The sequence below is a fragment of the Weissella bombi genome, assembly GCF_900094835.1.
Taxonomy (GTDB): domain Bacteria; phylum Bacillota; class Bacilli; order Lactobacillales; family Lactobacillaceae; genus Weissella; species Weissella bombi.
Genome location: NZ_FMAO01000001.1, coordinates 272,345 through 330,015, shown reverse-complemented (window position 1 = coordinate 330,015; position 57,671 = coordinate 272,345). Strand labels below are relative to the sequence as shown.

Annotated in this window: 55 protein-coding genes and 1 riboswitch (1 of these 56 cut by a window edge); of the genes, 52 read left to right on the top strand and 3 right to left on the bottom strand. The window is 37.5% G+C overall.

The genetic code is table 11. The features are described from left to right. The 19 genes from GA0061074_RS01570 to GA0061074_RS01480 all read left to right on the top strand — a co-directional run. A protein-coding gene (locus GA0061074_RS01570; protein WP_092461350.1) for a tRNA1(Val) (adenine(37)-N6)-methyltransferase crosses the window boundary here: on the top strand, positions 1-54 show its final stretch. It extends 711 nt beyond the left edge of the window; the window shows 54 of its 765 coding nt (coding positions 712-765); the start codon falls outside the window, past its left edge; its stop codon occupies positions 52-54. Continuing rightward, the gene (locus tag GA0061074_RS01565; RefSeq protein WP_092461349.1) at positions 47-325 is read left to right on the top strand and encodes a GIY-YIG nuclease family protein; all 279 of its coding nucleotides are present in this window, start codon (positions 47-49) and stop codon (positions 323-325) included. Before GA0061074_RS01570 ends, GA0061074_RS01565 begins: the two co-directional genes overlap by 8 nt. A gap of 154 nt (positions 326-479) precedes the next feature. After that, the gene (rpsB, locus tag GA0061074_RS01560) at positions 480-1,256 is read left to right on the top strand and encodes a 30S ribosomal protein S2 (RefSeq protein ID WP_092461348.1); all 777 of its coding nucleotides are present in this window, start codon (positions 480-482) and stop codon (positions 1,254-1,256) included. A gap of 176 nt (positions 1,257-1,432) precedes the next feature. Further along, positions 1,433-2,314, top strand: coding sequence for a translation elongation factor Ts (gene tsf / locus GA0061074_RS01555; protein ID WP_092461347.1), 882 nt, complete (start codon positions 1,433-1,435; stop codon positions 2,312-2,314). Positions 2,315-2,335: 21 nt separating this feature from the next. After that, positions 2,336-3,058 (top strand): UMP kinase, encoded by a 723-nt coding sequence (pyrH, locus tag GA0061074_RS01550; protein ID WP_092461346.1) that lies wholly within the window; start codon positions 2,336-2,338, stop codon positions 3,056-3,058. Between the two features lie 4 nt (positions 3,059-3,062). Continuing rightward, positions 3,063-3,620, top strand: a complete 558-nt coding sequence (frr, locus tag GA0061074_RS01545) for a ribosome recycling factor (protein WP_092461345.1) — start codon at positions 3,063-3,065, stop codon at positions 3,618-3,620. Between the two features lie 195 nt (positions 3,621-3,815). After that, positions 3,816-4,928 (top strand): LCP family protein, encoded by a 1,113-nt coding sequence (locus tag GA0061074_RS01540; protein ID WP_092461344.1) that lies wholly within the window; start codon positions 3,816-3,818, stop codon positions 4,926-4,928. Between the two features lie 191 nt (positions 4,929-5,119). Then, positions 5,120-6,304, top strand: a complete 1,185-nt coding sequence (locus tag GA0061074_RS01535) for an ammonium transporter (RefSeq protein ID WP_092461469.1) — start codon at positions 5,120-5,122, stop codon at positions 6,302-6,304. Positions 6,305-6,829: 525 nt separating this feature from the next. Further along, the gene (gene glmS, locus GA0061074_RS01530) at positions 6,830-8,650 is read left to right on the top strand and encodes a glutamine--fructose-6-phosphate transaminase (isomerizing) (protein ID WP_092461343.1); all 1,821 of its coding nucleotides are present in this window, start codon (positions 6,830-6,832) and stop codon (positions 8,648-8,650) included. A gap of 108 nt (positions 8,651-8,758) precedes the next feature. Next, on the top strand, positions 8,759-9,589 hold the full coding sequence (locus GA0061074_RS01525; protein WP_092461342.1) for an MYG1 family protein: 831 nt from the start codon (positions 8,759-8,761) through the stop codon (positions 9,587-9,589). A gap of 87 nt (positions 9,590-9,676) precedes the next feature. After that, positions 9,677-10,894 (top strand): CCA tRNA nucleotidyltransferase, encoded by a 1,218-nt coding sequence (locus tag GA0061074_RS01520; protein ID WP_092461341.1) that lies wholly within the window; start codon positions 9,677-9,679, stop codon positions 10,892-10,894. A gap of 6 nt (positions 10,895-10,900) precedes the next feature. After that, the gene (locus GA0061074_RS01515; protein WP_092461340.1) at positions 10,901-12,802 is read left to right on the top strand and encodes an ABC-F family ATP-binding cassette domain-containing protein; all 1,902 of its coding nucleotides are present in this window, start codon (positions 10,901-10,903) and stop codon (positions 12,800-12,802) included. Between the two features lie 3 nt (positions 12,803-12,805). After that, positions 12,806-13,303, top strand: a complete 498-nt coding sequence (locus tag GA0061074_RS01510) for a dihydrofolate reductase (RefSeq protein ID WP_092461339.1) — start codon at positions 12,806-12,808, stop codon at positions 13,301-13,303. Between the two features lie 89 nt (positions 13,304-13,392). After that, the gene (locus GA0061074_RS01505; protein ID WP_092461338.1) at positions 13,393-13,581 is read left to right on the top strand and encodes a YjzD family protein; all 189 of its coding nucleotides are present in this window, start codon (positions 13,393-13,395) and stop codon (positions 13,579-13,581) included. A 117-nt stretch (positions 13,582-13,698) separates the two neighbouring features. Next, a complete protein-coding gene (locus tag GA0061074_RS01500) occupies positions 13,699-17,070 on the top strand; it encodes a DNA polymerase III subunit alpha (RefSeq protein ID WP_092461337.1) in 3,372 nt (1,123 codons plus the stop codon). A gap of 147 nt (positions 17,071-17,217) precedes the next feature. After that, positions 17,218-19,449, top strand: coding sequence for a RelA/SpoT family protein (locus GA0061074_RS01495; RefSeq protein WP_092461336.1), 2,232 nt, complete (start codon positions 17,218-17,220; stop codon positions 19,447-19,449). Further along, entirely contained in the window at positions 19,449-19,895 is a 447-nt protein-coding gene (gene dtd / locus GA0061074_RS01490; protein WP_092461335.1) for a D-aminoacyl-tRNA deacylase, read from the top strand. The genes GA0061074_RS01495 and dtd overlap by 1 nt, the downstream gene beginning before the upstream one ends. A 143-nt stretch (positions 19,896-20,038) precedes the next feature. Continuing rightward, positions 20,039-20,215: a type II toxin-antitoxin system RelB/DinJ family antitoxin gene (locus tag GA0061074_RS01485; RefSeq protein ID WP_002827374.1), complete on the top strand. Its 177-nt coding sequence runs from the start codon at positions 20,039-20,041 to the stop codon at positions 20,213-20,215. 91 nt (positions 20,216-20,306) lie between these two features. Then, complete coding sequence (locus GA0061074_RS01480) at positions 20,307-21,278, top strand: cation:proton antiporter (RefSeq protein WP_092461334.1); 972 nt, start codon at positions 20,307-20,309, stop codon at positions 21,276-21,278. Positions 21,279-21,341: 63 nt separating this feature from the next. Here the strand turns inward: GA0061074_RS01480 and GA0061074_RS01475 are convergent, their stop codons facing one another. Further along, complete coding sequence (locus GA0061074_RS01475) at positions 21,342-21,893, bottom strand: hypothetical protein (RefSeq protein ID WP_092461333.1); 552 nt, start codon at positions 21,891-21,893, stop codon at positions 21,342-21,344. 243 nt (positions 21,894-22,136) lie between these two features. On the opposite strand from GA0061074_RS01475, the gene GA0061074_RS01470 reads away from it, so the two are divergent. The 20 genes from GA0061074_RS01470 (at position 22,137) to GA0061074_RS01375 (ending at position 42,304) form a co-directional block, all read left to right on the top strand. Next, positions 22,137-23,009, top strand: coding sequence for a CvfB family protein (locus tag GA0061074_RS01470; RefSeq protein ID WP_092461332.1), 873 nt, complete (start codon positions 22,137-22,139; stop codon positions 23,007-23,009). Position 23,010: 1 nt separating this feature from the next. Further along, positions 23,011-23,919, top strand: coding sequence for a site-specific tyrosine recombinase XerD (gene xerD / locus GA0061074_RS01465; protein ID WP_092461331.1), 909 nt, complete (start codon positions 23,011-23,013; stop codon positions 23,917-23,919). A gap of 24 nt (positions 23,920-23,943) precedes the next feature. Further along, positions 23,944-24,309 (top strand): reductase, encoded by a 366-nt coding sequence (locus GA0061074_RS01460; protein ID WP_092461330.1) that lies wholly within the window; start codon positions 23,944-23,946, stop codon positions 24,307-24,309. Beyond that, positions 24,306-25,100 carry a segregation and condensation protein A gene (locus GA0061074_RS01455; RefSeq protein WP_092461329.1) on the top strand — a complete coding sequence of 265 codons (795 nt, stop codon included), beginning with the start codon at positions 24,306-24,308 and terminating at the stop codon, positions 25,098-25,100. Before GA0061074_RS01460 ends, GA0061074_RS01455 begins: the two co-directional genes overlap by 4 nt. Beyond that, positions 25,090-25,731 (top strand): SMC-Scp complex subunit ScpB, encoded by a 642-nt coding sequence (scpB, locus tag GA0061074_RS01450; RefSeq protein ID WP_092461328.1) that lies wholly within the window; start codon positions 25,090-25,092, stop codon positions 25,729-25,731. Before GA0061074_RS01455 ends, scpB begins: the two co-directional genes overlap by 11 nt. Then, positions 25,731-26,498 (top strand): pseudouridine synthase, encoded by a 768-nt coding sequence (locus GA0061074_RS01445; protein WP_092461327.1) that lies wholly within the window; start codon positions 25,731-25,733, stop codon positions 26,496-26,498. The genes scpB and GA0061074_RS01445 overlap by 1 nt, the downstream gene beginning before the upstream one ends. Positions 26,499-26,559: 61 nt before the next feature. Then, a riboswitch (FMN riboswitch) is annotated at positions 26,560-26,696 on the top strand. Between the two features lie 91 nt (positions 26,697-26,787). Continuing rightward, entirely contained in the window at positions 26,788-27,366 is a 579-nt protein-coding gene (locus GA0061074_RS01440; RefSeq protein ID WP_092461326.1) for an ECF transporter S component, read from the top strand. Between the two features lie 139 nt (positions 27,367-27,505). After that, on the top strand, positions 27,506-27,694 hold the full coding sequence (locus GA0061074_RS01435) for a hypothetical protein (RefSeq protein WP_092461325.1): 189 nt from the start codon (positions 27,506-27,508) through the stop codon (positions 27,692-27,694). 87 nt (positions 27,695-27,781) lie between these two features. Beyond that, on the top strand, positions 27,782-28,858 hold the full coding sequence (locus GA0061074_RS01430) for a helix-turn-helix domain-containing protein (protein ID WP_240005837.1): 1,077 nt from the start codon (positions 27,782-27,784) through the stop codon (positions 28,856-28,858). Continuing rightward, positions 28,845-30,287 (top strand): RecQ family ATP-dependent DNA helicase, encoded by a 1,443-nt coding sequence (locus tag GA0061074_RS01425; protein WP_092461323.1) that lies wholly within the window; start codon positions 28,845-28,847, stop codon positions 30,285-30,287. Before GA0061074_RS01430 ends, GA0061074_RS01425 begins: the two co-directional genes overlap by 14 nt. A 90-nt stretch (positions 30,288-30,377) precedes the next feature. Beyond that, positions 30,378-31,013 carry a peptidoglycan-binding protein gene (locus tag GA0061074_RS01420; RefSeq protein WP_092461322.1) on the top strand — a complete coding sequence of 212 codons (636 nt, stop codon included), beginning with the start codon at positions 30,378-30,380 and terminating at the stop codon, positions 31,011-31,013. Positions 31,014-31,122: 109 nt separating this feature from the next. Further along, complete coding sequence (gene cmk, locus GA0061074_RS01415) at positions 31,123-31,788, top strand: (d)CMP kinase (protein ID WP_092461321.1); 666 nt, start codon at positions 31,123-31,125, stop codon at positions 31,786-31,788. 105 nt (positions 31,789-31,893) lie between these two features. After that, the gene (gene rpsA / locus GA0061074_RS01410) at positions 31,894-33,111 is read left to right on the top strand and encodes a 30S ribosomal protein S1 (protein WP_092461320.1); all 1,218 of its coding nucleotides are present in this window, start codon (positions 31,894-31,896) and stop codon (positions 33,109-33,111) included. Between the two features lie 247 nt (positions 33,112-33,358). After that, on the top strand, positions 33,359-34,669 hold the full coding sequence (gene der, locus GA0061074_RS01405) for a ribosome biogenesis GTPase Der (protein WP_092461319.1): 1,311 nt from the start codon (positions 33,359-33,361) through the stop codon (positions 34,667-34,669). 205 nt (positions 34,670-34,874) lie between these two features. Next, positions 34,875-35,150 carry an HU family DNA-binding protein gene (locus tag GA0061074_RS01400; RefSeq protein ID WP_042493879.1) on the top strand — a complete coding sequence of 92 codons (276 nt, stop codon included), beginning with the start codon at positions 34,875-34,877 and terminating at the stop codon, positions 35,148-35,150. 153 nt (positions 35,151-35,303) lie between these two features. Next, positions 35,304-36,119: a bifunctional hydroxymethylpyrimidine kinase/phosphomethylpyrimidine kinase gene (locus tag GA0061074_RS01395; RefSeq protein ID WP_092461318.1), complete on the top strand. Its 816-nt coding sequence runs from the start codon at positions 35,304-35,306 to the stop codon at positions 36,117-36,119. Then, positions 36,116-36,622 (top strand): ECF transporter S component, encoded by a 507-nt coding sequence (locus GA0061074_RS01390; RefSeq protein ID WP_092461317.1) that lies wholly within the window; start codon positions 36,116-36,118, stop codon positions 36,620-36,622. Before GA0061074_RS01395 ends, GA0061074_RS01390 begins: the two co-directional genes overlap by 4 nt. A 63-nt stretch (positions 36,623-36,685) precedes the next feature. Beyond that, a complete protein-coding gene (locus GA0061074_RS01385) occupies positions 36,686-37,900 on the top strand; it encodes an MFS transporter (RefSeq protein WP_092461316.1) in 1,215 nt (404 codons plus the stop codon). 23 nt (positions 37,901-37,923) lie between these two features. Continuing rightward, positions 37,924-39,096 (top strand): metallophosphoesterase family protein, encoded by a 1,173-nt coding sequence (locus GA0061074_RS01380; RefSeq protein ID WP_092461315.1) that lies wholly within the window; start codon positions 37,924-37,926, stop codon positions 39,094-39,096. 1 nt (position 39,097) lies between these two features. Further along, positions 39,098-42,304, top strand: coding sequence for an AAA family ATPase (locus tag GA0061074_RS01375; protein ID WP_092461314.1), 3,207 nt, complete (start codon positions 39,098-39,100; stop codon positions 42,302-42,304). A gap of 69 nt (positions 42,305-42,373) precedes the next feature. On the opposite strand, the gene GA0061074_RS01370 is transcribed toward GA0061074_RS01375, so the two are convergent. Then, positions 42,374-42,850, bottom strand: a complete 477-nt coding sequence (locus tag GA0061074_RS01370; RefSeq protein WP_092461313.1) for an NUDIX domain-containing protein — start codon at positions 42,848-42,850, stop codon at positions 42,374-42,376. Positions 42,851-42,971: 121 nt separating this feature from the next. Here GA0061074_RS01370 and GA0061074_RS01365 point away from each other — a divergent pair, with 121 nt between their 5' ends. The 12 genes from GA0061074_RS01365 (at position 42,972) to GA0061074_RS01320 (ending at position 55,564) form a co-directional block, all read left to right on the top strand. Continuing rightward, a complete protein-coding gene (locus GA0061074_RS01365; protein WP_167550155.1) occupies positions 42,972-44,675 on the top strand; it encodes a hypothetical protein in 1,704 nt (567 codons plus the stop codon). A gap of 21 nt (positions 44,676-44,696) precedes the next feature. Beyond that, the gene (locus tag GA0061074_RS09175; protein WP_167494795.1) at positions 44,697-44,837 is read left to right on the top strand and encodes a hypothetical protein; all 141 of its coding nucleotides are present in this window, start codon (positions 44,697-44,699) and stop codon (positions 44,835-44,837) included. Between the two features lie 25 nt (positions 44,838-44,862). Next, positions 44,863-46,143, top strand: coding sequence for a tetratricopeptide repeat protein (locus GA0061074_RS01360; protein WP_092461311.1), 1,281 nt, complete (start codon positions 44,863-44,865; stop codon positions 46,141-46,143). A 147-nt stretch (positions 46,144-46,290) separates the two neighbouring features. Next, positions 46,291-46,992 carry a tRNA (adenine(22)-N(1))-methyltransferase gene (locus GA0061074_RS01355; protein ID WP_092461310.1) on the top strand — a complete coding sequence of 234 codons (702 nt, stop codon included), beginning with the start codon at positions 46,291-46,293 and terminating at the stop codon, positions 46,990-46,992. Continuing rightward, positions 46,979-47,776: a Nif3-like dinuclear metal center hexameric protein gene (locus tag GA0061074_RS01350; protein WP_092461309.1), complete on the top strand. Its 798-nt coding sequence runs from the start codon at positions 46,979-46,981 to the stop codon at positions 47,774-47,776. Before GA0061074_RS01355 ends, GA0061074_RS01350 begins: the two co-directional genes overlap by 14 nt. Before the next feature lie 15 nt (positions 47,777-47,791). Then, on the top strand, positions 47,792-49,024 hold the full coding sequence (gene pepT, locus GA0061074_RS01345; protein ID WP_092461308.1) for a peptidase T: 1,233 nt from the start codon (positions 47,792-47,794) through the stop codon (positions 49,022-49,024). A 63-nt stretch (positions 49,025-49,087) separates the two neighbouring features. Continuing rightward, positions 49,088-49,261: a hypothetical protein gene (locus GA0061074_RS09085; RefSeq protein WP_159426633.1), complete on the top strand. Its 174-nt coding sequence runs from the start codon at positions 49,088-49,090 to the stop codon at positions 49,259-49,261. A 159-nt stretch (positions 49,262-49,420) separates the two neighbouring features. Next, a complete protein-coding gene (locus GA0061074_RS01340; protein ID WP_092461307.1) occupies positions 49,421-52,858 on the top strand; it encodes a pyruvate carboxylase in 3,438 nt (1,145 codons plus the stop codon). A gap of 135 nt (positions 52,859-52,993) precedes the next feature. Beyond that, entirely contained in the window at positions 52,994-53,626 is a 633-nt protein-coding gene (locus GA0061074_RS01335) for a hypothetical protein (protein WP_240005838.1), read from the top strand. Between the two features lie 185 nt (positions 53,627-53,811). Beyond that, on the top strand, positions 53,812-53,961 hold the full coding sequence (gene rpmG / locus GA0061074_RS01330) for a 50S ribosomal protein L33 (protein WP_002827335.1): 150 nt from the start codon (positions 53,812-53,814) through the stop codon (positions 53,959-53,961). Between the two features lie 2 nt (positions 53,962-53,963). Next, on the top strand, positions 53,964-54,233 hold the full coding sequence (gene rpsN, locus GA0061074_RS01325) for a 30S ribosomal protein S14 (RefSeq protein WP_092461306.1): 270 nt from the start codon (positions 53,964-53,966) through the stop codon (positions 54,231-54,233). A 131-nt stretch (positions 54,234-54,364) separates the two neighbouring features. After that, positions 54,365-55,564, top strand: coding sequence for an SAM-dependent methyltransferase (locus tag GA0061074_RS01320; RefSeq protein ID WP_092461305.1), 1,200 nt, complete (start codon positions 54,365-54,367; stop codon positions 55,562-55,564). A gap of 97 nt (positions 55,565-55,661) precedes the next feature. Here the strand turns inward: GA0061074_RS01320 and GA0061074_RS01315 are convergent, their stop codons facing one another. Next, positions 55,662-57,113 carry an HhH-GDP family DNA glycosylase gene (locus GA0061074_RS01315; protein WP_092461304.1) on the bottom strand — a complete coding sequence of 484 codons (1,452 nt, stop codon included), beginning with the start codon at positions 57,111-57,113 and terminating at the stop codon, positions 55,662-55,664. A gap of 277 nt (positions 57,114-57,390) precedes the next feature. Here GA0061074_RS01315 and GA0061074_RS01310 point away from each other — a divergent pair. Continuing rightward, positions 57,391-57,671: KxYKxGKxW signal peptide domain-containing protein (locus GA0061074_RS01310; RefSeq protein ID WP_167550154.1), on the top strand; the 281-nt coding region annotated here is incomplete at its 3' end.

Here is a 57,671-nt window from a genome sequence, read left to right as displayed (position 1 = left end):
ACTTATACTGATGAAGTATGGTCCATTTATGAGGGGCGTCAGCAACATGAGTAAACCTTATTATATGTATGTACTGTTAACGGCTGATAACATGTTGTACTGTGGTTTTACTGATGACGTTGGTCGTCGCTTAGCAACACATGAGGCAGGAAAGGGCGCTAAATTTACGCGTCCTGCTAAGCGGCATCCCTTGCAATTAGTTTATGCTGAAGCTTTTACAACAAAACATGATGCATTGCATGCTGAGGCAATGTTTAAACAATTAACGAGACCACAGAAAGAAAAGTTTTTACGAGAACATCAAGTTGCTGAGTTTATGGATTAATTCATTGACATTTGTCACAATAATGCGTATAGTTAGTAATTGGTTTTATACCAAAAATACTCACTAGTCCTCAATAGTTTGACGGGTGCCCCTTTTACGGGTCGCCAGGCTACATGCGAGGCTAGGTGGAAAAAACATTTGGAGGCAGATACTCATGTCAGTAATCTCAATGAAGCAATTACTTGAAGCTGGTGTACACTTCGGACACCAAACTCGTCGTTGGAACCCAAAGATGTCAGATTACATCTTTACGGAACGTAACGGCATTTACATTATCGATTTGCAAAAAACAGTTAAGTTGGTTGATCAAGCATACAACTATGTTCGTGATGCAGCTGCTGATGGTGCAACGGTATTGTTCGTTGGTACTAAGAAGCAAGCACAAGATTCAATTGCTGAAGAAGCAACTCGTGCAAACATGTTCTACGTTAACCACCGTTGGTTAGGTGGAACTTTGACTAACTGGAAGACTATCCAAGCACGTATTGCTCGTCTAAAGGAATTGCGCGCAATGGAAGAAGACGGTACTTTTGACCGTTTGCCAAAGAAGGAAGTTTCATTGTTAATCAAGCAACGTGAAAAGTTGGACAAGTTCTTGGGTGGTATCGCAGATATGCCTAAGATCCCTGATTTGATGTTCATCGTTGATCCTCACAAGGAACAATTGGCTGTGCAAGAAGCACACAAGTTGAACATTCCTATCGTGGCTATGGTTGACACTAATGCTGACCCTGATCAAATTGACGTTAAGATTCCATCAAACGATGATGCAATCCGTGCCGTACGTTTGATTACTTCAAAGATGGCTGATGCTATTATTGAAGGTAACCAAGGTGAAGATTCTGTTGAAGAAGCTGATTTTGCTGCCGAAGGTGACAAGCCAGCTTCAATCGAAGAATTGACTGATCTTGTTGAAGGTAAGAAGAACTAATTCTACTTTGCAAGATATAAAAAAGCTTATGCCTAATTGGGCGTAAGCTTTTTTTGCGCTATGAGCAAAACTCATGTAAAATGGTATTAGATATCTAGCTAAGTATATAGAAAAACAGTTTATTTTCGTGTATACTGGGTTAGATAAGATTTAGCATATACAAGGAGACCATAAAAATGGCTATTACTGCTTCACAAGTTAAAGAGTTACGTGAGAAGACCGGTGTTGGTATGATGGATGCCAAGAAGGCATTGGTTCAAACTGAAGGTGATATGGACAAGGCAATTGATGCTTTGCGTGAAAAGGGAATGGCAAAAGCCGCTAAGAAGGCTGATGCTGTTGCCGCTGAAGGAATGACTTACGTTGCTTCAAAGGATAACAAAGCTGCTATCATCGAATTGAATTCACAAACTGATTTCGTTGCTGGTAACGCAGAATTTAACGAATTGCTACATGCTGTTGCTAATGCAATTATTGAATTTGCACCAGCTAACGTTGAAGAAGCTTTGGCATTGAAAGTATCTGAAGATGAAACTTTGAACGATATGATTGTTCACACAACACAAATTACTGGTGAGAAGATTACACTACGTCGTTTTGCAGTTGTTGAAAAGGCAGAAGGACAAGTATTTGGAACTTACTCACACATGGGTGGTCGTATTTCATCACTTGTTTTGTTGGACGGTTCTGATGAAACTGTTGCAAAGGATGTTGCAATGCACGTTGCAGCTATTGCACCTAAGTATGTTTCTGCTGAAGAAGTACCAGCTGAAGTGTTGGATCACGAAAAGGAAGTTCAATTGAAGTCAGAAGACTTAGCAGGTAAGCCTGACAACATCAAGGAAAAGATGGTTGAAGGACGTTTGCACAAGTTCTTGGCTGAAATTGCATTGGTTGACCAACCATTCGTTAAGGGTGATGGTAAGGAAACTGTTGCAAAGTATGTTGAAAGCAATGACAGCAAGGTTGTTTCATTCGTTCGTTACGAAGTGGGTGAAGGAATCGAAAAGGCTGAAAACGATTTCGCTGCTGAAGTTGCAGCACAAATGGGCGAATAAGAAGGCCGAGGCGATTAAAGAATGGCAGATGTAAAGTACAAACGAGTATTGTTAAAGTTATCAGGTGAAGCATTATCTGGTGAACGTGGTTATGGGATTGACCCAGAAACAGTTAACAATATCGCAGCGGAAATCAAGGAAGTTTATGAACTAGGTGTTGAAATTGCAATCGTTGTTGGCGGTGGTAATTTATGGCGTGGTGAAGCTGGTGCGAAGTTAGGTATGGAACGTGCACAAGCTGATTATGTTGGTATGTTAGGTACCACCATGAATGCATTAGCATTGCAAGATGCACTTGAATCACACGATGTTCCAACACGCGTACAAACTGCTATTGAAATGCGTCAAGTTGCTGAGCCATATGTTCGTCGTAAGGCAGTACGTCACTTGGAAAAGGGACGCGTTGTAATTTTTGGTGCTGGTACAGGTTCACCATATTTCTCAACTGATACCACTGCTGCTTTGCGTGCAGCTGAGATTAATGCTGAGGCTATTCTAATGGCTAAAAATGGTGTTGATGGTGTTTACAGCGATGATCCTCGTAAGAATCCAAATGCAACAATGTTTGAAAAGTTAACACATAAAGACATTATTGATAAAGGTTTGAAGGTTATGGATTCAACCGCTTCAACACTATCTATGGATAATGATATCAATTTAGTAATTTTTAATATGAACACAGCAGGTAACATTAAGCGTGTTGCCTTGGGTGAAAATATTGGAACAACCGTGGAGGTAAATTAGTATTATGGCCAATGCAATTGTTGAATCAGCAAAAACGCGTATGAGTAAAGCAGGTGATGCTTTAAAGCGTGAATTGGGAAATATTCGTGCGGGTGTTGCAAACCCATCAATTTTGCGTAATATTACTGCAGAATACTATGGTGCACAAACACCTTTGAATCAATTGGCATCAGTCACTGTGCCAGAAGCACGTGTGCTATTGATTACACCTTTTGATAAGTCAGCACTTAAAGGTATTGAACAGGCTATTTTTGCATCTGATTTAGGCTTAACACCAGCTAATGATGGCTCAGTTATTCGTTTGGTTATTCCAGCATTAACAGAAGAGACACGTAAAGATTTGGCTAAAGAAGTTAAGGGTGAATTAGAAAACGCTAAAGTTGCTGTTCGTAACGTTCGTCGTGATGCGATGGACGAAGCTAAAAAGGCTTTAAAGAACAGTGACTTGTCTGAAGATGAAGCGCACGATGTTGAAGATGATATTCAAAAAGCAACGGATGCTGCAATTAAGAATATTGATGCAATCGGTGCTGAAAAAGAAAAAGAATTATTAACCATTTAATTTGGTTAAATATTTTCAAAAAGAATTGCGAACGTTTAAAGTTCGCAATTCTTTTTTTATTTTCACAAGTTTAGCAATTATTTATGAACTTATTTGTGTATAATGTTCTATAGGTATTAATTATCGTGCGTTTTATTACGTTTATTTTTAATGGCATAAAAAGGTATGGTAATCATTATATAGGAGGAAAAGCTCATGAATGACGAGCAACAAGTATCACGTAGTAACCGTGGTGATAAGCATAAGGGTCCTAAAAAATCACATAAGGTACGTAATACTATTTTAAGTTTATTGTTGGTAATAATTTTGGTTGTTGCTGGTTTGTTTGGATATGCTTACATGCAAACTAAGGGAGCAATTGATAAGTCATACGTAGAACCTACGATGAAGAAGGCGCGTGACGTTTCAAGTGTTATTAAATCTGGTCGACCAGTCTCAATTTTGTTATTGGGAACTGATACTGGTGAATTAAATCGTCACTATAAGGGACGTACTGATTCAATCATGTTAGTAACAATTAATCCTAAAAAGGATAAGACGACGATCATGTCAATTCCTCGTGACACATTAGTTTCGATTGTTGGGCATGAAGATACATTCCCACAAAAAATTAACGCTGCCTACTCATATGGATCAGCTGAATCAACTATTAAAACAGTCCAAAAGTGGTTAAACGTGCCAATTGATTATTATGCGTTGGTTAACATGGGTGGTATGGAAAAGGTTGTTGATAAGGTTGGTGGTATTAAGGTAAATTCACCACTAACATTTGATTTCAACCCTGATACGGCGCATGCAACTGGTGGTAACTTATATAGCTTTACTAAGGGTTCAAGTACTTACTCACATAACGGTAAAACTTATACAAGTATGACTGGTGAGGCTGCCTTAGCATTTTCACGTATGCGTTATGATGATCCAAAGGGTGACTATGGTCGTCAGAATCGTCAACGTCTAGTGTTGCAAGGAATTATTAAGGCCGCTGAAAATAACCCAACGAAATTATTGGATTCAGGATTCTTAAATTCAATTTCTTCTTCAACACAAACAGATTTGACATATGGTGATATGATTACGCTTGCTCGTAAGTATGCCGGAGCAGCTGGTAGTGTTAAAAATGATCACATTCAAGGTGATGGTTACAGTTTGTCTTCAGGATCAACTGAGGTTGTTTCAAGTGATGAGCAACAACGTGCTACTAATGTTTTGCGTAAGTCATTGGGACTAAAGCCAGCTCAAGCAGGACCATTGTATGGTGGTGATGTATCTACCGCAACAATGAACTCAATTGGTGTTCCTACAAATTAATTTAAAATATTTATGATTTTACCGAAGGTATCTATTGTGGATACCTTCGGTTTTTTGTAGTAATTAAGGTTAAATCAATGATTAGTCTATACCACTACATGTCACTATTGCTGACATATTTTGTTACGTTTTTAATGCATGTGCTTATACTGGTGTTAAGTTATTTGAGGAAGAAAGCGTAGGTGTGAATGATGAGTGGAGCAGATATAGCGTGGATATTGATTAGTGCAGGGCTGGTTTGGTTGATGGTCCCAGGATTGGCATTGTTTTATGGTGGATTGTCACAGACCAAAACGACTGTTAACACATTGGCAATGGTTATGATTGCAGTGGCAGTTGGTGGCGTTGTATGGTTTACAGTTGGGTATTCGTTGACATTTAGTGGTTCAGGACCAGTTATTGGTAATTTAGATGCTGCTTTTTTGCATAACGTTTCAATGACCAAGAGTACAAGAGGATTGAGTATCCCGGATGGCTTGTTTGCCTTATTCCAAGGTATGTTTCCTATGATTACAATGTCTATTATTGCTGGATCAGTAGTCGGTCGTATGAATTTTAAAGCTTTTATTTTGTTCTTATTTGCTTGGATGCTGTTGGTATACATTCCACTTGCTCATATGGTTTGGGGGGATGGTATTATAGCTGCACACGGTGCACTAGACTTTGCTGGTGGTGATGTGGTTCATATTTCTTCAGGTGTTTCAGGATTGGTATTAGCATTATTAATTGGTAAAAGACGTAAGGTACAATTTCTAAATGAAACAAATCTAATTGCAACTGTTGTGGGTGGTGGCTTATTATGGTTCGGTTGGTTTGGTTTTAATGCCGGGTCTGCACTTGCTGCAGATGGTATCGCTATAGTTGCCTTTACAAACACAAGTATTGCTGCTGCTTTTGCAATGTTGACGTGGGTAATCATGGATATGGTTATTTTCAAACGTGTACGTGTTTCAGGAGCAATGTCAGGTGGAGTTGCTGGTTTAGTCGCAATCACGCCTGGTGCAGGATTTGTACAGCCTGCTGGTGCGATGGGAACAGGTATTATCGTTGCAATTGGTGCTTACTTTGCAACAAATGTTCTAAAGAATCGCTTGGGTTACGATGATACGCTTGATGCATTTGGACTACACGGTGTTGGTGGTGTTATGGGTGGTATCTTAACTGGTTTATTTGCATCAAAAGCATTAGCCGGTCAATCAGTAAGTTGGCAATTAATGGGGACACAGGTCGGTGCAATTGTTGTAACCATTGTGTTAGCTGCAGTAATGACAATTATTATTACAAAAGTTATTGCGTTGATAACACCATTGCGTGTTGATGAAGCTGTTGAAGAAAAAGGCCTAGATTATGACCTGCACGGTGAAATTAATATATAATTTATTGACATTTTAAGGTAAGTGCGTTAGTATGAATCAACGGTTAAATATTACAGGAATGTAAAGCAATTCTTTACATTCTGAATAAATTTATAAAAGGGGGCAATCTTATGTTTGGAATGAATATGTTGAACAAGAAAGTTGATCGCGCTGTTCGTGCATATAAAAGCATGGATGTTAAGCGCCGCCACAACGATTGTAAGCATTCAAATGCTCGCAGTTAAGCGATGATTAGATAAAGGTTTGATCACTTTTGGTCACCGAAAGTTAATATTTCTGGAGTTAGTTCTATTAGGGCTAACTCTTTTTTATTTGAATAAAAGTGCCTTTAGTGCTAGGTGGGTTATGCAGCTAATAAACTATACCAATTTATACCAAAATGATTATTTAGTTCGAAAAAATTATTGACCATTAAACATTGGCGCGTGATAATAGTCTTTGTGATATAAAAATAAAAATTAACAGTCTATAAAAGACTATACCATTTGATGAATCAATTGGATTTAAGTTGCTAAGGAGAAAATTATGTTTTGTGGAATCGTTGGATTTACTGGTAGTAATAATTATCAATCAGCACCTGTTTTGTTAAAGGGGCTACAAAAATTAGAGTATCGTGGCTATGATTCTGCTGGATTATATGTTGCTGATGAAGCAGACGGAACTGATCAATTGGTTAAAGAAAACGGTCGTGTGTCAGAATTGGCGAAATTGGTGGCATCAAAGGACGTTAAAGGAACTGCAGGTATTGCACATACGCGTTGGGCAACACATGGTGTGCCTTCCGTTGCAAATGCTCATCCACATATGTCAAGTGATGGTCGCTTTTACTTAGTTCACAATGGTGTGATTGAGAACTATGCAGAGTTAAAGCAAACCTACTTAACAGACGTACATTTTGAATCAGATACTGATACTGAAGTGGCTGTTCAAATGATTGATAAGTTTGTTAAGGAAGGGTCTACTACGGTGGACGCACTTAAGAAGCTAATTTCATTGATGGATGCTAATTCAGCCTATGGTTTCTTGTTGATGGATCGTGAAGAACCAGAGCGTATGTATGTGGCTAAGCAAAAGTCACCATTGCTAATTGGCGTTGGTAAGGACTTTAACGTGGTGACATCTGATGCTGTTGCTATGTTAGACCAGACACATGACTTTATTGAGTTACATGATGGTGAAATTGCAATTGTTGACCCGGATGAGGTGCAATTGTTTGATGAAAATGGCGCAGCCATTACACGTGATGCATTCCACTTAGATATTGATGCAACAGAAACTGATAAGGGTACGTACCCATTTTATATGTTAAAAGAGATTGATGAGCAACCGATTGTTTTGCGTAATTTAATTACACGTTATTTACCACAAAATAAAGAGCCACAAATTGGTGAAGGTATTATTAAGGATATTAAAGCCGCTGATCGTTTGTACATCGTAGCTGCGGGTACATCATATAATGCTGGTTTAGTCGGTGCACGGATGTTTGAACGTTGGGCAGGTATTCCAACCGAAGTTCACGTATCATCAGAATTTGCACATGATCAACCATTGTTATCAGAAAAGCCATTCTTTATTTTCCTATCACAATCAGGTGAGACGGCTGATTCACGCGAAGTGTTACAAAACATTAATGAACTAGGTTACAAATCATTAACCCTAACTAATGTTGAGAAATCAACTTTGTGGCGCGAAGCAACCTATGCATTACCATTGATTGCTGGTCCTGAAATCGCGGTAGCTTCAACAAAAGCTTATATCGCACAGATTACGTTGCAAGCTATTTTGGCATATGCTTTAGCTGATCGTGAACAATTGGATCTTGATTTGGAACAAGAACTTTCAAAAATTGCCATTGCAATCCAAGGTATTATTGATAATAAGGATGCGTTGCAAAAGGTTGCTAATGACATGCTAGTGCCATCACCAAATGCTTTCTATATCGGCCGTGGTGTAGATTCAGCCGTTGTTCTAGAAGATGCTTTGAAGCTAAAAGAAGTTTCATATGTCCAAACAGAAGGATTTGCTGCAGGTGAATTGAAGCACGGAACTTTAGCTTTAATTGAAAAGGATACGCCAGTGATTGCCATTATGACGCAACCAAGTTTGGCTGGTTTGGTACGTGGTAATTTGGCTGAGACTGAAGCTCGTGGTTCAAAGACGTTTACGATTGTAACAAAGTCAATTGCTAAACCTGAAGATGATCTCATCTTACCTGATATTAATGAATTATTGACACCATTGGTAAGTGTTGTACCAGCGCAATTGTTGGCTTACTACACATCACTTGGTCGTGGCTTGGATGTTGATCATCCTCGTAACTTGGCAAAGTCAGTTACAGTACAATAAGTCACATATTAACGTTGATTTGTTTTGAACAAATCAACGTTTTTTTTATTAAGCAATCACGTGTAAAATAGAATGTAAAGATTACAGATAATTTGGAGGCCAAATAAAATGTACCAACAGTTAGTTACACATAATGGTAAGTTTCATGCAGATGATGTTTTTGCTAGTGTCGTTTTGACACGTTTATTTCCAGAATTGCCACTTGTGCGTACGCGTGAAGAACAGGTAACAACCGATGAACATAATTTTGTCTATGACGTGGGTGGTGGAGAGTTTGATCATCATGGCATTGATGACCAAAGAAAACATGAAAATGGCGTGCCCATGGCAGCCTTTGGTTTGATTTGGCAATCATTTGCTGAACAATATTTAGAGAAGATTGTTCCGGATATGGGTTCTGACATGATTGCTAATACTAAAAAGCATGTTGAGAAGAGTTTCATTATTGGTGTTGATGCATTGGATAATGGTGTTTCAGAGTATCAAAGTCCATCATTTACAATTTCAGATGCAATTAATGATTTTTATGACGAAGATAACGAAATGGTAAGCTTTAAAAAAGCAGTTGCTTTTGCAAAGGGAATTCTAGAAAACCGGGTGCAAAAAACAGTTGCCAAGTTAATTGCCGAAAAGGAAGTTATTGAAAATGCAACATTTATAACTGATGAATTATTGTTGTTACCTGTATCTGGACCATGGAAAGATTATGCAGAACAATTTGATAATTTACGTTTTGTTGTCATGCCCAGAAAAGATGGTAATTGGATGATTCAGGGAGTTCCTGTGAGTCATGGTAGCTTTGAGGTAAAGCAACCTATTCCACAGATTGAGAAACCATGGATTACATTTATACATCGTACTGGATTTATGGGAGTTGTGGATACTAAAGAGCATGCATTAGAGTTAGCAATGATGCTAATTGACGGCAATTGTAATTAAAAGAATATTCATTAATTTAAAGTCAATAACTTTTTAGACCACTTTGTCTGTTATACTAACTATAGTAAAAAATCGAGGAGGCTAAATATGAAAATTAGTACAATGCCAACAGAGTTTAGGGATGCGTTACCAATTTTGGAAACAATCGAAGCTGCTGGGTATGAAGCATATTTTGTCGGTGGATCGGTAAGAGATACATTATTAAATAAGCCAATTCATGATGTTGATATTGCAACTTCGGCCTATCCTGAAGAAATTAAAAAAATTTTTAAACGAACTGTTGATACTGGAATTGAACACGGTACAGTGATGATTTTAGACCATGGTACCGGGTATGAAACGACAACGTTTAGAACAGAATCAACGTACACGGATTTTCGACGCCCAGATGAGGTAACTTTTGTACGCTCGTTATCTGAAGATTTGAAGCGACGTGATTTTACAGTTAATGTGTTAGCTCTAACTAAATCGGGTGAAATCATTGATTTATTTGGTGGTGTTGATGATCTGAATAATAAAGTATTACGGGCGGTTGGTAAGGCAGAGGAACGCTTCCATGAAGATGCGCTACGGATGATGCGTGCTGTTCGTTTTGCGGCACAATTAGATTTTAAGATTGATGAAGATACACGGGCTGCGATATCTGATAATGCACCCTTATTAGCTAATATTGCCGTTGAACGTATTAATGTTGAGTTTACGAAGTTAATGCAAGGTAGTGCGGCAAGTTATGGTATGGTTGAACTTATTAAAAGTGGTTTGAATAATTACATGCCAATGTTAGTTAACGGTGAACGCGATTTGGCTGCGTTGGCACTATTATTGCAAGTGGCTCAACCCAAAACTGACAATGAAGCTTGGACGCTGTTAGCTTTTGAATTAGGATTCAATCCAAAAGCAGCAGGTGATTTTTTGAAAGCTTGGAAGCAACCTAATGATATGGTACAGGTTGCTAAAGCAGCTGTAACATTAATGAATAAACTAAGAGCTAGTGATGTCGATGATTGGGAGTTGTACCAAACTAAAAAAGCAATTACAACCACGCTGGCAGTGATTGAACTTAGTGAGTTGCACGCTGACGTTGATAAATTGTCTGCACGTTATCAGGCGCTACCGATTAAAGATAAAAAAGAATTAGCAATTAATGGTGGTGAATTAGTCAAAGAATTACATTTGGCTCCAGGACCTCTATTTGGTAAAATTCTGTCTCATTTAGAGTATCAAGTTGTAATGGGTCAAGTACCTAATGAAAAAGAGATGCTATTAAAGGCAGCTATTGAATATGCACAGAAAGAGAAGAATTAAGTTACAATGAAGCAATTACGGGCAGTAGACCTGCATAGTGTTTATGGTGAAAAAACGTTACTTGATAAAGTGTCATTTTTAATTGAGACGGGTGATCGTGTTGGAATTGTTGGGGTTAATGGTACCGGTAAAACGACGTTGCTTAATGCTGTTTCACAAATTGTTCCAGCCGATGGTGGAACAATTGAGACACCTAATGATTACACGATTGGATACCTACAACAAGATCCCGATTTAGATGAAGATAAAAAAGTATTGGATGCTATTTTTAGTGGTGCCCAACCAGTTTTTCAATTAATCCGGGACTATCAAGCCGCTTTGGCAGCTTATTCTGAAAATCCAACTGATGATAAATTATTGTCACGTTATACAAAACTAGAACAACAGATGACACAACAAGATGCATGGTTGGCCGAATCTGAAGTGAAAAATATCTTGTCACAACTACATTTGCCTAATTTAGACTTGCCAATTGCTGCATTATCTGGTGGTCAGCGCAAGCGTGTTGGTTTGGCACAAGTGTTGATCCAAGCACCAGATTTATTGTTGTTAGATGAGCCAACTAATCATTTAGATTTTGATTCAATCGCCTGGTTAGAGAAATATCTTGCCAGTTATAAGGGTGCTGTTATGACGGTAACTCATGATCGTTATTTCTTAGATAGTGTTACAAATCGTATTTTTGAATTATCATTTGGTAAATTATATGAATACCATGGTAATTATGAAAAATATGTTACTGCTAAGGCAGAACGTGTTGCATCTGAAGCCGTTGCAGAACACAAGTCAGCTCAGTTGTATAAAAAAGAATTAGCGTGGATGCATGCTGGTGCTAAAGCTCGCTCAACAAAACAAAAGGCTCGCGAAAATGCGTTTGCTGATTTGGAAGCAAAACAAGGGACGCGCCAGGTTGAGGGTGAAGTTGCTGTTAATTTGGGACAGACACGTTTGGGTAAAAAAGTTATCAATATTCAAAATGCTAGTTTGGCCTTTGATAAGCTGACTATTTTAGATGATTTCAGTGAATTAGTTCAAGGAAATGAACGAATTGGGATTACTGGACCAAATGGTTCTGGTAAGTCAACTTTGTTAAATGTAATTGCTGGTCAACAACCATTAGATAGTGGTGTTGTTGAGATTGGTGAAACCGTTAAAATGGCTTATTATACGCAAATTACAGAACCGATTCCGGAAGATAAACGAGTTATTGCATACTTGAGTGATGTGGCCGAAGAAGTGGTTGATCGCGATGGTAATCGTGTCTCAGCTGCTGAATTGTTGGAACAGTTTTTATTCCCACCATTTATGCATGGTACATTAATTCGACAATTATCAGGTGGTGAAAAGCGCCGGTTGTACTTATTAAAATTATTGATTCAGCAACCAAATGTTTTGCTATTGGATGAGCCAACTAATGATTTAGATATTGGTACGCTAACGGTCTTAGAGGATTATTTACAGTCATTTGCTGGGACGGTTATTACAGTTTCTCACGATCGTTATTTCTTGGATAAAGTGGCTGATAAACTTTGGATATTTAAGGGTGAAGGGGCTGTTACTAGTTACAATGGTCGTTTCAGTGATTACTTAGATGAATATGGTGCGCCAACACTCAATAAAAAAGAAGCAAAGGCTATTGATTCTCCACAAACAACGACGACTATATCGCCTGCACCAAAGAAGAAAAAGCTAACTTGGTCAGAGCAAAAAGAATGGGAAACCATTGAAGACGATATGGCAGCGTTGGAAACCAAAATTAGTGAAATTGAAACCGACATGACAACTCAGGGGGATGATTTTACGAAATTAGGCGATCTACAAAAAGAACTTGATAGTACAAATGAAGCATTAGAAGCTAAGATGTTACGTTGGGAAGAATTATCTGAACGTGTAGAAGGTGGTGCATAGTATATGGCTGAAAAAAATTTAATTTGGGCACAAACACTTGATGGTACGATTGCACTGAATGGACAAGTACCATGGCACCAAAAGGCTGATTTACATTTCTTTAAACAAGAAACGATTAATGAATTAGCGTTGATGGGACGTAATACGATGAAAAGTATGCATGGTCGACCATTGCCTGATCGATTAAATGTTGTTTTAACGCATGATGAGACGCTAACAGTCCCAGAGGGCTTTCAAAAAGTCTACTCAGTAGCAGAGGCAGAGAAGCTTGCAGATGAAAATGGACTAAAATTACAGGTTATCGGTGGAAAAGCGATTTATGACAGCTTTTTGGATATTGCTGATGCTTTATATGTGACCTATTTGCAAACTGATTTTACTGGGGATGTCAAAATGGCACCAGTTGACCAAACTGTCTGGCAAGCTGAAACCCTTGATAAGGGACCTGCAGATGATAGTAATGACTATGCTTGGCAACTGGTAAAGTACACACGTCTTTAAATGTGTTAAATTAATCTGTGACAAATTTAACTAATGGGCGTAAAATAGCCCTTGTAAAACATTTTGGCGATACGCTAAGGGGTGTTGAAATGAAGTATATTGTAGCGTTTTTTTGGACCTTTGTTTTAGGTGAGATTATTGGTTACATTGGTAGTGCTCTAGAAAGCACGACTTATAATGCAACGGCAACTTCTTTGTTTGCAGTTGTTATTGGAATGATTGGGACAATCGCTTATGTAGCGATTTCTAAGTCAGCTGCACCACATGCAGATAAATAAATTCATCTAACATTTTAATGTCAGGAGATCACTGTCGTCAGTGGTCTTTTTTATTTGTAATCGCTATAATTAAAATAAGTTAAAATAGATAAATCAATTGATAAAAAGGAGGCTATTATGGTACCACTACAAACCATGACGGCATTTAGTTTGTTGCGGAGCCCAATGACCCCTCAACAGTTGATAAAGACGGCACAAGAAAAAGGTTATCATGCTGTAGCGATGACTGATCAAAATGTTCTTTATGGTATGTATGATTTTTATCAAGCTGCCAAAAAGGCAAATATTAAACCAATTTTGGGATTAACGATTAATATAGTTGGTTTACAAAATTCACAAGAATATCCATTGGTTTTGATCGTTGCTAATCAAACGGGTTATCATAATCTTTTGGAAATTAGTAGTATGATTAACACCCAACAAGAAAAAATAACACTGGCTGATTTGCAAGATAAATTGACGGGATTGTATGTTATTTTACCAAGTGTTGGAGAACTTTCGGTTGTACTAGGTACTGAACCTGATCGTGCAATAACATTAGTTGAGCAGTTAACGAATGTCATTAATAAAGACAATGTATTTTTAGGCGTTTCAACGACAATGAGCCACGCAATGCAGCAAGCTATTAAAGAGATTGCGACGCAAACTGAGACACGAATTGTCGCTAATGATAGTGTGAATTACGCTAATGCATCTGATCAATTTGCAGCACAGGTTATGCAAAAATTAGGGCAGGGTGAAATTATTTCAAATATTAGCTTAGCGCAAAAACAACCAGCAACAGCTTATCTAAGGGATGAAGCTGATTGGATTTATGCGTATGAAAATGCTGACTTAGAACAAGCTATTGCAAATACAGACTGGATTGCAGAACATAGTGAATTTGAGTTAGAGCAATCGGCAGTGACAGTACCTAGCTTTGAAACACCACAACAGCAATCGTCTGCTGATTATTTAGCAACGCTAGCAAAAGACGGACTTAAAAATCGTTTGCATGACTTGGATATAGACCCAGCGCCGTATGAAGAGCGTCTAGATGAAGAGTTACAAATTATTAATGAACTTGGTTTTGCAGATTATTTTTTGATTGTTTGGGATGTTTTAAATTATGCACATAAGCATGCGATTCGTACGGGCCCAGGACGTGGTTCTGCTGCTGGTTCTTTGGTTGCATATGCATTATGGATTACAGATGTTGACCCAATTGCTTATGATTTATTGTTTGAGCGTTTTTTGAATCCTGAACGTCATCAAATGCCCGATATTGATATCGATATTCCAGATAATCGACGTGAAGAAATTTTGAGTTATTTACATGAACGTTATGGTCATGAACGGGTTGCACAAATTATAACGTTTTCAACAATGGCACAGCGTGCGGTTGTTCGTGATGTAGCACGTGTTTTTGGTTTAAATCCAAGTCAAATTGATAATTTAGCTAAGACATTGCCACGTGATACGGCTAATTTGAAAGCGTCTTATGATGCATCATTACCATTTCGCAATGCATTGATGGATCTGCCTGTAGATGGTGATTTATTGTATCAAACGGCTTTAAAACTTGAAGGATTACCTCGTAATGCATCGTTACATGCTGCGGGGGTCGTGTTATCTGCAGAACCATTGGTTAAACATATGCCTGTGCAATTAGGTGAAGATGGCCGGCTAGTGACACAGTTGCCTAAAGGCCCTGTGGAAGCTTTAGGTCTATTGAAGATGGATTTCCTAGCACTTTCAAATTTAAACATTTTAGATATTGCGATTCGAGAAATTCAAAAGACACCAGAAAATGCTAATTTTAAGATTTCGGCTGTGCCATTAGATGATGAAAAAACGTTAAAAATTTTCCAAAACGGCTTGACAAATGGTGTTTTCCAATTTGAATCAGGTGGTATGAAAAATATCTTACGACAAATGCGTCCGGATAGCTTTGAAGATATTGTTGCGGCTAATGCGCTGTTTAGACCAGGTCCAATGCAAAATATTTCTCATTTCGTAGCACGTAAGCATCATGAAGAGGCACAAGATGTCCCTGATCAAAGTATGGCGGATATTTTGGCACCAACATATGGCATTATTGTTTACCAAGAACAAGTGATGCGTGTTGCTGAAAAATTTGCAGGTTTTTCACTTGGCGAAGCTGATTTGTTACGTCGTGCGATGTCAAAAAAAGATCATGAAAAGATTGCTGCAATGAAATCAAAGTTTATTTCTGGTGCGGTTGCCTTAAAACATGATGAAAAAGTGGCGCAACAAGTGTTTAGTTATATCGAAACATTTGCTGAGTATGGATTTAACCGTTCTCATGCGGTGGCATATTCCAAACTTGCTTTTAAATTAGCATATATCAAAGCACATTTCCCGGCAGCGTTTTATAAAGCTGTTTTAAATGATGCGATTGCTGATCGTAAAAAAATCGGACGTTATATTTCAGAGGCGAAATTAAGGCAAGTGGTTATTTTACGACCAAACATAAATGATTCGTGGCAAGGTTATAGCACGAATAAACAAGGTGAATTACAAATGGGCCTAGCTTCGATTAGTGGGTTACGTCGTGATTTTCGTGAGGCGTTGCTACAAGAGCGCCAGGAAAATGGTCGCTTTAAAGACTTAGCAAATTTGATTGGTCGCTTACCAAGCAAATATAGGAACGTCACCCATTTAGAACCTTTGGTTTATGCAGGGGCATTAGATGATTTTGGTGTTAATCGGAAAACAATATTGGGGTCACTACAAGGATATATTGATGCTATCGGATTAGCAGGAGAGTCAATGTCGTTGTTTGAAACGTTAACGCCTAAAATGCGTGAAGTTGAAGAATTTCCATTAACAGAAAAGTTAGCCTATGAACATGATGTACTGGGGGTATATCTCAGTGGGCATCCGATTGAACCTTATTTAGCTGCAGTAGCACCACAGCAACGAACGGATATTGCTAATTTAACGGTGGGTATGAATAATGTAACAACCGTTATTTATATTCAAAATGTTAAAAAAATACGGACTAAAAAAGGTGATCCAATGGCGTTTGTGGACGGCATTGATTTGACTGGTAATTTGTCAATTACGATTTTCCCTGTACTATTTAAAAGAATTAGTAACTTATTAGTTAATGAAAAAGTATTAGTTGTAACTGGTAAAATTGAGCAACAGCGAGGTCGTGATGCGTTACAAATGATTGCGAACCAAATTGTTGACGGGGATGATTTACTCAAAACGAATGCGCAATTACAAACACAAAAACCTGTGGCGACTGGTCAATGGTACTTACGAATTATGACCGCAGCAGAAGATGCCGGTGCACTTCAAACCTTAGCCAATGTTTTTCAACAGCATCCAGGCGTTAACCCAGTATTGCTAGTTTTTGAGCGAGATAATCGTAAAATTGCTTTAAATGAGCGTAACTGGTTAGCTGATGACCAAAATACGGTGCAAGCAATTCAACGTGTTTTAGGTGAGAATAATGTGATTTTCAAACGTAATTCTTAAGAAATTATGAAAGAAATGAACAAAATACAATACAAACACCAATTAAATGGGTTAGAATAGATTAACTATTCTAATTGGTATATCAAGATACAATGCTGCGGGCACTCAATCCCAATCGGCGTGAATCTAAAAATAGAGGATGATTTTATGGCAGAAGCAAAACAGTTGACGGCACAAGAAGTGCACGATTTAGTGGCAAACTATATGAATGATGAGCATGTCAAAAAGGTTGATAAAGCTTATCAATTTGCTGCACACTTACACCAAGAACAGCGGCGCAAATCTGGTGAACCTTATATTGTTCACCCAGTTCAAGTAGCGGGTATTCTAGCAGAATTGCGCATGGATCCAGATACTGTCGTGGCTGGTTATTTGCATGATGTAGTAGAAGATACAACCGCAACATTGCAAGATGTTGAAGCGGCATTTGGTCACGATGTGGCTGTGATTGTTGATGGTGTTTCAAAATTATCAAAAATTAAATACAAATCATCGCGTGAACAATTAGCTGAAAATCACCGTAAATTATTGTTGGCGATGTCACATGATATTCGTGTGATTATTGTTAAGTTGGCTGACCGTTTGCACAATATGCGGACACTTTCTGCGTTACGTGAGGAGAAACAAAAGCGTATTGCTTCTGAAACACTAGAAATTTATGCACCATTGGCTGATCGTCTTGGAATTATGACGATTAAATGGGAATTAGAAGATATGTCGCTACGCTATCTGAACTTTGAAGCATATCATGACATTGCAAAGTCGATGAACTTACGACGACAGGAACGTTTAGAAATTGTTGACCAGGCCGTTGATGAGATTCAACACGCCATCACCGACTTGAATTTAAAGCATACTGAGGTTTATGGTCGTCCAAAGCACATTTATTCAATTTATCGTAAGATGGTGGATAAGAATAAGCGTTTCGAAGAAATTTACGATTTGTTGGCGATTCGAGTGTTAGTTGATACTATTCCAGAAACCTACGCCGTATTGGGTGCAATCCATGCTCGTTGGACACCGATGCCTGGTCGTTTTAAGGATTATATTGCTTTACCAAAGGCTAATGGGTATCAGTCATTACATACCTCAGTCATTGGCCCAGGTGGACGTCCTTTAGAAGTTCAGATTCGAACTTATCAAATGCACGAAATTGCTGAATTTGGAATTGCTGCTCACTGGGCATATAAAGAAGGTAATTTTGCTGGTGCTGATGTTCAAAATGCTGATCAACAAAAATTAAATGTTATTCAAGGTATTTTAGAATTACAAGACGATGCACAAGATGCTGATGACTTCATGGAATCAGTTAAAGGTGACTTATTTACCGATCGTATTTTTGTGTTTACGCCTAAGGGTGATGTTATTGAAATGCCAAAAACAGCTGGTCCACTAGATATGGCATATACAATTCACACTAATGTTGGAAATCATACGGTTGGTGCCAAAGTTAATGACCGGATGGTGCCTTTGGATTATCCAATTAAAACAGGTGATATTGTTGAAATTTTAACTTCACCAAATGCACAACCTAATCGTGATTGGCTATCGATGGTGTCAACACGTCGTGCACGTAACAAAATTAAACAATATTTCCGAAAGCAAGACCGTGCTGACAATGTTGAAGCCGGTAAAATGATGGTAGCGCATTTCTTGGAAGATGAAGGTTACGATGTTGAAGAATTAATGCAACCTGAAAATGAAGAACGCGCTGCTGAAAAAATGCATTATCAAGCGGTTGATGATATGTATGCCTCACTTGGATTTGGTGATATTAAACCGCAGGGTGTCGCTAATCGTTTTACTGAAGAAAAGCGTGCCGAAATAGAGACTGCTCGTCAAGAGGCAGAACAAAAGGCGATTTTAGAGCAACATCAAACGATTGAAAAGGCTGAAAAAAATAGTAAAGCAAAGAGCCATCGTGAAGATCGCATTGTAATCCAGGGTGTTGACAATATGCTAGTACGTTTGGGTCATTGCTGTACACCAGTACCTGGTGATGAAGTAGTTGGTTATGTAACTAAGGGACGTGGTGTCTCTGTTCATCGTTTGGGTTGTCCTAATCTTAAGGCAGCGACTGTCCAAGGAAATCGGTTGGTCGATGTAGCGTGGGAGAATCCTGAAGGCAATAATAAGACTGAATATGATGCCGATTTGCAAATTTCAGCAACGAATCGTAATAAGTTGCTAAATGATGTTATTCGCATGATTAACAATACAACGCGTTCACTTAACTTTGTTAACGGTCGCACTGATCATAATAACGATGTTCGTATTTCGGTCAGCATCGGGGTCAAAAATTTGGCGCAATTAGAGGCAATCATGGTTAATATTCGTGATGTTAGAGACGTTTATGAAGTAAAGCGAGCATTTAAGTAATGAAAGTAGTTCTACAACGAGTAAAGTCAGCTGATGTGACCATTGCCGAAAAGGTTGTTGGCAAAATTGGTGTTGGTTATGTATTGTTAGTTGCAATTAGTGATACCGATACTGAAGCTGAATTAGATTATCTAGTAAGAAAAATAACAAAATTAAGAGTATTTGAAGATTCTGTTGGCAAAATGAACCTGGCAATCGGGGATGTTGCAGGACAGATTTTATCAATTTCACAATTTACATTATATGCAGATACAAAAAAAGGGAATCGACCTAGTTTTACAAAGGCTGGGCAACCAGAATTTGCTAATAAAATGTATCAATTATTTAACGAAAAATTGCGTAGCACTGGTCTAACGGTTGCTACGGGAGAATTTGGGGCAGATATGCAAATTCAATTAATTAATGATGGTCCTGTTACAATTATCTTTGATACTGAAAATAAGTAATTCGATTTATATTGGTTATCAAATATTAGCTAAATTGTATAAAAAGTAGCAGTATTTGGTTTATATTTAAGGTACGTGTAAAGTATGCTGTGATATAATATTTTATATGTTAAGCGAACTACAATTGTGAAGGGAGTAGCATTATGGCAGAAAAGTTAATTCAATTGCGTGTTGAGGACAATGTCAAAGACAAGGCAGATGAAATTTTTAAGTCACAAGGTTTAACTACGCAAACAGCAATTAAGATTTTTTTGACACAAGTTGCAAATACCGGTGAATCACCTTTTAGCAATTTGTTTTCACGCAACTTATCAAAGTAAAAATAAATAAGATTCGGTTGGGCGTATGCTTCAAGTTCCTGGGTGGGTAACCAGTCAGGGGTTTGTTGTGTACGCCTTTTTTGGAGGATTTATGACATTATCATTATTAGGGCAGTTAATTATATTAATTATTGTGACGCTTATATTTGGGCAAATTAGTAAAAAATTAGGCTTGGCACAGGTAGTCGGTCAATTATTTGCAGGAATTATTATTGGCCCTGCATTATTAAATTGGGTGGTTACTGGTTCGGTAGTTGAATCGTTATCAGAAATTGGTGTGTTATTGCTGATGTTTACAGCAGGATTAGCGACTGATATGGGTCAGTTAAAACGACATTTAAAAGGCGCGTCATTAACAGCTATTTGGGGTGTTATTGTGCCATTAGTGTTGTTTTCGGTAGTTGCAGTAATTCTGGGCTATGCATTTCATATTGCTGTTTTTTGGGGTATTGTTTTTGCGGCAACTTCTATCTCAATTACAATCAGTGTCTTAAGTGAGTCAGAACAACTAGGCTCACAGGTTGGTGTGGTTGTATTAGGTGCAGCAGTATTAGATGACATTATTGCTTTGTTGTTGGTAGGTGGTTATGTATTACTATTTGGTGGTGAAGGACTAGGCGTTTCAACATTGTTACCGATTATTGTATTTTTGATTGGTGCTATATTAAATCGTATTACTAACGTAGAAAAAATTGAAAAAATAGCGAATGTCGTCGGAGATTGGACGTTGTATCCCATTTTCTTTGGATCAATTGGTCTTCATATATCGTTAACCGGATTAAAAGATAGTTGGTTGCTAATCATTGTATTAACAATATTAGCTGTCGGTACTAAATATTACGGTGCACAATGGGGAGCAAGACTGGCGGATTTGGACAAATCTTCTGCGCGAGCAGTTGGTGCAGGAATGATATCACGTGGTGAGATGGCTTTAGTAGTTGCTCAAATTGGTTTACAAGCAAATATTATTGCTGAGAATATTTTTGGAGATATGGTAATTGTTATTATCATGTCAACTATTATCGCACCTCTGTTATTACGACCATTATTAAAACATATTTAAACTAAAAGGCCGTTGGGACTTCTTCTTTTGTCCCAACGGCCTTTTAGTTTAATTTATTATTGATTATAGCGGATCGATGTCATAACGCTTCGTACGTAATTCATGTTTTTGTGCCTTAGTTGGCTTAAATAAGAATTCAAAGTATGCAGCACGCCAATCATCAAATGATGTTGCTAAGTTAACAATTTCTTCTGGTATTTCTGCTCTAGGAACACGGTCCAAATCAGGGTGGGCATCAAAATATTCTTGTAGCCAACTATCAATTTTTGCGTGACCAGCATTTTCGGCTTCAACGTTAAACCAGTTTGTAGGTTCAGCGTGAATTAATTGATCATCAACATCAAATAGTTCCATAGTACCGTGAACTTTGAAAGGACGAATTAATGTTACTTCAGGATTAAATTTCCAAACAAAGTTACCTGGAGCAGTTTCTTCGACATCCTCTAATTGTACAACAGCACCGGCCATGTTAGAGGGTAGTCCGGCTTGCTTCAATGCATATGATGTTACGACTAAATCACCACGGTGATCAGTACCAAATGGGTAAACAACACCAATTTTTGCGCCGACAAGGATATCAATTAGGACTTGTGGCTCCATACCAATTGCTTTCATAATAAAACTCACTTTCAACTTAATATAAACTATTCTAGCAGAAAAAAGACTCTTTTTAATAGATTATCGCATAGATTTTAGTTTACATATACCATATCTCATGTATATCTGTTAAGATAATTAGATATAGTGAACAAGATTACTGGCGCTATTAAGCTGGTTATAAGGACCTTTACCAGTGCCGTGGCATCGGACGACTTATAGAACAATGTGATGCAACTGACGTAAAAGGATGGAGAGAAAATGACACATAAACTTGGTGATGTGATTACAGCAAAAGTAACTGACGAGAATGATCGTTATTACTATGCACAAATTGATGGTGAAACTTATGAAATTGCTAAAGAAGAATTAGTGAAGCCTTTGAAAGTTGGCGGTTTAGTAACTGGTTTTGCTTATGAAAATGAAAAGCATCAATTACAAATAACAAAGCAATTACCTGAGGTTCGTCTTGGACATTTTGCTTGGGGAACAGTAACTGATATTCGACGTGATTTGGGTGTCTTTGTAGATATTGGGTTACCTAATAAGGACGTGGTTGTTTCATTGGATGAACTACCAACAATAAAGGAATTGTGGCCCCAACGTGGTGACAAGTTAATGATAACATTACGTGTAGATAAAAAAGACCGTTTATGGGGTGAGTTGGCAACTCCTGAAATATTGCAAGCAGTGCGTATCCCAGCTAAACCTGATATGCATAATAAGCAAGTTCAAGCAACGGCCTATCGTCTAAAAATGGTCGGAACAATGGTAATTACCTCTGATTATAACTTTGGTTTTATTCATCCTGATGAGCGTCAACGTGAACCACGTTTAGGTGAAGTATTGTCAGCACGAGTTATCGGTGTTCGTCCAGATGGTGTATTAAATCTATCATTACGACCACGTGCATATGAAGCTATCCCTGAGGATGCTCAGATGTTGTTAACGCTTCTTGAACGCTCAACAACACATAGTTTGCCATTTACTGATAAGTCAGATCCAAAAGCTATTAAAAAATATTTTGGTATGTCTAAGTCACAGTTTAAGCGAGCTGTTGGTCGTTTATATAAAGAACGTCGTATTATGCAAAATGAAACAGAAATTTATTTAGTGGAAAGTGAAGGCGAGTAATATGAAGCCCCAGGTAGGACCATTTGAAGATGAACTGGTCGACTACCTTCACTATTTGACGGTTGAACGTGGTTTGTCAATGAATACGAAGCATTCGTATCAACAAGATTTGGTTCAATTTTTCCAATATCTAATGGCCGAGCATTATACAAGTTTGCAAAAAGTTGATCGATTTACGATTATGACTTTTTTGGGTCAACTTGAACAAAAGGGTAAATCACGTAATACGGTTATTCGAATGGTATCGACTTTGCGTAAGTTCTTTGAGTTTTTACAGTTAAATAAGGTGATAAAAATTAATCCAATGGAGCAAGTTGACTCACCTAAAAAAGCGCAACATATTCCGGCAGTGTTAACTTTGGAAGAAGTTGAAAGTCTGTTACAGGTGCCAGATACTAATACACCTTTGGGGATGAGAAATCGCACTATTTTGGAAGTTATGTATGCAACGGGATTACGAGTTAGTGAATTAGTGAATTTAAAACTTGATAATTTGCATTTGGATTTAGGGTTGATTCAAACAATTGGAAAAGGTGATAAAGAACGGATTATTCCGATTGGTGATGTAGCTGCAAAGTGGTTAACACGCTACCTTAATGAAGCACGACCATTGTTAGGAAAACAGCAAGATTCACATGTGATATTTTTGAATGATCATGGTCATCAGTTAACACGTCAAGGTATTTGGAAATTAATTAAACAATGGGTTAAGCAAGCTGGTATTACCAAAGAGGTATCACCACACACATTGCGTCATTCGTTTGCAACGCATATTTTGGAAAATGGGGCTGATTTACGAATCGTCCAAGAGCTATTAGGACATGCTGATATTTCGACAACACAAATTTATACCCATATTTCTAATAAACGTTTAACTGAAGTTTATGAAAAAGCACATCCACGTGCATAAAGTAAATCTAATTGGAGGTTATGAATGCTAGTCATCGTACGTAAAGATCAATCAAAAATCGTGATGGGGTTATTATCGTATAGCCCGGATTTAGCAGATATTGCAGCTGTACAACGTGAGTATGATTGGTACCAGTCTGATGATAGTCGAGACATTTTATTGTGGCGTGATGAAGACACTCATCATTTTACAGCTTTATTAGGTGTGGCTCGTGCTTATAATTCTATTGTTATTCGTCACATTGTATTTAGTCCGGAAGTATTACATCGGCAAAAAAAGGTGTTAGGAAAACAAATTTATGAAGCACTTAAAGCGCAATACCCAGATAAAGTGGTGATGGGGTCTATAACAACACAAAAGTATGTGACGACATGGCAAAATGAGTCATGAATGAAAAATTAGCTTACCATATTGAAGATTTTGATGGACCGTTAGATTTATTGTTACATTTGATTAGAGTTAACGAAATGGATATTATGGATATTCCAATCGTTGAGATTACATCGCAATACTTAGACTTTTTACATCAGGCACAGGAACGCAATTTAGATGTTGCAGGTGAATTTTTAGTAATGGCAGCAACCCTTATGTCTATCAAAGCGAGATATTTGTTGCCTCAAAACGATGTATTTGAATATGATGAAGAATTGGCTGAATTTGTGACAGATACTGTTGACCCAAGAGATGAGTTGATGATGCAATTGCAGGAATATCAACGTTTCCAGCAAGCGGCAGGTGAGTTACGAAACCGTGAAGAAGAACGACAACTGCAGTTCTCACGAGCGCCTATGGCGTTGCCGGCTGATGTTAAAGGTGCACCACTACCTGATGGCCTAACGCTTGACGATTTACAGTTAGCGTTTAACAAATTAGTTAAGCGACGTTTTCATAAACAGGTGCAAACACGGTCTGTTCAAAATGATACTTGGTCAATACAAAAGCAGATGAATAAGCTGATGGATAAACTTGCGATTCAATCAGTCATTAGCTTTGAAGCATTATTTGAAGATGATGTGACTAAAGACGAAGTGGTGACTACTTTTATGGCAATGTTAGAATTAGTGGGCCATCAACATATTCAAGTTAAGCAAAATGAGTTATTTGCTAGCATCGATGTTATGCGTGGTGATAAACCATATGATCAAATGAATGGAGAAGGAGATCAAGCTAATGCAAAATAGCTTACAACAAATTGAAGGGTTATTATTTGTTGCAGGAGATGAAGGTGTTACCTTGGCTGAATTGTCCGCAGCAACTAATTTTTTGAAACCAGCAGTTTCAGGGCTATTGGATGATTTAGCGAATAAATATGCTGAGGATGACAGTTGTGCGCTTGAAATTTTAGTTACTGATGACCATTATCAATTAGTAACTAAATCAGCTGTATCCGAAACGATTCATCGTTACTTAACAGCACCATTAACGACAGCTTTGTCACAGGCTTCCTTGGAAGTCTTAGCAATTATTGCGTATAAGCAGCCAGTAACACGTGTTGAAGTTGATGAAATTCGTGGTGTTCATTCACAAGCAACTATTCAAAAGTTATTACTACGTGATTTGGTAACTAGTAAAGGGCGTGCAAATGAACCAGGACGACCAATCTTATACGGGACAACAGCATATTTCTTAAATTATTTTGGCTTAACGAATATTTCAGAATTACCACCGTTGGTTACTGCTGAAGCACTAGAAAATTTGCAAAATCAGCAAGATGTTGTGGTACCTTTGATACCCAATGAAAATGAACAATCTGCATTTGACGTGACGCTTACTGACTTAACTAAAGAATCAGAAAATAATGAGGAAAAATAATGGCAGAACGATTACAAAAAGTAATGGCCCAAGCCGGGGTAGCATCACGGCGTGCATCAGAAAAATTAATTACTGATGGGCAAGTGACCGTAAACGGTAAACTTGTAACGGAGTTAGGAACTAAAGTAGAACCTAGTGATCATATTGAAGTTAATGGGACACCAATTGATTCGAAAGAAAAGTTGGTTTATTTTTTGTTAGATAAGCCACGCGGTGTCGTAACAACTAATTCGGATGACAAGGGTCGTCAAACAGTTATGGATATCATTGATGAACCAGAACGTGTTTATCCAGTGGGACGTTTGGATTACGATACAACAGGAGCATTACTATTAACTAATGATGGTGAACTAGCTAATAAATTGATGCACCCTAAGTATCGTATTGATAAGGTGTACGTTGCTAAGGTGAAAGGTACACCTACTAATGAACAATTAGAACAATTACGTCATGGTGTAACCGTAAAGACAGTTCAAAATGGTCGTCACCATGTATTTAAGGCAGCGCCCGCACGTGCTGATATTTTATCAACGGATAAAAAGAAGCATACATCAATTGTACGTCTAACAATCCATGAAGGCCGTTATCACCAAGTTAAGGAGATGATGCGTACTATTGGTCACGAGGTGATTAAATTAACACGTGAACGTTATGGTATGTTGGATCTGGATGGATTGACGCCTGGTGAGTATCGTCCATTGACGCATGAAGAGGTACAACTCTTACAATCAGGTCGCCAATTCCGTAAGTCAGCTGGTCGATGGTAAAATATTGGTTAAGCGTCTATTGACTTTAAGTCATCGGAAAGCTAGAATGAATTTATCAACTAAATATCTTCAGGGCAGGGTGTGATTCCCGACCGGCGGTAATTTTGTTTACTACAAAAAAGTCCGCGACCCACGTTTCGTGGTTGATATGGTGCAAATCCATAACCGACAGTAAAGTCTGGTATGCAGAAGAATTAATGAATTGACTGATAGAGTCGGTTTTATTTGTGTCGCCCTGACACGAATGGAACCGATTTTTTTATTATCAGTGTTAGGGGATTTACGAGTTATGAATAAAACACGTCGTTTAACAATTGTGGCATTATTGTCAGCTATATCATTTGTATTAATGATTTTTCCACAATTTCCAATTTTACCTGGTGCAAGTTTTTTGAAGATTGATTTTTCAATTGTGCCAGTTTTGTTAGGTGCACTGATTCTAGGTTTAAAACAAGGTTATGCAATTTTAATTTTACGATCAGTTTTAAAATTATTACTAAATAATGAGGGACCTGGTGACTTAATTGGAATACCAATGAATATTATCGGTATGGCAACACTTATTACAATTATCATTGTTATTATTAACAGAAAGCAAGTTACAAAGGGTAGCTTTGTAATGGGTGGCTTATTGGGAACAGTTGGGTTAACTGTTGTTATGGTTATTTTGAACTACATTTATGCGGTGCCACTTTATGCCGTATTTGCTAACTTTGATATTAAGGCTACAATCGGTATGACCAAATATATTGTTGGAATGGTTGTTCCCTTTAACTTAATTGAAGGATTTATCTTGAGTGCTGTATCAGCGCTAGTCTTTTTCTCAATTCGGCATGTACTTGCGCGAATGCATTCACAATTAAATTAGTTGATATTTTTAGTTGATAATTAAAAAGAGTTGGTAGCTTGATAATGCTGCCAGCTCTTTATTTTTCTATTAATCTCCCTTTTGCGGCAAGTGAAAGCAATATGGTAAGCTTAATAGATATTGGTAGGTGATGAAAAAATTGAGGAAAACGATTAATAAAAAAATTATTATCTGGTCAGTTGTTTTGGTAGTTTCGACTATTTTAGATGTTATTTTTATGCCAGCATGGCGTAGCTGGTTATATTTTCTTTTGAATGCAATTGAATTTATTTCGTCATTAGCAGTAATAATCAATATTGAACAAAAGTTTAAAAGTAAAAATAGATAGCTATAAAGGTGTAAACTTTAAGGAGCGGGTAACCTTAAAGTAGTTAAATAAATCAATGATAAGTAATTATGAAAGGTGGTCAAATGTGTGGCGACTGAATTTTTAATAACGCTTTTTTCATCTGTACAAGCGCGTCGTCAACGCGTTATTTTTGGCCTTTTAAAACGCCGTTTAACAGTGTCAACCGAGTACTGGGGACTACGTTATAATTTATTAGTATATGTTGGTTTGCTGCCACATTTAGACAAAAATGCGTTTGATCAAGAAATTGCACGATTTGTTAATCAAGGACTTTTAGTGGAAGTTGGTACAGATACAAATCAATTTCTGTTAACCCAAAAAGGTGTGGTAGCTAAGCAAGTTTATCAAGACAAGCATTATCAAATTAAATATATGAATATGGCGACACAACCGTTAGCCAATGTACGTGATTTCCAACAAGCATTTTGGCTAGCTAACCAAGTTGTTTCAGAAGCGTCATATCACAATAACCGTTATTATCCATTACAAGTAGATTTACAGACAAAAAATTTGGTAAAACGCTGGTATAAACAAGTTTCTAAGGAAGGCGTGATTGATGAATGGGTTACGGGGATAACCGAGTTTTTACAATTGTTGCCACCGATAACGGCTAATCAGTTAGTCGCAACATGGGTTGGACACCAAACACCAGGACTTAATTTGACCCAGTTAGGATTACCAGTAACTTGGTCAGAGATGGATTTTTATCTGTGGGAACTTGATTTATTTGCATATTGGCAACGCCAGTTAACTAAGTGCCGAGATAATCAGCAGGCATTGGTAAGGTTATGGCAGTTAACTCAGCGACAAAGTCTAGTGTCGCCGGGAATCCAAACAACGTTACAACAAATTAAGCAGGGGATGTCTATGAATGCGATTAGTGAGCATCGACATCTTAAAATCGGTACTGTGCGTGAGCATTTGCTGACAGCTGCGATTCGTCTACCAAAAGAGGAATTCCCGTATCATTTATTTTTAACATCTGATGTTGTGACGTATTTAGCCCAACATTTGGAGGGTGATATTGATGAATGGCGCTTTACTGATATTCGTACTTCGGATAATCCCTTGGAGTTTTTCCTGTTCCGTCTTTATGAAATTTATTTAACCAAAAATGAGGTGTCAGAACATGCAACAAATTGATTTAAAACAAGTTTTGCAAAATCGTTTTGGCTTTGAAAGGTTTAAAGTTGGTCAGGAAGAAATTTTAAGCGCTTTACTAGCAGAACAGTCAACATTAGCAGTTTTACCCACAGGTGGCGGTAAAACGTTAATTTACCAAATGATGGGTGCGTTACGACCAGGATTGGTTATCATTGTGACACCGTTGCTGTCGTTAATGCAGGATCAAGTTGCTCGTTTAAATTATTTAGGCGAAAAACAGGTCGTTGCGTTGAATTCTAATCTATCATTTCAAGAAAAACAGTTAATTTTGAGAAACTTACGTCGTTATCATTTTGTTTTTGTATCGCCAGAAACGTTAAATCAAGAACCTGTTAAGGCTGCATTGCAGCAAGTACCTATCAACCTGATGGTAATTGATGAAGCGCACACAATGGTGACCTGGGGTCAAGATTTTAGACCTGATTATCTGTCATTACCACAAGTCCATACGTATTTAAATAAACCACAATTATTGTTGCTAACAGCAACGGCAACACCTAATATGGTACAAGAAATAATGAATCAATTTGATATTTCACCACAACGTTGGTTTATCTACCAACAACCGGTTGACCGCCCTAATATTTTCTTACACAATGAGCAATTGCCTGATGAAAATACTAAACGGCAACGACTAAAGACACTTGTACAAACAATTAAAGGTCCAGGAATTGTCTATTTTACGTCCAGAAAATTGGCGACAAGTATGGCAGAGTGGTTGTCAACTGAGACGAAGTTAAATGTTGTGGCTTACCATGCGGGGATGGATGCGATATCACGTTATCGCGTACAACAGCAATTTATGCAAGGCGATATTGATGTTATTGCCGCTACGTCAGCCTTTGGTATGGGGATTGATAAAGAAGATGTCCGATTTGTGATTCATTATCATTTGAGTAATGATTTAGCGAGTTATTTGCAAGAAATTGGTCGAGCAGGCCGAGATGGACAGCAATCTGTGGCAATCTTGCTGTATGTTTTAGGGGATGAATCGATTCAATTTAATTTAATTGATCAGTCAATTCCTAGTGATTTTGCAATTGAAGCATATTTAGATAGAGGTGAAACGGCACCTATAACTGACGATCAGATGAAATTACTAGACGCTTATCATCAGCAGAATTTAACAACGACTGATATTGTACAGCTGTTTATTAATCGAAAAAAATTACGCCAAAGCAAATTGTGGTGTATGATTGATTATGCTAGGTCTCAAGAACAATTACGTAAACAAATTAGTCATTATTTTGGTAATGATACCCAACAATTATCTCAAGATATGGAAAGTGTGGGTGTGACAGCATGGCAACCGGAAAGATTAAATCTGGTACGTGAAGAAAAACCTGAACATATGTCAGAGGTGTTGGAATGGTCACAACAATTAAAAAAACTATTTAATTTACGATAAAAATTGGGTGTGACACTAACTATTTTTAACGGGTTAGTGTATGATATAATGTAGTGAAAAATAAAGGTAAAGTAAGGAGAGTCACTAATCATGACCGAAAAGAAGAACGAAGAACAGCCATGGGAGTCATCTTTTAAAGATGACACGACTAAGCAGTATTCAAGAACACAAAATCGTCGTAAGTCCCAACGTGTTAGCATGGTTGTTGGAATTTTGGTATTGATTGTGATTGTTTTGTCTTTTGTGCCTGTTTATAAATATTTACAGGAATTAAACAAGCCTGCGGATGCTACCACAAATACTGAGTTACCGGTTGCATCATCTAAGAAAACAACGACATCAACCAAAAAAGTAACGGATACAGCCAAATCAGAATCAAAGGCTAAGGTTGCAGCATCTAAATCATCAGTAGCAGCAGCAAAGTCGGAAAAGAAGGCAGCTGCAGCAAAGTCTTCATCAGAAAAAGCAGCAGCGGATGAATCAGCAAAAGCATCTTCAGAGGCCGCAGCGTCATCAGAAGCAGCAGCATCCTCAGAGGCAGCGTCATCGTCAGAAGCTGAGTCGTCATCAGAGGAAGCTTCTAAGACAGTGCCATTTGATTCGGGAACATTATATAGTTTTGCCGTGGCAAATGGTACAACCCCTGAAGAACTTTATTCATTGAATCCTGGTTTGAATGCAAGCAATTATGCTACATTCTACGGTAAGGGTCTAAAAGTAAAATAAATTATCTAAACGTCTAACGATTATGTTAGACGTTTTTTATAGATACACTAGTGTTTCCAAGTAATTAAGCGTAAAATAGTATAGATAATAGATTATGAGGATGTGGAATATGAACCCAATTCAAATTGCAATTGATGGACCAGCCTCAGCTGGAAAATCAACGATTGCTAAAATATTAGCAACCGACTTGAATTTTATATATGTTGATACAGGGGCAATGTATCGTGTTGTAACATTGGCTGCTATGCGTGAAGACCTTGCACTACAAGATGAAGCAGCAGTTACAGCATTGCTACCTAATATTAATATTTCGTTTAAACCTGGTAACCCAGTACAACGAGTATTTTTAAATAACGAAGAAGTAACTGATGAGATTCGTTCAGTAGAAGTAACAGCAAACGTTTCAACTGTTTCTGCGTACGCTGCTGTTCGTCAAGCAATGACTGACTTGCAACGTGAGATTGCTGCAGCTGGTGGTGTAGTAATGGACGGCCGTGATATTGGGACGACCGTGTTACCAAATGCAGCAGTAAAAATATTTTTAATTGCATCTGTTCATGAAAGAGCAGTGCGCCGTTTTAAAGAGAATCAAGCTAAAGGTATGGACACTACCTTGGATGATCTTGAGGTCGCAATTGAAAAAAGAGATTATTTAGATTCTCATCGCGAGATCTCACCTTTAAAAAAGGCTTCTGATGCTGTTGAACTGGATACAACTGGTCTTTCAATCGAAGAAGTTGTTAATAAGGTAAAAGCCATTATCGAAACTAAATAATGAAATTTAGCATAATTTTAAAAAAATGTAAAAAAGCACTAGCAAAATATAGGATTATTAGTTATAATTCTATTTAGAGTCGTGTGACCAGGAGGATATATTGTAATGAACGAAGAGAACAACGAGCTATTAGCAGCTCTTGACAGCGTGGCTGAAGTTAAAGTTGGCGATGTAGTTAAGGGTGAAGTCTTGGCAATTGATGATAATCGTCAAGTTATCGTAGGTATTGAAGGTGCCGGTGTTGAAGGTGTAATTCCTTTGCGCGAATTGACAACTGACCGCGATGCGGACGTGAATGACCTTGTCAAGGTTGGAGACGTGTTGGATTTGGTAGTAGTTTCTACTATCGGTTCTGACAAGGAAGGTGGATCATACCTATTGTCAAAGCGTCGTCTAGAAGCTCGTCGTGCTTGGGAAGAAATCGCAAGCAAGCACAGTGTTGACGACATTGTGGAAGCACCAGTAACGCAAGCCGTTAAGGGTGGTTTGGTTGTTGACGTTGAAGGTGTACGTGGATTCGTACCAGCTTCAATGATTGAAAACCGTTTCGTGCAAGATTTGAACCAATACAAGGGTCAAACTATCCGTGCAAAGATTATTGAAATCAATGCAGCAGATAGCCGTTTGATCTTGTCACGTCGTGATGTATTGAACGAAGAGCGTAAAGCTGCTTTGGCACGCATCTTTGACGAACTATCAGTTGGTGATGTTATTGAAGGTAAAGTCGCTCGTATGACTAACTTCGGTGCATTCGTTGACCTTGGTGGTGTTGATGGATTGGTACACGTTTCTGAAATCTCACACGAACGCGTTTCACAACCTTCAGACGTTTTGTCAGTTGGTGAAGAAGTTAAGGTTAAGGTTTTGGGATTGGACCCAGAACGTGAGCGTATCTCATTGTCAATTAAGGCAACGCAACCAGGTCCTTGGGATGAGGCAGCAGAAAAGGCCCCAGAAGGAACAGTTCTAGAAGGAACTGTTAAGCGCGTTGTTGACTTTGGTGCTTTCGTTGAAGTCTTCCCAGGTGTTGAAGGTTTGGTTCACGTTTCACAAATCTCACACAAGCACATTGCTAACCCTAGTGATGTTTTGACTGCCGGTGACAAGGTTCAAGTTAAGGTTTTGGATGTTAACCCAGAACGTCAACGTTTGTCATTGTCAATCAAGGCATTGGAAGAAGCACCTGCACGCGAGGAAAATGATCGTCCTCGTCGTTCACGTCGCCCACGCCAATCAGCTCCAACTAACTACTCAACTTCAGAAGAAGAAGGTTCAGCAACGTTGGGTGATGCCTTTGGTGACATCTTTAAAGATTTTAACTAAGCATTAAAATAGTTTTAAACAGTTAGAGGCGGGGACATATGTTAGCGCCCTAACTTGAAAAAGTAGCAAGTTGCCGATATATTGGCAGCTTGCTACTTTTTTTAAACATGATTTAAAAACTGTATTTACACGCCTTTTTAGTACGTTTTTTAGTTTTTGTTTCAAATTAAATCATGTTAAGATTAGGTATACTAAATACGAAGTAGACAAGTTACAATAAAATTTGTAATTTAGAAAAGAGGCTAATATGGGATTTCCTGTCGTGGCGGTCGTTGGTCGTCCGAATGTTGGTAAGTCAACGATATTTAACCGTATTGCGGGTGATCGAATTTCAATTGTGGAAGACACACCAGGTGTAACACGTGATCGTATTTATACACGTGCTGAATGGCTAACGCAAGAGTTTCGATTAATTGATACGGGTGGAATTGACATGGGTGATGAACCTTTCATGTCACAAATAGTACAACAAGCTGAAATTGCGATTGATGAAGCTGATGTCATTATCTTTATGGTATCAGCACGTGAAGGGTTAACCGAAGCTGATGAACGAGTTGCAAAAATTTTGTATCGTTCAAAGAAGCCAGTTGTTTTGGCCGTTAATAAGGTTGATAATATTGAATTACGTTCAGAAATTTACGAATTTTATGCATTAGGTTTTGGCGATCCATATCCTATTTCAGGAGCGCATGGAACGGGACTAGGAGATTTGTTGGATCAAGTTGTTGATAACTTTCCTGAAACTGAAGCACAAGAAGATGATGATGCAATCCGTTTTTCATTTATTGGTCGTCCAAATGTTGGTAAATCATCATTGGTAAATGCTATTTTGGGTGAAGAGCGTGTGATTGTTTCTGATATATCAGGAACAACACGTGATGCGATTGATACACGTTTTACGTCTGCTGACGGTGATGAATTTGTAATGGTCGATACTGCTGGTATTCGTAAGCGTGGTAAGGTATATGAATCTACTGAAAAGTATTCAGTTATGCGTGCTATGCGTGCCATTGATGATTCTAACGTTGTGCTAATGGTTTTGAATGCCGAAGAAGGGATTCGTGATCAAGATAAGCACGTTGCTGGGTATGCACACGAAGCAGGTCGTGCTGTTATTATTGTCGTTAATAAGTGGGATACGCTTGAAAAAGATAATCATACGATGGCTGATTTTGAAAATCAGATTAGGCAAGAGTTCCAATACTTGTCATATGCACCAATTGTTTTCGTATCAGCATTAACTAAGCAGAGACTTAACAAATTGCCAGCATTAATCAAACAAGTTAATGATAACCATCAAAAGCGTATACAATCTGCAACATTGAATGACGTTATTATGGATGCTTTGGCTTTGAACCCAACGTCAACGGTTAATGGTAAGCGATTGCGTGTATACTACGCAACACAAGTTGCTATTCAACCACCAACATTTGTTGTGTTTGTTAACGAACCTGAATTGATGCACTTCTCATATGAGCGTTTCTTGGAGAATCAAATCCGTAAGTCATTTGACTTTACCGGTACACCAATTCACTTAATTAAAAGAGCACGAAAATAAAAATAACCTTAATATTTAATGGAATATGATTATTTTTAGCTAAATGTTTAAAAAAATATAAAAAGCCTATTATATCAACGTTTTAAGACATTTTTTACTTGTAAGATAGCGCTAACTATGATATTCTAAATATCGAAATCTAATTACAGATTCAATCTGAAATTATTGACATTTAGTCAATATAACTATGCAGGAGGAAATTAAAATGGCTAACAAGCAAGAATTAGTAACTGATGTTGCAACAGCAACTGGTTTGACAAAGAAGGATGCAACTGCTGCAGTTGATGCAGTATTTGCTTCAATCCAAGATACTTTGGCAAAGGGTGAAAAAGTTCAATTAATTGGCTTTGGTAACTTTGAAGTACGTTCTCGTGCAGCTCGTAAGGGTCGCAACCCACAAACTGGTGAGGAAATTGAGATCGCTGCATCAAAGATTCCTGCATTCAAGCCTGGTAAGGCATTGAAAGACGCTATCAAATAAGCGTTTTTAAAAAAGAAGCTATGCTTAGGCATAGCTTCTTTTTTGTGCTTTTTTGAAAGTAAATTTGTACGAATATGTTTACATCAGTGGATTTGTGCTACACTTATGTTTGATTGCGATATAAATATTAATTAATATAAAAGGGGTGAAGAGATGGCGATTGGGAAAATGATAACGATTGCTGGCTCGGATATTTTAGCAGGTGGCGGAATTCAAGCGGATTTAGCAACATTTAATGAATATGGATTATTTGGATTAAGCGCAGTAACAAGTATCGTGACAGTTAATCAAGATGATTTTGAAATTCATAATGTGCCGGTTCCAGTGCTGAAAGCACAGTTGGATTCTTTAGGTCAATTAACTAATGTAAAAGGCATTAAGGTGGGGTTATTGCCAACTGTAGCACATATTGAGTTAGTGAGTGATTTTTTAAGAAAAAATGCACAGCAGATACCAGTTGTAATTGATCCAGTAATGGCGTTTAAAGAAACGGATACGGTTAATGTGGGCAAACTGGCACAAGCAATTATTGAAAATTTGATACCTTTGGCAACTGTTATAACGCCTAATTTGGTTGAAGCGCAATTATTAACACAACAAACAATTGAATCTGAAGCTGACTTGTTAGCGGCTGCAGAAATATTACACCAGTTTGGGGCACAGACAGTGGTTGTTAAAGGTGGTATGCGTTTACCTGGTGATAACGCAACGGATGCAATTGTGACTGGTGATGTTAAAAAGTTGGTTAAATTACCAAAATTAACACAGCCATATAATAATGGTGCAGGTTGCACTTTTTCATCAGCTATTGCGAGCCAATTAGGACAAGATGTTGCCCCATTGCCTGCGATTGCCGATGCAAAAAGTTTTGTTCATGATGGTATTTTACAGGGAATTAAGTTAAACGATGCATTTGAAGTAGGCAACGTTTGGCAAGCAGCTCGTCGGCATAAAGGGATAGAGAAATGAAAACAAAACAGATAACAATTGGGGCAGTTTTAGTTGCAATAAATATTGTCTTGAGCTATGTTGCAAAATTGCCAACACCAACGGGGTTTGTTTCGTTGGTTGAAATAGGTATCTTTATTGGTGCTTGGCACTTCGGTCCTAAGATGGGCTTAGCTGTCGGTGGATTAACCGGATTTTTGCTAGACTTATTTGCTGGTTATCCACAATGGATGTTTTTTTCACTAATTATTCATGGATTAGAAGGCTGGATTATTGGTCGTTTTAATGTTCAAAAAACAGTCGGTATACGAATTTTTGGTAATTTACTGGGTAGCTTTACGATGGTATTTGGTTACTGGCTTGCCGGTAGTTTCTTATTGTGGATTACAGGCGGTGCTAAAATGTCTATACAAGCGGCTGTATTAGCAGGCTTAGCAGATGTTCCAGCAAATATTATGCAGGTATTAGTTGGCTTTATCCTAGCATTGATTGTTAGTGTACCGTTACGTAAGTGGATACGTTAATTAGAAGTTTAAAAACTGTCACATGGGGGCAGTTTTTTATTTGTTTTTAGAAAGAGATGGAAAATGTTGGAGAAAAAATCACATCAAGTTATTATATTATTGACGATTAGTTTAATGTTAATGAGCAGTATTATGCGTGCACCGATTACAACAATGCCGCTAATGCTACCACAAATTGCTGAGTCGTTGCATGTTGCTCAGAGTCAGCTAGGAATTATTACGACGATTCCCTTAATCATGTTTTTGCTTATTTCAAATTTTGCAACTAAAACAATGGTGAAATTTGGCCTTAACCGTGCACTTATTTTGTCGTTGTTAAGTATTATTGTTGGGTCAATATTGCGTATGTTGGTTAATATGCCATTAATTTTACTAGGTACTGCTTTAATTGGAATTGGTATTGCACATTTGAACGTATTAATGCCACCATTTGTAGCGACTTATTTTCCTAATAAAATTGGTTTGTATACATCAGTTTACTCGCTTGCAATCATGGTTGGATCAGCAGTATTTAGTTTAATCACAGCACCTGTTGTAGCAGTATCTGGTTGGCAAGGTGTCATGGGGTTACTAGTATTAGTGCCTGCGCTTACTTTAATTTTATGGTTTTGGACGACTAAAAAAGCTACACCAACAACCGACGTGACAACATCATCTAAGCAGGCAGTGCAACCTAAAGAGCATTTACATGTCTGGTCAAACTATAAAGCATGGCCATTCTTATTTGTTTTTGGTGTGCAAGCAACAGTTAATTACACGACCGTTGCGTGGTTACCATCTATGATGTTGCAACATGGTGTTCCTAATGGGGTGATGACAATTTTTATGTCGTTATATTCATTTGTGGGTATGCCATTATCAATTATATTACCAACGGTATTTTTAACATTGAAGGCAAAAGGTACAACTTGGGTTTCATTAGGTGCAGGTATGGTAGCATTACTTAGTGTTGTGATGTTATTTCACACGCAAACCAAGTCGGTTGTCTTTTGGGGCATTGTAACAATATTAATTGGTGCATCAACTGCCTTTTTCTTTTTGTTTTCATTAACAATGTTTGCAAGTAAAACACAATCACCAGTACAAACAGCTCGTTTATCTGGTATGGCACAAGCTGGTGGTTATTTTATGTCAGCATTTGGGCCCATTTTATATGGGCACGCTTTTGATGCTAATCCAGCAGGAAAGATTCAAAATATTGTTTACCTAATTTTGGTTTTGTTAATGATTGTGTCTGCAGTTATGATTGCACACACAAAAAATGTGTTTGACGAATAATTATGAATGGGGAGTAATTGACAATGAAATTTTTACATACAGCTGATTGGCATATTGGTAAGGAGTTGGGTGGCTTCTCTTTGTTACCAGAGCAGCAAACTGCTTATGAACAAATTCGTGATATTGCATTATCTGAAAAGGTTGATGGTGTAATTATTGCTGGCGACTTATACGACCGTGGTATTGCACCAACAGCCGCAGTTAATAGTTTGGAAGGTATGTTGAAAGATTTGAATATTAATCATCATCTACCAATTTATGCCGTTTCAGGAAATCATGATGGTGCGACTCGTTTAGGTGCTGGTCGTGAGTGGCGCCAACAAAATGAATTATATCTTAATACAACGTTAGCAGATGCCTTTACACCAATCGAAACAACTGATACGCAAATATTTTTATTGCCTTTTATTGAACCAGCAATGGCTCGTGTCTATTATCAAATTCCAGAATCACAAGCTCGTCAATACCAAACGATTAACCAAGTGATGCCAAGGATTATTGCGGATATGGTAGCAAAATTTGATCCGCAGAAGAATCATCTATTAGTTACACATTACTATGTCACAGGCAGTAAGAACCAAGATTATGAATTAACAAGTGAAACAAATTCGCAAGTCGGAGGATTACGAAGTCTTGATGATATGATGTTCAAAGATTTTGACTATGTTGCGCTAGGACATTTGCACTTGAAGCAAGCTAGTCCCAGTGAAACTGTTCGTTATTCAGGTTCACCAATAAAATTTAATACTAAAGAAGCGCAAACACAAAAAGGGGTCTACATTGTTGAAATTAACAAACATGTTGTGACCACAACTTGGCATCCGTTAATCCCGAAAAAAGATTTAATTTTATTGGCGGAACCGTTTGATACATTGATTGATCCTAATTTTTATGGTCAATATGAGCGTGGTCATAAAAATTATTTCAGCATTAAAATTCAAGGCTTGGCGAATGCGACAAATGCTAGAGCAACGTTAGCTAAGATTTATGGTGATGTTGTTGAGGTGCAATATGATTTGCCGACTTTAGTGGCTGATAAACAGGGAATACCAGAAATTACGGCAGATGCAGATGGTGCTGATGATAAATTAATTGCTGCATTTTATAACTATGTGACAGGTACAAATCTAAATGATAATCAGCAACGATTGGTAGATGATACATTGAGTGATTTGTATCAACAAGAGGAGGGGTAAGATGCGTCCTTTAAAATTACAATTAAATAACTTTGGTCCGTATGATGAAACAACGATTGATTTCATGAAATTTACAGAATCGAAATTATTTCTAATTACTGGTGATACGGGTGCTGGTAAGACAACCATTTTTGATGGGATGACATATGCATTGTTTGGTAAAGGTACGGGTGAGCGTAGTCCAGAAGACATGCGTAGTGAGTTTGCGAATGGCCTGGCTAAAACGATGGTTACTTTTTGGTTTGAACATAATGGTCACTTTTATGAGATTCGGCGGACACCAACGCAACAATTGAAGAAAAAGCGTGGTGCAAAGTCCGATGATGATACGACAACTCATCAGGCAACTGCGTCGTTAATCGAAGTTGATGAAACGTTAGAGACACCATTAGAGGCATTGGGAGATAAAGCGAAGATAGTTAATGATCAAATTGAAGAATTATTACATTTAAATGCTGATCAATTTCGTAAGATTATTTTGCTTCCGCAAGATAAATTTCGAGAATTTTTAAGTGCGCAAAGTGATGAAAAGATGGTTATTTTACGTCAGCTTTTTGGTACTACTATTTTTGATGATTTTGTTAATAATTTAAAAGATCAGCAAAAGCAATCGGGTCAAGCGTTGGAAAAATTAGCGACACAACGTGATGAAAAGTTACAACAAGTTAAGTGGGCACAACCTGATATTGAAGATATTGCGCCCACAGCTACTGAAAAAATTCAGGTTTTGGGTAAGCTAAATACAGATATGGCCGCTGAAATTGAGCAACAAACTGAAATTTTAAATCAAGCTCAGACTCAACTAGCAGCATTGCATGGTGAGCAACAAAAGGGCCGTCAGATTATTGATCAATTGGATCAACTAGAGCAGAAAAAAAGTGTATTAAACGAACAATATGAACAAAAGGATCGTATTGCACAGCAAAAAGAAACGTTAGCAACATTATCTTGGGGTGTGGCGCAACAACCATTAGTTACCCAACAAAGGTATCTGCATAATCAATATCAGCAACAGATTAGTGAAAAGCAGAAGTTATCAACGGCGCTTGATGAATTGGAGACGCAACAGCAAACTTTAGCTGATGCGCAAACTGAACTTAAGCAGCAAGCTAGTGTTGTTGAGACTAATCAACAGTTATCTAAGCGGATTCAAGAGAACTTGTTACCAAAAGCACGGCAATTGGTAACGTTACGCGACAAGGGTAAAAATATTGCTGATGAGATTAAAATGTTATACGCACAAGGAGAAGAACTTGAGCAAACATCTCAAAAGTTAGATGCTGTTATCACGACGCAATCTGATAATTTGGCACGCTATCAGAAAAATGCAGCTTATGAAAGTGAATTAGCTAATCGAAAATATCAATTTGATCAGTTAATTAATCATCAACATGCCTTTGAACAGAATAAAAAAGATGCGCAAACTAAAAAAGAACAGGTTGCTGTGCTGAAACAAAAGGTTGCAACAGCGGTGCAGTATCAAGCAGATAAAAAACAGGATCTACAAGACAAGGCGTCGTTACGGCGTGATATCTTAATTCAACAATTACAACAAGAGCTCGTTGATGGTGAACCTTGTGTTATCTGTGGTCAAATTTATCATGCACAAGCTCATCACGACCATGCTGATGCACAGAGTACTTATGCAGATTTGGCTGATGCTATTCAAGCGGTTGCTGATAGTGAAAAAGCTGAACAAACGGCAACTGTACAATTAACAAAATTGCAAACGGATTTAGAAAATAATCAAACGCAATTGATGGAGCTGACAGATAAGGTCACAGCTGATAATGATACATTAGAGAAAGAATATGCAACATTTAAGCAGGATTGGCAACAATTGTTTACATCATCATCAGAAACTTTTGTAACGTTACCTGATGTATTTGATGAAACACGACTTACTAGTTGTTTTGAACAAGCAATAACTTTTGTAAAGCATGCTAAAAATGAGGCCGCTGATTTACAAGAGCAAGTAGCCGACAGTCAAAATAAATTGCAGAATATTCAAACACAGGTCATTAAAAATGAGCAAAAAGTTGTGGCAAAAACTGATAGTAAGCAAGCTTACGATGCAGAAATTAAGCAAATTGTTGCATCAGAAACAACGCTCAAATCCGTAGCTGAATATGAAACAATGTTGCAAAAATTACAAGCAGAACAGCAGCAATATGATGATCAAGTTAAAAAAGTGCATGATCAAGTTTTGACTAACCAACAAGCTCAAGTTGAAAAGCAGGCGCAAAAGACATCGTTAGAAGAAAAAATAACGACAACAGCAACTGACATTGAGACACTAGAACAACAAATTGTAACGGCAATCACTGATGGCCCTGTTGATAGTCAACAAGCATTTGATGAATTGCTTAATGTCTTACAGGAGCAACCTGATAAAATAAATCAACTAACGCAGAATATCACGAAGTATCAGACGACTGTGACGCAATTACAACAAGATATTACTAATTTGGAACAGGTTTTAGGGGATGTCTCTAGACCAGATATGGCGAAAATACAGGCAGCCATTGATCAGCAGCAAACGTTAGTAAATCGGTTGATAGAAGATAATGCCACGAAGAAATCAGTATTGGCACAACAAAAACAAATTGAAACCACAGTAAAAGCACTACAAGATAAATGGGAGCAGCAACAGGCGGCTGGTAAAGATTTATTGACGTTAACGCAAGCGGTTGATGGTAATAATGCAAAACGCTTACGTCTTGAACCATTTATTTTGCGCCGTTTCTTGTTTGATGTTTTAGATTATGCTAATCACCATTATATTGGTACCTTATCCGGTGGACGTTATCAATTCATCTTGTCAGATCGACAAGGTGGACGCTCTAATCAAAATGGTCTAGATATTGATATTTATGATCAAGACGGTGGTAAAATACGTGCTACTAGTACGCTTTCAGGTGGTGAATCATTTATTTCGGCCTTATCAATTGCTTTGTCTATGGCCGAAGTGGTGCAACGACGAGCAGGTGGTGCTAAAATTGATGCTTTGTTTATTGATGAAGGATTTGGATCACTTGATGAACGAACGCTAGCACAAGCGATGGAAGCTCTTAGCTTAGTTGAGCAAAGTGGTCGCTTAGTTGGTATTATTTCGCATGTTACTTCGATGAAACAACAAATCCCACAACAATTACAAGTTAAAAAATTAGGTGATGGACGAAGTCAATTATGTCTGCGTACTTTATAAAAAATGTTTAAATAAAAGCCGCTAATCTACCGAAATTGGATAGATTGGCGACTTTTTAATTTTATACGATTAAAAATACCAGCCATATGGGGCTTGCTTAATCATCTGATCAATAGCTAATTGGTGTTGCGTGTTGTACATTTTAGGATGATCTGATAGTGGCACGTATGATAGCGAGAGTGTTTCATCCCCATCTGCTTTTAATTGACCACCGATTTGCTCAACTTCAAATAGGGTCATTGGAATTTGGGCTTTATCGCCAGAAGGGAAGACGTGGTGAAAATTGGTATCAATCCCAATTAGGGCTTTGATTTGAACATCGATACCAGCTTCTTCCTTAAACTCGCGGATAAGTGAGGTCATTGCTGATTCGTCAATGTTTTGCATGCCCCCAACTAAACTCCAGCCAATTTCACCATCCCCACGTTGTTCAAGTAAAACTTTCTGGCGTGTTTCATCGAATAAAACGCCTGCGACACCAGGCATAATAATTTCGTCATGACCGATTTTTTGACGAATATTTTTGAAATATTGTTCCATAACCATTTTGATAATTCCCCCTGTAATCATTTAACGACTGTTTCACTTAATCATAGCATATTGGCTAAAAACTTAAATGGCTCTTATGGTACAATTAATGTATCTATATTTTATTGAGGAGAACTGCATGATTACATCATTTTTGGTCCTGGAAATCGCGATGTTCGCGACTTTTTTATGGGCAAAAAAATTAAAACTGGGTAAGCTAGATTGGTTAGCAGTCGCTGGCTTAACTATTTTAAACGCAATTTTTGTTTATTGGTGGATGCCGGTACCAACATTATCACAATTGGTAATGCCGGTTGCATTAGAGACAACACTAATTAGTATTTGGACATTGTTAATTGGTAGTGCCACTGTGGTAATTGAGAAAGTTACAACGAAAAAGCATGACCGCATGGCGCTAAATATCACTTTGTGGCCATTTATTATTCCATTGATTGCAATTGGTATTTCAGTAGTGGCAGGTGTGTCAAAATCTTTGACAGTTCGACCAATGTATCATTCGGTGCAGGCCACTAAGCAAAAAGAAGCGCCATTGACTAAAGATGATCAACCAATTGCTTTGTCTGCACAAGCAGCACAGAATATGATGAAAAAAGCCTTTTCGCAGGTTCCAGATTCGTCAATGTATGAGCTAGGTGATTTATCAGCACAATACATCAAAGGTAAGCCTTATTACGTTGCACCAGTTGAGTTTAATGGCTTTGTTTCATGGTTTATGAATCGTGAACTACCGGGATATTTTGTTGTTTCAGCAACAGATATTAACGATACGGCACATTTTGTGAAGGAAAAAATGGCTTATTCCGAAACAAGTTGGTTCTCACATAGTATCGCACGTAAGATTTATATGGCAAATCCACGTTATCAACAAGTTGGTGAACCTATTCTTGAGGTAGATAATAGTGGTCAAACTTACTGGGTCCAAACATTGTTAAATGTACGTTGGGCTGGTCAAGTGATGTTTAATAATATCCATGTCGCAATCACAAACGCTAATACGGGTAAGACTGAAGTTTACAAGACTAAGGATTTGCCTAAATGGGTTGATGTAGGCGTTTCACCTGAAGCAGCAACTTTGATGAATCGTACATATGGTAATCCATATGCATTTAATTTCCGTCATAAGAATCAAATCAAGCCAACTGAGAATGGTTCAGAAAGTGGTGTTACACCAATGTTTAACGTGAATGGATCGTTGGCATACTTTGATGATTTCACAACAGTTAGATCAAATGCCGATTCTGATAAAGGTTATTCATTAATTGATACGCGTTCTGGTAAGCTGCGTTTCTATACTGGTAAGAATGTCGGTATTATGGATTCTGAGGGTGCTATGAAGGTTGCTAAGCAATTGCATCCACAAAATAAGTGGCACGGGTCAAATCCGGTTATTATGAATATTGATGGTACACCAACTTGGGTTGTCTCAATGATGGATAATAATGAGCGTTTCCGTGAATATGCTTATATTAAAGGTGCTGATCAAAACGTTATTGGTGAAGGTGCTAATGCTTCAGATGCACTGGCATCATACCGTAATGCTTTAGCTGGTAGTGCCCAGTCAGCCGCTGCTAGTGATCAAAAAGTTAAAATTAAAAAGATTACTGGTAAAGTTGGTCGTGTTAACACCAATGCAACCTTAAATGGTAAGCAGGTGGTAGTGTTTAAATTAGTTGATGATGACACGCTATACACCTTGGATCCATCACAAAAGCAGGATGCATTGTTATTGCAAGAAAATGATCAAGTAGAACTAAAGGTTAAAGCCATTGCTGGTGCGTCGGTTGCTAATGTCGTGACTTTGACTAACAAATCTTTAAAGTAAATAATAAACAGGTTAGATAAAATGGGACAAGGAACAATTAAATCAAATGACTTTGCACGTGGTGCTGCTAAACAAGGAAAAACCACGGTCGAACAGAAAAAAGCTGCTCGTCAAGCTTTATTAGAGAAAGCTAAGCAAAAAGCACAACAAAACAAAAAATAACATCGTATTATGAAAGGACGCTCTAATGGCTAGTTTTGCAGAACGTATGCTTGATGAATTATCAAGTGGACAATTAGATGCTGCTAAAAAATCGTTTGCATCATCACTACGTTATGACGATGATGATACAATTTATTCATTAGCAGAAGAATTATATGGTTTAGGATTTTCAAACCAAGCCAAACGGGCCTATCAAAAATTATTAGATAAGTATCCAGATGAAGACCAATTACGGACAGCTTTGGCTGATATTGCCATTGATGACGATGATACTGATAAGGCATTGATGTACCTTTCAGAAATATCTACGGATTCGACAGCTTATCTAGAGTCATTGTTAGTTGCTGCTGATTTATACCAATCGGAAGGTCTTACTGAGGCGGCTGAAGATAAATTGTTAACAGCTTATCAATTAGATGATCAAGAGCCAATTATTCAATTTGCGTTAGCTGAGTTTTACTTTTCTACTGGTAAATATCAAACGGCGATTCCATATTATCGTCAATTGATTAAAGCGGGTGAACGTTATTTCTCAGGATTGGATATTGTATCACGCATTGGTGTTGCGTATGCACTTGTCGGCAATTTTGATAATGCATTGGGTTACTTAGAACAAATTAAAGAAGCTGATATGACACCGGATGTTCGTTTCCAATTGGGCTTGACTTATGCAACAAATCCTGAAAATTGGCAAAAAGCGATCAAGACGTTTACACAATTACGTGATTTAGATGCGTCTTATGCTGGTGTGTATGAACCGTTAGCACAACTTTATGTGGACGCGCATGAACCAGATAAGGCTTTGGTAACTTATCAAGAAGGTATTGCCGTTGATCCATTTAATGTTAAATTCTACCAAGAAGGTGCTAAAATTGCGGCAGAGCTAGGGGAAAAAGAACAAGCTAAGTCATTGTATCAAGAAGGATTAGAGAATGTTCCAGATGATGCAATGCTTATCACAAGTTATTCAGACTTTTTAGTTCAAAATGATGATCATGTTGGTAACATTAACTTGTTAAACGAGTACTTTTCTAATGATGATACGGATATTAATCCGCAATTATATTGGAACTTGGCACAAAGTTATACAGCTTTGGAAGACTTTGACATGGCAACGAAGTATTGGGAAGCAGCGTTACCATCATTTATGGACACAGCTGAATTCTTGAAGCCGGCTTACTATTACTTCAGAAATGAAGGGGAGCGTGAGTTGGCATTACGAGCCTTACAAGCTTATGTTCAGTTGGTACCAGATGATTTTGATATGGTTTCGGCTTTGCAAAATGAAGTTGATCAAGAATTATAAATAAAAGAGTCCTATATTAGGAAAACAAGCTTATGTTCTCCTGGTATAGGACGTTTTTTATTGTTATTAGGCAGTTTGTCACAGTGTGTTTAAAAATGTATAATGTGAATATTAGAAAATAATAAGATACAGAAACGAGGATGAATAATGGACGCTTGGCATTTGTCAAAACGTTTAGCGGCAGTAGCCAATTTTGTACCTGATGGAGCCCGTTTGGCTGATATTGGGTCAGATCATGCTTATTTACCAGCTAATTTATTATTAAATAATCAAATATCGTTTGCGATTGCAGGTGAAGTGGCACCTGGACCGCTTGCTAACGTGAAATCTGAAGTACAGCGTCATCGATTAGGTGATCGTTTAATACCACGTTTAGCTGATGGCTTGGCTGCCATTGAGACCAACGATTTAATTGATACAGTTGTCATTGCCGGCATGGGCGGACGCTTGATTTGTCAAATTTTGACTGATGGCCAATTAGAGACTAAGCGCTATCACCGTTTGGTTTTACAACCTAACATTGATGTTGATTTAGTACGTGCTTGGTTATCAGAAAATGGTTATCGTTTAGTAGATGAAGCAGTTGTTGCTGACGAAGGACATTATTATGAAATTTTGGTAGCTGAACCGGGAAATGTAACTTACTCAGCGCGTGAATTACAATTTGGTCCTTATCATCTAACAGAACCGTCAGCAGCTTGGACGGAAAAATGGCAACGTGAAGCTAACAGAATTGAAAGTATTATGAAGAATCTGGAAACTGCTGATAAAACCGATACGGAAGCATATCAATCTTATCAACATGAATTACAAACCATTATGGAGGCGTTAGTTTATGCAAGCCGATAAACTTATTGCGCAAATTGAAGCATACGCACCGACAGAATTGGCGTGGGAAAAAGATCCAATTGGCTTACAACTTGGGGATGCTAAACAAGAAATCCATCGTATTATGACGACTTTAGACGTTCGTCCAGAAGTTGTTCAAGAAGCAATCGATGCAGATGTTGATTTTATTTTTGCACATCATCCGATGATTTTTAAACCAGCCAAGAATTTAGATTTGTCAGTCCCACAAAATAAAATGTATGCCGAGTTGATTAAACACAACATTGTGGTTTATGCAGCACATACAAATTTAGATGCTGCTAAAGGTGGTATGAATGATTGGCTAGCTGATGCTCTAAAACTTCAAAATGTCACGCCATTGATTCCAAATGGGGATGGTCAGACCGGATTGGGCCGAATTGGAACATTGGCGCAGCCACAAACTGTAGCCGAATATGCAGCATTTATTCGTGACCTATTCCAGGTTAAAGCAGTGCGCGTGATTGCAAATGATTTAAAACGTCCTATTCAACGAATTGCAGTTCTTGGTGGTGACGGTGGGGATGAGTATCCAGATGCATTAGCTGCTGGTGCTGATGCCTATGTTACGGCTGATTTTTATTATCATACTGCGCATGATGTTTTGGCAGATGATTTTGTGGTCATTGATCCTGATCATCATATGGAGGCTATTGCTAAAGATAAGATGGTTAGTCTGATTAAAAAATGGCAACAAGAAAATCATTGGGACATCGATGATGTATTTTCATCAACAATTAATACAGATCCATATACTTATATTTAAAGAAAGAGGTTTAAAATGACAGAAGAAAAGTATCCTAATTTAATTAATCGCTTTATTGATTACGTGAAGATTAATACACAATCAAATGAGGATTCACAGACAGTTCCTTCAGATCCTAAAGAAGTTGCTTTTTTGAAAGATTTGGCAGCTGAATTAGAAGAAATCGGTTTAGAAAATGTTCGTACCATGGCTGACGGTTATGTGTTTGCAGAACTAGCTGCTAATACTGATAAAGATGTACCAACAATTGGCTTTATTTCACACGTTGATACAGCTGACTTTACTGCTGAAAATGTACAACCACAATTTGTCACTGATTATGACGGTGAATCAGAGATTAAATTAAATGATGAATATTCATTAACAGTAGAAGATTTTCCTTCATTAAAGAAATATGAAGGTCACACATTAATTACAACTGATGGTACAACCTTGTTAGGTGCCGATGATAAAGCCGGGGTTGCTGAAATTATTTCAGCTGCTGAATATCTGATTGCACATCCAGAAGCTAAGCATGGTAAGTTGGTCTTTGCTTTTGGACCCGATGAAGAAATCGGTATTGGTGCTGATAACTTCCACGTTGCTGAGTTTGGTGCAGACTTTGCCTACACAGTTGATGGTGGTCCATTGGGTGAACTTGAATGGGAAACGTTCTCAGCTGCTTCAGCTGTAATTGAAATCCAAGGACGTAATGTACATCCAGGAACAGCTAAAGATACAATGGTTAATGCTTTACAGGTAGCCATTGATGTACACAATGCATTGCCTGCAGGCGACCGACCAGAATTGACGGAAGGTCGTGAAGGGTTCTTTCACTTGTTAAGCTTGACTGGAACTCCTGAAGATGCACGTATGGATTACATTATCCGTGACCATGATCGTCAACAATTCGAAGCTCGTAAGACTTTGATGACTGAAATTGTTGACCGTTTGAATAAAGAATTGGGTGTTGATCGTATTAAGTTAACTTTGAAAGATCAATATTACAACATGGGTGAAGTGCTAAAGGATGATATGACATCCGTTGATTTAGCAGCTGAAGCGATGCGTCAATTAGATATTGAGCCAATTATTGAACCAGTTCGTGGTGGTACTGATGGATCAAAGATTACATTCTTAGGATTGCCAACGCCTAATTTGTTTGCTGGTGGTGAAAATATGCATGGTCGCTATGAGTATGTTTCAACGACAGTTATGCAACAAGCTGCTGATACAGTTGTTAAAATTGCAACACTAAACGCTGAATAATTAACTAAGTATATTTTAAGTTATCCTAGGTACTATAGTTAGACTAAAGTTGGGGGAATTTAAATGTTTTTATTATTAATTGTTATATTAGCTGTTTGGATTGGCTGGCGTGTCCGCTTACGACGTACTAAAGAAATGATAGCTCGCAATATAAATGCAGCAAATGCTAGGCATAATTTTCAACCGAGTGCTGATGTTTTTGACGGAGAGTTTGAAGAAGTCAAAAACAAACATTAAATTGCTTTTATCGTTTTAAGCTACTTAAAAACCGTAATATTTGCGCTATATACTATTTTATGGTAGTGTATAGCGCTTTTTTTTGGTAAAATAAATTAGATGTTTATCATAAAATGTGAAAATAAGGTAGGCATACAAAGATACGGGGGATTCAACTAAATGAAAAAGTTGTTGATTGCAAACCGAGGTGAAATTGCTGTTCGCTTAATTCGAGCAGCTAAGGAACTCGGAATAAAAACGGTAGCAATCTTTGCAAAAGAAGATGAATTTGCCGTTCATCGTTTTAAGGCTGATGAAGCATATCAAGTTGGTGCAGGAGAAGCCCCAATTGCTGCATATTTGGATATTGATGATATTATCCGTATTGCAAAGCAAGCCGGTGCCGATGCAATTCATCCAGGTTATGGTTTTCTATCAGAGAACGCTGATTTTGCAGCTGCAGTCGAAGCAGCTGGTATTAAATTTGTTGGTCCAAAAGTTGAACATTTAAAAATGTTTGGTGACAAAATTGTTGCTAAACAAACAGCTATAAAGGCTGATGTACCAACAGTTCCTGGTACAGATCATCCCGTTGCTGATGTGGCTGAGGCCTTGGCATTTGGTGAGACTCATGGATATCCATTGTTTGTTAAGTCAGCAGCTGGTGGTGGTGGCCGTGGTATGCGTGTTGTTGAACATGCTGAAGAACTTAAAGAAGCGTTTGAACGTGCTGCTTCGGAAGCACAGCAAAGTTTTGGTAAGCCCGATATTTATTTAGAGAAGTATCTAAAGGATCCACAACACGTTGAAATCCAAATTTTAGCTGATGAACATGGGGAGGTTATGCATCTATTCGAGCGTGACTCATCCGTTCAACGTCGCCATCAAAAAATTATTGAATTTGCACCGGCGGTTTCAGTATCTGTTAATATGCGACAACGTATTCAAGATGCTGCGCTACGTTTAATGCGTAGTGTTGACTATCAAAATGCCGGTACGGTTGAATTTTTAGTAGAGGGTGATAATTTTTATTTCATCGAAGTTAACCCACGTGTTCAGGTTGAACATACCGTTACTGAAGAGGTGACGGGTGTCGATATCGTTAAATCACAACTTTTAATTGCTCAGGGCTATCGTCTACATGAAGCTCCATTGAATATCCCGATGCAAGACCAATTAACAGCTAATGGTGTTGCAATTCAATCACGTATTACAACAGAAGATCCAGCTAATGATTTCATGCCTGATACAGGTAAAATTGAATGGTATCGTTCACCAGGCGGAACTGGTGTCCGTTTAGATGCAGGTAATGTATTTGCAGGCGCAACGGTTACGCCATATTTTGATTCACTATTAGTTAAGTTAGTGACACGCGGATCTGATTTTACAGCGGCTGTTGATAAAATGCAGCGCGCATTGGATGAGTTTGTTATTCGTGGCGTGAAAACAAATATTCCATTCTTGAAGAATGTTTTTGCGCATCCAACATTTAGAAGTGCTTCAGCACCAACAACTTTTGTTGATAAGCACACTGAATTATTTGAAATTTTGCCAGACAAGGATCCTGAACGTAAGGTATTACGCTATGTTGCCGAGACGACTGTTAACGGGTTCCCTGGTTTGGATCGTAACCGACCAAGAATTTATACCGCAAACACTATTGAACCAGCTAAAGACATTGTTTTGCCAAGTGATTTGGTAACTGCTAAGGATGTTTTAGATAGTAAAGGTCCACAGGGTGTGGTTGATTGGTTGAAACAACAAGATAAGGTATTGCTAACAGATACTACAATGCGAGATGCCCATCAATCGTTGTTTGCAACACGCTTGCGTACAAAAGATATGGCAGCTATTGCAACAGATGTACAAAATGCATTGCCTAATTTATTCTCAAGTGAGATGTGGGGAGGTGCTACCTTTGACACAGCTTACCGTTTCTTGGGAGAAGATCCTTGGGAACGTTTGCGTATCCTACGTGAGAAGATGCCACGTACATTGACACAAATGTTGTTTAGAGGTTCTAACGCTGTTGGTTATCAAAATTATCCAGATAATGTATTGCAAGAATTCATTAAATTAGCAGCAACTAATGGGATGGACGTATTCCGTATCTTTGATAGTTTGAACTGGTTACCACAGATGGAAAAGTCAATTCAATATGTTCGTGATAATAATAAGCTTGCTGAAGTTGCTATGGCATATACAGGTGATATCTTAGATACAAGTCGTACAAAGTATAATTTGAAGTATTACACTGATTTTGCACAAGAATTAGTTGATGCTGGTGCACACATTATTGCGATTAAGGATATGGCTGGACTATTAAAGCCAGAGGCTGCTTATCAATTAGTTAGTGCGTTGAAAGACACAGTCGATGTGCCAATTCATTTACACACACATGATACGACTGGTAATGGTGTGTACACCTATGCACGCGCGGTTGATGCGGGCGTTGATATTATTGATGTGGCAATGTCCGCTTTCTCTGGTGCAACGTCACAACCTTCAATGGGGGCAGTTTATTATTCATTAAGTGATAATAAGCGTCAACCTGAAGTAAATGTTGATGCTGCAAATAAAATTAATGATTATTGGACGAGTGTGCGCCCTTATTATCGTGACTTTGCGAGTGCAACAAGCAGTACACAAACGGATATTTTCGAAGTTGAAATGCCTGGTGGTCAGTATTCTAACTTACAACAACAAGCACAAGCGTTGCGCTTAGGAGATCGCTGGTCTGATATTAAGAAGATGTACGTTACAGTTAATAAAATGTTCGGCGATATTATTAAGGTGACACCATCATCTAAGGTTGTTGGGGATATGACTTTGTTCATGATTCAAAATGATTTGACGCCTGAAAAGGTTCTTGCTGAAGGGCAAACAATTGATTTCCCACAATCAGTCGTTGATTTCTTTGCCGGCGATCTGGGACAACCTGTTGGTGGTTTCCCTAAGGAGCTACAATCAGTTGTTTTGAAGGGACGCAAACCCATTACTGTACGTCCAGGTGCTTTAAGTGAACCAGTAGACTTTGCGCAACAAGAAGCAACTCTAGCACGTAAGTTAAAGCGTCAGCCAACGCCAGAAGAAGTAATCTCTTATATTTTGTATCCAAAGGTTTTCTTGGATTATGTTGCTAAATTTGATAACTTCGGCCCAATGACATTGCTTGATACACCAACTTTCTTCCAAGGAATGCGTATAGGTGAACGAGTAGATGTGCAATTGGGTACTGGTAAAACAGTCATCTTCCAGCTTGAAGAAATTGGTGAACCGGATGTTAAGGGGATGCGGACACTTTACTTTGACGTTAATGGCACACCATTAGAAGTAGATGTCCAGGATGCTAGCGTGCAAACAACAACGATTGTAAGACGTAAAGCTGAACCAACTAACGAGAATGAAATTGGTGCAACTATGGCAGGAAGTGTCTTGTCAGTGGACGTGGCTGATGGTCAAACATTCAAACAAGGTGATACGCTATTGGTTACTGAGGCCATGAAGATGGAAACAACTATTCAAGCGCCATTTAACGGTACTGTTAAGCAAGTTCATGTTGCTGCAGGAGATGTTGTTGATGGTGGTGATTTGTTGTTGGAAATTGAGCCAAATTAACTATTAATAATAAAATGAGTAAAAAGTAATTAATCATATAAGGATAATTTTATGAGCTTGCCGTTCAAAAAATTTTTCGTTATATTGGTGTTAGAGCTTTTTGCTCTTTTTATTTTATACAATAAGGAGAAAACAATGCAGCTGTGGTGGCAGAAAAAAATTATTGTCGGAGCAGGAATGGTAGGAAGTCTCTTATTAGTTCTGGAAAGTGTCTTAGGGACATTAGCATGGCCGACATATAAGATTGGTCCATATCCAATTGCAATGTTAACGGCCAAAGGTACGCCTTACGAATTGGGATTTCGAATGTTGCAGTTAATTGCGGGAATATTAATTTTAGTTACTTTGATTGCATTGATTAGATATGCAACTGAGACAAAAAAAGTAAAATTTAATCGTGATTTACGTTTGCTATCATTATTTTGGTTGGTTAGTCTTGTTTTACAATTTGTATGGCCAATTACATTAGACGTAGCTATTACAGTTACGCCCATTTCGATTAGAGATGTTATTTTTGGTATTGTAATTATTTGTTTGGGTGCTAGTTTAATTCAATTAGGACGTTCAGCACAAACTAATCATTTTGGATCGTTGAGCAATGCCGTAACTTTATTAGGAATTTTGTATATCCTGTTTAACTTTTTAGCATATGTTGTGACGTTGATTGGTTGGCCTGTAAATGGTTTCTTAGATGTCATGGCTAACGATGTTGTTGCTGTGGCAATGGGCTTTATTAGTTGGTATTTTATGCGTTTAGCCGAATCATAAAAGAATATTTTCATTTTTTAAGCAAAACCCTTGCTATTTTATGGAAATATGTGTAATATAAATATTTGTAATTTACTAGCTATATTGTAACGGCGCAAGCTTGGGGATTAGCCCTATGCAGCTAGTCCTGTCGTTCAAATTAGTGGTGGGGGGCACCCCGCAAATAAATTCAAGGAGTGATGTTAATGCGCATTAACATTTTATTAGAAGCCGCCGAAACTGGTGAGCGTATCTATTTGACTTCTAAGAACCGTCGTAACACACCCGACCGTTTGGAGCTTAAGAAATATTCTCCAAAGTTGCGTCGTGTTACAGTGTTCAAGGAGGTAAAGTAATTATGGCTAAAAAGTCAAAGATCGCTAAGGAAATGAAGATTGAAGCAACTGTAGAGAAGTACGCTGCAAAGCGTGCCGAACTAAAGGCTGCTGGGGATTACGTAGGGTTGTCAAAGTTGCCTCGCAACGCTTCACCTGTTCGTATCCACCGTCGTGATAAGATTGATGGTCGTCCACGTGCTTACATGCGTGACTTTGGTATGTCACGTTTGAACTTCCGTGAATTGGCACACAAGGGTCAAATTCCTGGTGTTAAGAAGGCTTCATGGTAAAATTTTTACCATAAAGCATGAAAAAGTATCCACATTGTGGATGCTTTTTTTATTTATAAATTTATTGTATATTGACTTGACACAAAGGCGTACAATGGTAGTATATATTTTTATTGTGAGGTTTAAAAAGTATGTTACAAAAGAAGGTTTTAAATAAACTATTAGCAAGTGCATTTGATGTACCAGTTATGGTAACTTATTGGGATGGTAAAACTGAGGTTTACGGTGAGGGTAAGCCAGACATCCATGTTACCTTTAATAAGAAGCTTGATTTAAAGCGAATGGCAAAAGTGCCAACGCTTGAATTAGCGGAAGCGTACATGAGACGCGATATTGAAATAGATGGTAGCATTCAAGAACTTGTTAAAGCAGCGTACGGTAAAGCGGACAGTTTCTTAACTGATCAAAGTGGCTTTACGGGATCATTGCTAAGTAAATTTACATCTTCTCATGATAAGGAAACGTCTAAAGAAGATATTCAAAGTCACTATGACATTGGTAACGATTTTTACAAAAAGTGGTTGGATAGCACGATGACTTATTCTTGTGCTTACTGGTCACGTGATGATATGACTTTGGAAGAAGCTCAAATTGCTAAAGTCCACCACATTTTGGATAAGCTACATAGTGAACCAGGTAAGAAATTGTTGGATATTGGTTCAGGTTGGGGTACTTTGATTATCACAGCTGCGCAAGATTACGGTCTAGATGCATATGGTGTTACTCTTTCTGAGGAACAATATGCTTACACGATGCAACGCGTTAATGAGCTAGGTTTGGAAGACAAGGTTCACGTTTTGTTGAAAGACTATCGTGATGTTGAACAACAATTTGATTACATTACTTCTGTTGGTATGTTCGAGCACGTAGGTAAGGATAACTTAGAGGAGTACTTTGCTGACGTTGCTAAGTATCTTGTACCTAATGGACGTGCTTTGATTCATGGTATTACTGGTCAACATTATGGTGCAGGGGTTGATCCATTTATCGAAAAGTACATTTTCCCAGGTGGATACATTCCAAACGTTGTTGAAAATGTAAAGCACATTATTGATGCTGGATTGCAATTAGATGATCTTGAGCCATTGCGTCGTCACTACCAAAAGACACTAGAACACTGGACAGCAAATTATCATGAAGTGTATGATGAGACTGTTAAAGAGTATGGTGAACAATTCGCACGTATGTGGGACTTGTACTTGCAGGCATGTGCCGCTTCATTTGAGGCTGGAAACATCGACATCATGCAATTCTTAGTTACTAAGGGTGCTTCAGGACATGATTTGCCAATGAATCGTGCTTATATGACTGCACGTGATAGTGATAAATAATACTGATTATAGAATAAATTAATAACATAGTTTAAAAAAGAAGCCAAATTTTTATATAAAATTTGGCTTCTTTTTTGCTTTTCTACCAAGAAAATGATTAAATTTTGTTATTTTCTGAATGTTTTAGTTGAATAAATTCATATAGATTTATCCAGTCAATGATGTCAGGATCATCTTTCCAAATAAATTCATTATGAAAGTTTGGATTATGGGTATCAGAAATTAATATATCAGTTTTATTAGAGACGTTTTTTTCAATATAAATATTTAAATTTGACCAAGTTATTAAATGATTAACGACATAGTTTTCACGTAAGTCCTGTGAGAAATCAACAGCTATATATATAGGACGTTTATAATAATGTGGGAAAAGCTCATTAGTAATATTTAGTGTGTATTGGGTATAAATATAACTTAAGGTTAATTTATCTGTGCTAAAATCATTGTTTTTTATATAAATATTAATTAAATCATCCCTTAATTTATTGATTGTTATGTTTGTGTTAATTTTTTTAGGAAACCAACTATGTTGTGTTAATAAATCAATTTTTAAAAAAGGTGATATTGATGTCGCATTAATTTTTATCAATTGTTTTTGAAAGTTTGTAAATTGATGTACATCTAATTCACTGTTAAATAGTTTGGAAGTTAATCGAGTTTGGTTATTAGTAAGTGACACAATATTCTGATATTGTGTTAAAAAAGTTAACTTACTTACAGGAATTTGTTGTATAGATACTAAGAAAGTAGCATACAACCTTGTTTGTAAAAGATATTCCCCTTGGTGTATATGCCAATTAGAACTAAGATGGTTATTAAATAAAGCAATTTTTGAAGTTAAATTAATTTTTACTAGGACATTATCGTCATTATCTTTTGAAATATAATGATTTTGTCTTGAACGAAAGTAATTAACTATAGCAAAATGTAGGGTTTGCTGCCTTTGACTATAAGTAGGTGAGTTACCTAGTAGAATCGCAGAATATGTAATGCTGTTATTTACCTGAGTCAAAAACTTTTTAGGTAAGTTTTCTTGTAATAAAGGCGAGGTAAAAAAATCAAAATATTCAAGAATACGAAAAATAATATATCTTAATTGTGATTCATATGGCGTAAATGATTTGATTTTTTTGTATACTGCAGTATTTTTTAATTGTTTTTTTAACCTAAAATAAGTTGCAGCGCTAATGCCTAATTCAGTTTGCAATTCTTTATCTGTCAATTTTTTGGGATTCAAAAAAATATGTAAAAATATCTGAAATTTAATAGATTGTGTAGCAGAAATGGTGGTAATTCGTCTTATCGTAGATTGGTCGATGTATTCACAAGTCACAATGTTTTGGTCAATGTTAACATTTAAATTGGGAACTCGCTCAACGAAATCATTGCTAATAGAAATAATATATTTAATTTTATAGCGACTCACACCAAGTGATTTTTGTAGTTGATCTATTGAATAAGAATTTTTTTTTGTGTTAAAAAATAATTCAAAAAATTGAATAATCTGATATTGATCGTCATCAATTAAATGCGAATAAAATGAAAGCATAAGAACAACCTTCCTTAAATGTTATAAGACAGAATATTATACAAAACTTTCTTAAAATAATATTTATTAAAAGTATTGAAAGTTATTAATTAGTAATACTGTTATACATCATTTAAAGGTATGAATCTTAATTTAAAATATCTAAAAATGTCTTATTTTTTTAAATAATAAAAAAATTGATATTTTAGACCTGATTTTTTAGTACATACACTAGGGTTATTGGTAAATAATCTAATGAAAGTGTTAGTGTAAGAAGTTATAAATTAGGGGGTTCATGATGGGGTTAAATAAAATTCATTATAAAATGTATAAGAATGGTAAAAAATGGGTATTTGCAGGCTTAACTACAATAACTATAGGAGGTAGTTTAATAATTTTTGACACCCATGTTCATGCTGACGAGGGCAGTGTCGTGGGTGTGGGGAAAGATACGATTACTAATAACAAAGTAACAGAAATATCAGAAAATAAAAGTGAAGCAGTAAGTGCGGTATCAGTAGCGGCATCAAATAGTACTAATAGTCAGGCAGCAAATGTACTAGGAAATAAAAGTGAAGC

What these genes read in the sequence shown, in the direction of transcription:
- GA0061074_RS01565 (WP_092461349.1), top strand. Translation starts at nt 47, where the DNA reads ATGAGTAAACCTTATTATATGTATGTACTGTTAACGGCTGATAACATG.
- rpsB (WP_092461348.1), top strand. Translation starts at nt 480, where the DNA reads ATGTCAGTAATCTCAATGAAGCAATTACTTGAAGCTGGTGTACACTTC.
- tsf (WP_092461347.1), top strand. Translation starts at nt 1,433, where the DNA reads ATGGCTATTACTGCTTCACAAGTTAAAGAGTTACGTGAGAAGACCGGT.
- pyrH (WP_092461346.1), top strand. Translation starts at nt 2,336, where the DNA reads ATGGCAGATGTAAAGTACAAACGAGTATTGTTAAAGTTATCAGGTGAA.
- frr (WP_092461345.1), top strand. Translation starts at nt 3,063, where the DNA reads ATGGCCAATGCAATTGTTGAATCAGCAAAAACGCGTATGAGTAAAGCA.
- GA0061074_RS01540 (WP_092461344.1), top strand. Translation starts at nt 3,816, where the DNA reads ATGAATGACGAGCAACAAGTATCACGTAGTAACCGTGGTGATAAGCAT.
- GA0061074_RS01535 (WP_092461469.1), top strand. Translation starts at nt 5,120, where the DNA reads ATGAGTGGAGCAGATATAGCGTGGATATTGATTAGTGCAGGGCTGGTT.
- glmS (WP_092461343.1), top strand. Translation starts at nt 6,830, where the DNA reads ATGTTTTGTGGAATCGTTGGATTTACTGGTAGTAATAATTATCAATCA.
- GA0061074_RS01525 (WP_092461342.1), top strand. Translation starts at nt 8,759, where the DNA reads ATGTACCAACAGTTAGTTACACATAATGGTAAGTTTCATGCAGATGAT.
- GA0061074_RS01520 (WP_092461341.1), top strand. Translation starts at nt 9,677, where the DNA reads ATGAAAATTAGTACAATGCCAACAGAGTTTAGGGATGCGTTACCAATT.
- GA0061074_RS01515 (WP_092461340.1), top strand. Translation starts at nt 10,901, where the DNA reads ATGAAGCAATTACGGGCAGTAGACCTGCATAGTGTTTATGGTGAAAAA.
- GA0061074_RS01510 (WP_092461339.1), top strand. Translation starts at nt 12,806, where the DNA reads ATGGCTGAAAAAAATTTAATTTGGGCACAAACACTTGATGGTACGATT.
- GA0061074_RS01505 (WP_092461338.1), top strand. Translation starts at nt 13,393, where the DNA reads ATGAAGTATATTGTAGCGTTTTTTTGGACCTTTGTTTTAGGTGAGATT.
- GA0061074_RS01500 (WP_092461337.1), top strand. Translation starts at nt 13,699, where the DNA reads ATGGTACCACTACAAACCATGACGGCATTTAGTTTGTTGCGGAGCCCA.
- GA0061074_RS01495 (WP_092461336.1), top strand. Translation starts at nt 17,218, where the DNA reads ATGGCAGAAGCAAAACAGTTGACGGCACAAGAAGTGCACGATTTAGTG.
- dtd (WP_092461335.1), top strand. Translation starts at nt 19,449, where the DNA reads ATGAAAGTAGTTCTACAACGAGTAAAGTCAGCTGATGTGACCATTGCC.
- GA0061074_RS01485 (WP_002827374.1), top strand. Translation starts at nt 20,039, where the DNA reads ATGGCAGAAAAGTTAATTCAATTGCGTGTTGAGGACAATGTCAAAGAC.
- GA0061074_RS01480 (WP_092461334.1), top strand. Translation starts at nt 20,307, where the DNA reads ATGACATTATCATTATTAGGGCAGTTAATTATATTAATTATTGTGACG.
- GA0061074_RS01475 (WP_092461333.1), bottom strand. Translation starts at nt 21,893, where the DNA reads ATGAAAGCAATTGGTATGGAGCCACAAGTCCTAATTGATATCCTTGTC.
- GA0061074_RS01470 (WP_092461332.1), top strand. Translation starts at nt 22,137, where the DNA reads ATGACACATAAACTTGGTGATGTGATTACAGCAAAAGTAACTGACGAG.
- xerD (WP_092461331.1), top strand. Translation starts at nt 23,011, where the DNA reads ATGAAGCCCCAGGTAGGACCATTTGAAGATGAACTGGTCGACTACCTT.
- GA0061074_RS01460 (WP_092461330.1), top strand. Translation starts at nt 23,944, where the DNA reads ATGCTAGTCATCGTACGTAAAGATCAATCAAAAATCGTGATGGGGTTA.
- GA0061074_RS01455 (WP_092461329.1), top strand. Translation starts at nt 24,306, where the DNA reads ATGAATGAAAAATTAGCTTACCATATTGAAGATTTTGATGGACCGTTA.
- scpB (WP_092461328.1), top strand. Translation starts at nt 25,090, where the DNA reads ATGCAAAATAGCTTACAACAAATTGAAGGGTTATTATTTGTTGCAGGA.
- GA0061074_RS01445 (WP_092461327.1), top strand. Translation starts at nt 25,731, where the DNA reads ATGGCAGAACGATTACAAAAAGTAATGGCCCAAGCCGGGGTAGCATCA.
- GA0061074_RS01440 (WP_092461326.1), top strand. Translation starts at nt 26,788, where the DNA reads ATGAATAAAACACGTCGTTTAACAATTGTGGCATTATTGTCAGCTATA.
- GA0061074_RS01425 (WP_092461323.1), top strand. Translation starts at nt 28,845, where the DNA reads ATGCAACAAATTGATTTAAAACAAGTTTTGCAAAATCGTTTTGGCTTT.
- GA0061074_RS01420 (WP_092461322.1), top strand. Translation starts at nt 30,378, where the DNA reads ATGACCGAAAAGAAGAACGAAGAACAGCCATGGGAGTCATCTTTTAAA.
- cmk (WP_092461321.1), top strand. Translation starts at nt 31,123, where the DNA reads ATGAACCCAATTCAAATTGCAATTGATGGACCAGCCTCAGCTGGAAAA.
- rpsA (WP_092461320.1), top strand. Translation starts at nt 31,894, where the DNA reads ATGAACGAAGAGAACAACGAGCTATTAGCAGCTCTTGACAGCGTGGCT.
- der (WP_092461319.1), top strand. Translation starts at nt 33,359, where the DNA reads ATGGGATTTCCTGTCGTGGCGGTCGTTGGTCGTCCGAATGTTGGTAAG.
- GA0061074_RS01400 (WP_042493879.1), top strand. Translation starts at nt 34,875, where the DNA reads ATGGCTAACAAGCAAGAATTAGTAACTGATGTTGCAACAGCAACTGGT.
- GA0061074_RS01395 (WP_092461318.1), top strand. Translation starts at nt 35,304, where the DNA reads ATGGCGATTGGGAAAATGATAACGATTGCTGGCTCGGATATTTTAGCA.
- GA0061074_RS01390 (WP_092461317.1), top strand. Translation starts at nt 36,116, where the DNA reads ATGAAAACAAAACAGATAACAATTGGGGCAGTTTTAGTTGCAATAAAT.
- GA0061074_RS01385 (WP_092461316.1), top strand. Translation starts at nt 36,686, where the DNA reads ATGTTGGAGAAAAAATCACATCAAGTTATTATATTATTGACGATTAGT.
- GA0061074_RS01380 (WP_092461315.1), top strand. Translation starts at nt 37,924, where the DNA reads ATGAAATTTTTACATACAGCTGATTGGCATATTGGTAAGGAGTTGGGT.
- GA0061074_RS01375 (WP_092461314.1), top strand. Translation starts at nt 39,098, where the DNA reads ATGCGTCCTTTAAAATTACAATTAAATAACTTTGGTCCGTATGATGAA.
- GA0061074_RS01370 (WP_092461313.1), bottom strand. Translation starts at nt 42,850, where the DNA reads ATGGTTATGGAACAATATTTCAAAAATATTCGTCAAAAAATCGGTCAT.
- GA0061074_RS01365 (WP_167550155.1), top strand. Translation starts at nt 42,972, where the DNA reads ATGATTACATCATTTTTGGTCCTGGAAATCGCGATGTTCGCGACTTTT.
- GA0061074_RS09175 (WP_167494795.1), top strand. Translation starts at nt 44,697, where the DNA reads ATGGGACAAGGAACAATTAAATCAAATGACTTTGCACGTGGTGCTGCT.
- GA0061074_RS01360 (WP_092461311.1), top strand. Translation starts at nt 44,863, where the DNA reads ATGGCTAGTTTTGCAGAACGTATGCTTGATGAATTATCAAGTGGACAA.
- GA0061074_RS01355 (WP_092461310.1), top strand. Translation starts at nt 46,291, where the DNA reads ATGGACGCTTGGCATTTGTCAAAACGTTTAGCGGCAGTAGCCAATTTT.
- GA0061074_RS01350 (WP_092461309.1), top strand. Translation starts at nt 46,979, where the DNA reads ATGCAAGCCGATAAACTTATTGCGCAAATTGAAGCATACGCACCGACA.
- pepT (WP_092461308.1), top strand. Translation starts at nt 47,792, where the DNA reads ATGACAGAAGAAAAGTATCCTAATTTAATTAATCGCTTTATTGATTAC.
- GA0061074_RS09085 (WP_159426633.1), top strand. Translation starts at nt 49,088, where the DNA reads ATGTTTTTATTATTAATTGTTATATTAGCTGTTTGGATTGGCTGGCGT.
- GA0061074_RS01340 (WP_092461307.1), top strand. Translation starts at nt 49,421, where the DNA reads ATGAAAAAGTTGTTGATTGCAAACCGAGGTGAAATTGCTGTTCGCTTA.
- GA0061074_RS01335 (WP_240005838.1), top strand. Translation starts at nt 52,994, where the DNA reads ATGCAGCTGTGGTGGCAGAAAAAAATTATTGTCGGAGCAGGAATGGTA.
- rpmG (WP_002827335.1), top strand. Translation starts at nt 53,812, where the DNA reads ATGCGCATTAACATTTTATTAGAAGCCGCCGAAACTGGTGAGCGTATC.
- rpsN (WP_092461306.1), top strand. Translation starts at nt 53,964, where the DNA reads ATGGCTAAAAAGTCAAAGATCGCTAAGGAAATGAAGATTGAAGCAACT.
- GA0061074_RS01320 (WP_092461305.1), top strand. Translation starts at nt 54,365, where the DNA reads ATGTTACAAAAGAAGGTTTTAAATAAACTATTAGCAAGTGCATTTGAT.
- GA0061074_RS01315 (WP_092461304.1), bottom strand. Translation starts at nt 57,113, where the DNA reads ATGCTTTCATTTTATTCGCATTTAATTGATGACGATCAATATCAGATT.